Genomic DNA, 55,532 nt, shown 5'->3' with positions numbered 1-55,532 from the left:
CCGAGCACGGCTACTTCGAGATGCAGAACCACCGCCCGGACACGATCGGCGCCGCCCTGACGGACTCCCCCGTCGGGCAGCTCGCGTGGATGGCCGAGAAGTTCCAGACGTGGACGAACCCGGCGTCCCGCACGCCGGACGAGGCCGTCGACCGCGACCAGCTCCTCACGAACGTGGCGCTGTACTGGTTCACCCGCAGCGGGGCGTCCAGCGCGCAGTTCTACTACGAGGCCTCGCACTCCGGCCTCGACTGGCTCTCCGCCTCGGAGGTCCCCTCCGCGTGGTCCGTGTTCGACACCCACCCGCTCATGGCCAAGGTGTTCAACGGCTGGGGCGCGATCGACCGCTGGGTGGAGCACGCCGAGGGCGGGCACTTCCCCGCGATGGAGGAGCCGCGGCTGCTGGCCGACGACCTGCACGCCTTCTTCGACGGCCGGTCCTGACCGTCACCGTGCGCGGACGACCCGCCCCTCGTCCCAGACGGGCTCGGGCGTCTCGCGCACGGTGCCGTCCTCGCCGAACACCAGGAACCGGTCGAACGACCGCGCGAACCAGCGGTCGTGCGTCACCGCGAGGACGGTGCCGTCGAACGCCTCCAGGCCCTCCTGCAGCGCCTCGGCGCTGGCGAGGTCGAGGTTGTCGGTGGGCTCGTCGAGCAGCAGCGCGGTGCAGCCGGCGAGCTCGAGCAGCAGGATCTGGAACCGCGCCTGCTGCCCGCCCGACAGCCGGTCGAACGCGCGGTCGGCGGCGACGGTCAGCTCGTAGCGGCGCAGCACCGACATCGCCGCCCCGCGGTCGCGGGCATGGTCCTCCCACAAGATCTGGGTGAGCGTGCGCCCGAACAGCTCCGGGTGGGCGTGCGTCTGCGCGAACACGCCCGGCACCACGCGCGCGCCGAGCCGCCACTCCCCCGTGTGCGCGACGTCGTCGCCGGCGAGCAGCCGCAGGAAGTGCGATTTGCCCGACCCGTTCGACCCGAGGACGGCGACGCGCTCGCCGTAGAAGACCTCGAGGTCGAACGGCTGCATCAGGCCGGTGAGCCCGAGCCGCTCGCAGGTCAGCGCCCGCACGCCCGTGCGGCCGCCGCGCAGGCGCATGCGGATGTCCTGCTCGCGCGGGGGTTCGGGCGGCGGGCCGGCCTCCTCGAACTTGCTCAGTCGGGTCTGGGCCGCCCGGTACCGGGAGGCCATCGCGTCGCTGTTCGCGGCCGCCTGCCGCAGCTCGCGCACGAGCCTCGTGAGCTGGGCGTGCTTCTCGTCCCAGCGGCGGCGCAGCTCCTCGAACCGCGCGAACCGCTCCCGGCGTGCCTCGTGGAACGTCGCGAAACCGCCGCCGTGCACCCACGCGTCGGCGCCGGACGGCGCGGGCTCGAGGGAGACGATGCGGTCCGCGACGCGGGCGAGCAGCTCGCGGTCGTGCGAGACGAAGAGCACGGTCTTCCGGGTGGCACGGAGCTGGTCCTCGAGCCATCGCTTGCCGGGGACGTCGAGGTAGTTGTCCGGCTCGTCGAGCAGCAGCACCTCGTCGGGGCCGCGCAGCAGCGCCTCGAGGACGAGCCGCTTCTGCTCGCCGCCGGAGAGCGTGCGCACCTCGCGCCACCGCGCCTGCTCGTACGGGACGCCGAGCGCGGCGACCGTGCACACGTCCCACAGCGTCTCGGCCTCGTAGCCCTGCGCCTCGGCCCAGTCGGCGAGCGCCTGCGCGTAGGCGAGCTGCGCCGGCTCGTCGTCGACCTCCATGATCGCCAGCTCGGCCGCGTCGACCGCGCGGGCCGTGTCGCGGATCCGGGGCGGCGCGACGGAGACGAGCAGGTCGCGCACCGTCGACTCGTCCCGCACGGAGCCGACGAACTGCCGCATGACGCCGAGCCCGCCCGTCATCGTGACCGACCCGGCCTGCGGCACGAGGTCGTCCGACAGCAGGCGCAGCAGGGTGGTCTTCCCGGAGCCGTTGGGCCCCACCAGCGCGGTGGCGCTCCCCTCGGGGACGCGGAACGAGACGTCGTCGAGCAGCGTGCGCCCGTCCGGCAGCACGTGCTCGACGTGCGCCACCTCCAGATGACCCATGCGGCGCACGCTGCCCGACCACCCGTCCGCCCGCAAGGCATTTCCGCCCGCTGCGCGGACGACGTCGACGGCCTGTCGGCCCGGTGTTGTTGACTGTCCCCCGTGACCGATGCGAACCCCGGTGCCCCGGACCTGCCCGCCGACGTCTCCGACCTGACCTACGAGGAAGCCCGCGACGAGCTCGTCCAGGTGGTGGCCCGGCTCGAGGCCGGCAGCGAGCCCCTCGAGGCGTCGCTCGCCCTCTGGGAGCGCGGCGAGGCCCTCGCCGCCCGCTGCCAGCAGTGGCTCGACGGCGCGCGGCAGCGGCTCGCGGCGGCGCAGGCCGCCTCGTCCGCGATCTCGTCCGGCGCCGACGGCGACGACGACGCCGAGGAGGACGACGCGTGAGCGCGCACGTCCTCGCGGTGGGCGAGGCGCTGGTGGACGCGGTGCACCGCCCCGACGGGAGCAGCGAGGAGCACCCCGGCGGCAGCCTGGCGAACGTCGCGCTCACGCTCGGCCGTCTCGGCCGCGACGTGCGGCTCGCGACCTGGCTCGGCCGCGACGCGCGCGGCGACGTCGTCCGGTCGTGGCTCGCGGAGTCCCGCGTGGCCCTGGCCCCGGGCAGCGACGGCGCGGCGCGCACGAGCGTCGCGCAGGCGACCCTCGACGACACCGGCGCCGCGACCTACGAGTTCGACCTCGAGTGGCAGGTGCCCGCGGGCGCGGGCGCCATCCCCGAGACGCTCGCGGTGCACACCGGCTCCATCGCCGCCATGCTCCCGCCCGGGGACGCCGACGTGCGGGGGCTGGTGGAGGTCGCCCGGGCGACGTCGACCGTGACCTATGACCCCAACGCGAGGCCCGCGATCATGGGCGACGCCGACGTCGTCCGGCCGCGGGTCGAGGAGATCGTCGCGCTCTCCGACGTGGTGAAGGTCAGCGACGAGGACCTGGCGTGGCTCTACCCCGACCGGGCGCCGCTCGACGTCGCGCGCGGCTGGCAGGCCACCGGCCCGGCGGTCGTCGTGGTGACGTTCGGCGGCGAGGGAGCGACGGCGATGACGGCGGCCGGCGAGGTCGCCGTCGCCGCGCCGCGGGTCGACGTCGTGGACACCGTCGGTGCCGGCGACTCGTTCATGGGCGCCCTCCTGGACTGGTTGTGGGGCGCGGACCTGCTGGGCGCGGATCGCCGCGACGCGCTGCGCGCCATCGACCGCGCGGCGACGGCCCGGATGCTCGTGCGCGCGGTCGCCGTGGCCGCCGTCACCGTCTCCCGGGCCGGCGCGAACCCGCCGTGGCCCCGCGATCTCATCGGGCCGGACCGCGTGCGGGTCGGCGAGCACGGAACAGAGGAGCACTCATGACCCTGACCCCCACCGAAGCCTGGGCCCGGCTGCGGGCCGGCAACGGCCGCTTCGTCCGCGACGAGCCGGACCACCCCGACCAGGACGCCGTCCGCCGGCGCGAGCTGCGTTCGGTCCAGCACCCGCACACCGTGATCTTCGGGTGCTCCGACTCGCGGGTGGCGGCGGAGATCGTCTTCGACCAGGGCCTGGGCGACGTCTTCGTCGTGCGGACCGCGGGGCACGTGGTCGACACGACCGTGCTCGGCTCCATCGAGTACGGCACGGAGGTGCTGCACACGCCCCTCGTGGTGGTGCTGGGGCACGACTCGTGCGGCGCCGTCGCGGCGACCGCGCACACCCTCGCGACCGGCGAGCAGCCCCCGGGCTTCGTGCGCGCCGTCGTCGACAAGGTCATCCCCTCGGTCGCGGAGCTCACGAGCCGCCAGGGCGTCACCGGGCCGATCGACCCGGCCGTGCTGCGCACGGAGCACGTCAAGCACACCGTCGCGCTGCTGCGCGGCTACTCGGCAGCGATCGCCGCGGCCATCGACGAGGGCCGCCTGGCCGTCGTCGGCGTCGTCTACGACCTGGACGACGGCAGCGCGCACCTCGTGGCGGTCGACGGCGAGATCGGCGAGGAGCCGGCCGCCGCCTGAGGGCGACGACCCGGGTCCCGCCCGCTCAGGCCCGTGCGGCGGCCGCAAGCAGCCGCCGCACGGTGCCGAGGGTGCGCGTCGTCGCGACGCCCCCGGTGAGCCGCTCGACGAGCGAGTTCGGGTCGGCCCAGGTGCCCGGCCCGCCCCGCACCACGCCGAGGACGACGCCCGGCCGCGCGGCGACGAGGTCGAGCAGGTCGCGCTCGTCGGTCCACGGCAGGTCCAGCGGCAGCGGGTGCCCGCCGTCCACGAACGTCAGGGTGTCGCGGTACGTCCGCTCGTCGCGGGTGAGCGCGAACGGGTCGCCGTCGATCGCCGCGGTGACGTCGTCGAGAGGGCGCACCAGCGCCGCGCCGGAGTACCCGCACCGCTCGGCGAGCAGCGGCGCCGCGGCCCGGACGACGGCCTCCGCCGCGCCGCCGCCCGGGCCGACGTCGAGCAGCACCGTGCCGTTGGTCTGGAACGACCGCACCGCGGCGCCGCCGCCGTCGAGCAGGGCGCGCTCGAGGACGTCGCGCACCGGGCTGCCCCGGTGCCCGAGGTTCATCGCGCGGTAGAGCACCACGTGGGTGAACGTCACCCCGCGATCCTCCACCACCGCACCGACAGCGGCACCCGTGCGGAGTGACCCGGCTCACGACGGACCGCCCGCGCGGGTGCGGCACGATAGAGGCATGACTTCCGACACCGTCGTCCCCGGCGCGTCCGGCGCGGGCGAGACCGAGTACCGCATCGAGCACGACACGATGGGCGAGGTGCGCGTCCCGGCGCACGCGCTCTACCGCGCGCAGACGCAGCGGGCCGTGGAGAACTTCCCCATCTCCGGCACCACGCTCGAGCGCGGGCACATCGAGGCCCTGGCGCGCATCAAGAAGGCCGCCGCGCGCGCCAACGCCGAGCTGGGCGTGCTCGACCAGGACATCGCCGACGCGATCGTCGCCGCGGCCGACGAGGTCGCCTCGGGCGCGCACGACGCGCACTTCCCGATCGACGTCTTCCAGACCGGCTCTGGCACGTCGTCGAACATGAACACCAACGAGGTGCTGGCCACGCTCGCCACGCGCTCGCTGGGCAAGGACGTGCACCCGAACGACCACGTCAACGCCTCGCAGTCGTCCAACGACGTCTTCCCGACGTCGGTGCACGTGGCCGCCGCCGCCGGCGCGATCCACGACCTGATCCCGGGTCTGAAGCACCTGGCCGACGCCCTGGGCGCGAAGGCCGACGAGTTCGGGGGCGTCGTGAAGTCCGGCCGCACGCACCTCATGGACGCCACCCCGGTGACGCTGGGCCAGGAGTTCGGCGGCTACGCCGCGGCGATCCGCTACGGCGTCGAGCGCGTCGAGGCGGCGCTGCCCCGCACGGCCGAGGTCCCGCTGGGCGGCACCGCGGTCGGCACCGGCATCAACACCCCGGCCGGCTTCCCGCAGCGCGTCATCGAGCTGCTGCGCGAGGACACGGGCCTGCCGCTGACCGAGGCGCGGGACCACTTCGAGGCGCAGTCGGCGCGCGACGGCCTCGTGGAGCTCTCGGGCGCGCTGCGCACCATCGCCGTGTCGATCACGAAGATCTGCAACGACCTGCGCTGGATGGGCTCGGGCCCCAACACCGGCCTGGGCGAGATCGCGATCCCCGACCTGCAGCCGGGCTCCTCGATCATGCCGGGCAAGGTCAACCCGGTGATCCCGGAGGCCGTGCTCATGGTGGCCGCCCGGGTGATCGGCAACGACGCCACCGTCGCGTGGGCCGGCGCCAGCGGCTCGTTCGAGCTCAACGTGCAGATCCCCGTCATCGCGCAGGGCGTGCTGGAGTCGATCCGCCTGCTCGGCAACGCGTCGCGCGTCCTGGCCGACAAGACGGTCTCGGGCATCACCGCCAACGTGGACCGCGCCCGCGCGTTCGCCGAGTCGTCGCCGTCGATCGTCACGCCGCTCAACCGCGTGATCGGCTACGAGGCCGCGGCCAAGGTCGCGAAGCACTCGGTGAAGCAGGGCATGACGGTCCGCGAGGCCGTGATCGACCTCGGCTTCGTGGAGCGCGGCGAGGTCACCGAGGCCCAGCTCGACTCGGCCCTCGACGTCCTCAAGATGACGAAGCCCCCGCAGGCCTGACGTCCCTGCCCCGCGACGGCGGCGCTCCCCTCGGGGAGCGCCGCCGTCGGCGTCTCCCGGGGAACGACCGCATCCCGAGCTCGGGGTTGGTAAGGCTAACCTCACCTGCTACTGTCGGCGTACGCGGGGAGGCGCCCCTCGGGGCGCGGGGCTGGGGGGTTCCACCTGAGACGTGCGGCGCCTCCCCGCGATCAGTAGTCCTTCGGGTCCAGGCGACGCAGGACGACGGCGAGCAGCCGGCCGAGCTCGGCCCGCTCCGCCCCGGACAGGTCCGCCAGGGCCGCGCGCTCGTGCTCGATCTGCCGGGGGAACAGCTCGTCGACGAGCGCCTCCCCCTCCGCGGTCAGCGCCACGAGCACGCCGCGCTTGTCGCGCTCGTGCACGGCACGTCCCACCAGGCCGGCGCGCTCCAGCCGGTCCAGGCGCTTGGTGATCGACGCCCCGGGCGAGCCCGTCATCGTGGTGATCTCGCCGGCGCGCAGCGGGCGCCCGGACCGGCGCAGCGCGGTGAGGACGTCGAGCTCGGCCCGCGTGACGTCGCGGGCGGCGAGGTCGTCGGACACCTCGGCCTCCAGCAGGGCGGCGATCCGGCGCACCCGCGCGCCCACGTCGGCCGGGGACGTGTCGACGGCGGGGAGCCGCTCGGCCCACTGCGCGCGCACGCGCTCGATGTAGTCCACGGCGACAGGATAGAGGTCACAGCGCAACTACTTCCATGATGATTTACCTGTGAACTATCATCGTCGACAATGCCTCCCACCTCCTCCCCGGTCCTGACGAGCGCCCGCGACGTCCTCGACCCTGCCCACCTGCGCGCGGCGCTGCGCATCAACCCCGCCGACGCGACGCTCGCGGCCGCCCTGCGCGTCGGCACCGCGGCCGCCGTCGTCCTCGCGCTGAGCGCCGCCGTCGGCCGCACCGACCTGGCGGCCTTCGCCTCCCTGGGTGCGCTCGTCATCCTGTACGGCCGGTACGAGCCGTACCGGCGGCGCGCGTCCCTGCTGGCCGGCGTCTCCGCCGTGTTCGTCGTGGCCTTCCTGCTCACGGCCTCCCTCACCGCCGCCGGCGCGCCGACCCTCGTCGTCCTCGCGGTCGTGGCCCTGGTGGCCGGCGTGGCCACCGCCCTGTGCACCCTGGTCCGCACCGGGCCGCCCGGGGCGAGCATCGTCGTCTTCGCCGCGGCGGGCGGCATGGTCGGCCCCCTGGCGTGGGCCGACGTCGCCGAGCGTGGCGTCGTCTTCACGCTCGGCGCCGCCGTCGCCTGGCTCGTCGGGATGAGCGGCTGGCTCGTGCGCCCGAGCGCGCCGGCCCGCCTGGCCGTCCGCCGGGCCGCGGACGCGGTGCGGACGTCGCTCGACGCCGGACCCGACGCCCCCGGCGCCGCGCGGGCCGCGTCGGCCTCCGTCGCCCGGGCCCGCGAGGTGCTGGCGGACGACCTGTCCCGCCGGCGCACCCGGGACACCGCGCGGGTGCTCGCCGCCGAGCTCGCCGCTGTCGATGCTGCACTCGAGCCCGGGGCCCCCGGCCACGGCTCGGGCGGGGCGCCCGCCGAGGCCCTGCCGCCGCGTCGCCGCCTGCGCGACGACGTCCGCGCCGGCTGGCGCGTCCCCGGCTGGCGCCTCGCCGGGGTCCGCGTGGTGCTGGCGAGCGTCGTCGCCGGCGCGGGCACGCTCGCCGCCGGGCTGAGCCACCCCGCGTGGGCGCAGCTCGGCGCCACGGCCACCCTGCAGGGAGCGAGCACGCACCACGCCGTGGTCCGCGCGCTGCAGCGCGGGGGCGGCACGGTGCTCGGCGCCCTGCTCGCCTGGCCACTGCTCGCGGCGCACCTGTCCTTCGCCGCGACCTGCGTCGTCGTCGTGGTGCTGCAGGTCGTCACGGAGGTCGTCGTCGGCCGCCACTACGGCCTGGCGATGCTCACCATCACGCCGATGGCGCTGCTGATGACGTCGCTCGGCGGGTCGGTCGACCCGGCCGGGATCGCGGCGTCGCGCGCCCTCGACACCGTGCTCGGCGCCGTGGTGGGGGTGCTCGCCGTCGTCCTGGTGCACCCGCGCCGCCGCACCGCCGGTTGAGCCTGTCGACACCACGTCCCCGGGTCTCGACAGGCTCGACCGGCGGCGGGGTCAGATCTCCAGCGACTCCAGCATCTCGGTGACCAGCGCCGCGACGGGCGACCGCTCGGAGCGCGTGAGGGTCACGTGAGCGAACAGCGGGTGCCCCTTCATCGCCTCGATCACGGCGGCGACGCCGTCGTGCCGGCCGACCCGCAGGTTGTCGCGCTGCGCGACGTCGTGCGTGAGGACCACGCGCGAGTCCTGCCCGATGCGGGACAGCACCGTGAGGAGCACGTTCCGCTCGAGGGACTGGGCCTCGTCCACGATGACGAACGCGTCGTGCAGCGAGCGCCCGCGGATGTGGGTCAGCGGCAGCACCTCGAGCATCTCGCGGTCGATCACCTCGTCGACGACGTCGGGCGAGACGAGCGCGCCGAGCGTGTCGTAGACCGCCTGCGCCCAGGGATTCATCTTCTCGGACTCGGATCCGGGCAGGTAGCCGAGCTCCTGCCCGCCCACCGCGTACAACGGGCGGAACACGATCACCTTGCGGTGCTGCCGGCGCTCGAGCACCGCCTCCAGGCCGGCGCACAGCGCCAGCGCCGACTTGCCGGTACCGGCGCGCCCGCCGAGCGACAGGATCCCGACCTCCGGGTCCAGCAGCAGGTCGATGGCGATGCGCTGCTCCGCGGAACGGCCGTGCACGCCGAAGACGTCCTGGTCGCCGCGCACGAGCCGGACCGTCTTGTCGGCCGTGACCCGCCCGAGGGCCGACCCGCCTGGCGAGTGGATCACCAGCCCGGTGTGGCACAGCAGCGGCGAGGCGGCCTCGACCACCACCGGGTCCAGGGCGGCCAGCTCCACCTCGCCGCCCTCGTACAGGGTGCCCACCTGCACGTCGGCGACGTCGATCTCGCGCATCCCCGTCCAGCCCGAGTCGACGGCGAGCTCGTGGCGGTACTCCTCCGCGCGCAGGCCCACGGCCGACGCCTTGACCCGCATCGGCAGGTCCTTGGAGACCACGGTGACGTCGCAGCCCTCGGCCGCGAGGTTCGCCGCGACCGAGAGGATCCGGGTGTCGTTGTCGCCGAGCCGGAACCCGGCGGGCAGCACCTGCGGATCGGTGTGGTTGAGCTCCACCCGCAGCGTGCCGCCCGCCTCGCCCACCGGGATGGGCGCATCGAGACGGCCGTGCTTGAGGCGCAGCTCGTCGAGCATCCGCAGCGCGCTGCGCGCGAAGTAGCCGAGCTCGGCGTGGTGCCGCTTGGCCTCCAGCTCCGTGATGACGACGACCGGCAGGACGACGTCGTGCTCGGCGAAGCGGTGGATCGCCCGCGGGTCGGACAACAGCACGGACGTGTCGACGACGAACGTGCGGGGGGTGGTGCCGTCCGGGTCGTCGACGGTGTCGCGCTCAGGGACGGGTGCAGTTCGGGCCACGGCGAGCTCCCTCCAGGTGGACGGGCGGCCGCCCCGGGGGCGCCGTGCGGCGCCGGGCCGGAGCCGGCCCTCCCGCACGGAGCGTGAACCCCATCGGCTGGCCTCCCCGAGGACGGCTGGACACCGTCCCTGCCGCCAAACTACGACGCTGTGATTCGCGCCACCACCCCCACGTCGGCGGGTCGGGAAGTTGTCACCCGCCGTTCACGCGCCGGACCCCGCCGCGACGCGGGCAGGAAGGGCGAGCACCATGGTGCCGTGACCCCGAAGCCCTCGACGCCCCCCACGCCTGCCGGCGACGACGCGACGGCCTGGGTCGTGCTGCTGCGCGGCGTGAACGTCGGCGGTTCCCGTCGCGTGACCTCCGCCGACCTGCGCGAGGCCGCCGCCGCGGCGGGCCTGGCCGACGCCCGGACCTACGCCAACAGCGGCAACCTCGTGGCCGTCGGGGCGGCGGACGACGGCGACGTCGCCGGGCGCGTCGCGGCCGCGCTGGCCGACCGCCTCGACGGCGACCTGCGCGTCGTCGCGCTGACGGCGGAGCGCGCGGCCGCCGTCCTCGCCGCCGACCCGTTCCCCGACGCCGTGGCCGACCACCCGTCCCACGTGCAGGTGCACGTCTCCCCCGAGCCCGTGGACGCCGATGCCCTCGCGCGGCTCGCCGAGGGGCGGCCCGAACGCTTCGCCGTCGTCGACGGCGTGCTCTACGTGGACTACGTGGCGGGCATCGGCCGGTCGAAGCTCACCCCCGGGCTGGTCGACAGGGCCGCGGGCACCTGGACCACCGCGCGGAACTGGAACACCTTCTCCAGGCTGGTGACGATGGCCCACGACGCCTCATGACGGGCACCGGCACGCGGACGGCCCGACGGACGTTAGGCTGGCCCGCGGTGAGCCGGGAAGTCTGGTCGGTGGCACCGGCTGGGACGCCGGTGACCCACGACGACCCCTACCCGACAGGGAGCCCATGAGCACCGACGTCACCGCGCCGTCCTTCCCCGCCCGCCTGAGCCGCTTCGTCTCGCGCGAGACGACCGGCGGCGCGCTCCTCATCGGCGCCGCGCTCGTCGCGCTGGTGCTCGCGAACTCCGGCTGGCGCCAGTGGTACCTCGACCTGTCGGAGACGGTCCTCGGGTTCGCGTACCTGGGTCCGCTGCACATCCACCTCGACCTCACCGTCGCCGCGTGGGCTGCAGACGGTCTGCTGGCGATCTTCTTCTTCGTGGTAGGCCTCGAGCTCAAGCACGAGTTCGTCGCGGGCAGCCTCCGCAGTCCCAAGGAGGCGGGGGTGCCGATGATCGCCGCCGTCGGCGGCATGGCGGTCCCCGCGATCATCTACTCGGTGCTGGTCGTCACGCTGGGCGACTCCGGGGCGCTGGAGGGCTGGGCGATCCCCACCGCCACCGACATCGCCTTCGCGCTCGCCGTGCTCGCCGTCTTCGGCAAGGGCCTGCCCGTCGCGATCCGTACGTTCCTGCTCACGCTGGCGGTCGTCGACGACCTGCTGGCGATCATCGTCATCGCCGTCTTCTACACGGACGACCTGCAGTTCGGGTACCTCGCGGCGGCGCTGGTCGTGATCGCCGTCTTCGGCTGGTACGTGCGCTCCCGCAAGCCTCGCTGGTGGCTGCTGATCCCCCTGTTCGTCGTCGGCTGGGCCTTCATGCACGCGTCCGGGGTGCACGCCACGGTCGCCGGCGTGCTCATGGGCTTCACCGTGGCGGCGCGCCCCACGCACGGCGAGGAGATCAGCCGCACGCAGCGCTACGAGCACGCGGTCAAGCCCTGGTCGCAGGGGCTGGCGCTGCCGATCTTCGCGTTCTTCGCCGCAGGCGTGGACCTGCGCGACGGTGGCGGCGTCGCCGAGATCCTGGGCCAGCCCGTGGTCCTCGCCATCGTCTGCGGGCTGGTCGTCGGCAAGCTTCTGGGCGTGCTCGGCACCACCTGGCTCGTCACCCGCGTGACCCCGCTGCGGCTCGCACAGGGCATCGGCGTGCGCGACCTCCTGCCGGTCGCGCTGCTCGCCGGGATCGGGTTCACCGTCTCCCTGCTGATCTCGGAGCTCTCCTTCGGCCACGAGTCCGAGCACACCCTCGGCGCGAAGTCGGCGATCCTCATCGCCTCCGTCATCGCCGCAATCCTCGGGGCGCTCATGCTTCGGTGGGACGCCCGTCAGGCACGCACCTCCGACATGAACCGTGACGACATCGACGACGCCGTCACCGACTTCATCGGGGACGAGAAGGACCGCAAGGAGCACTGAGGGCGGCCGCCCCGCGGGCGGGGATCCGCGGGGCGCTGGCCGCCGCGAGCGCCGTCTCCCGCTGCGCCACGGCGACCGCCCGCGGTGCCGTCCGCGCCGCCGGAGCGGCGCGGCGTCCGCGGGCGGCCCAGGCCGTGAGGGCCCGGTCGACGACGAACCCGAGCACCGTGCCCACGACGATCCCGACGGCGACGGCGAGCAGCGGGTGGTCGCCCAGCGGCTGGGCGGCCACCACCCCGAGGAGCACGGACCACGTCGCCCACGCGAGGGACGCGACGGCCGACAGCCCCATGAAGCGGCGCCGCGAGAACCCGACCGCGCCGGCGGTGACGTTGACCGCCATCCGTCCCACGGGCACGAACCGCGCCCCGAGGACGACGGACGCGCCGCGCCGCTCGAAGGAGCGCGCTGCCCAGGCCACGGCACGCTGACCGCGCGGGCCGCGCAGGAAGGGGACCCGGGACGTGCCGAGCGCGCGGCCGAGGGCGTAGGCGATCTGGTCGCCGCACCAGGCGCCGAGGGCCGCGACGAGGATCACGAGCGCGAGGTTCACCGCCTGCCCGGTCTCGGCGCCCACCGCCATCATGATGATCACGGTCTCGCCGGGCACGGGCGGGAAGAAGCCGTCTGCCGCGGTCGCCCCGAACAGGGCGGGGAACGCCCAGGCGGAGGACACGAGCGCGAACAGCGTGCTCTCCAGCTGCCCCCAGAGCGAGGCGATCGCGTCGATCATGCCTCCCACCCTCCGGCGTCGGGGCCGCCCGCCACCATGGGGTGTGCCCCCGGTTCGACCCTGGGGGAACCCTGAGCCGCCCCGGTCGGGCCGGGGTCAGGCGTCGCGCGCCGGGCTGCCGCGCAGCAGGTCGCGGCTGCGCTCCACCTGGTCGCGCAGCGCCCCCAGCAGCGCGGCGACGGCGGGCCGGCGCCAGGACTCCGGGTGCACGACGGCCCAGTAGGGCAGCCGGTCGCGCACCTCGCCCGGGAGCAGCCGCACCAGGTCGGCGTGCCGGTCGGCCATGAAGCACGGCAGGAACCCCACGCCCGCGCCCGCCCGGGTGGCCTCGACGTGCACGAAGACGTTGGTGGACGTGAGCGCGTCGCGCATCCCCGGCACCAGGCGCCGCGGGGCGTCGAGGGCATCCACCTGGAGCATCGAGTTCACGAAGTAGACCAGCCCGTGGTCCGCCAGGTCAGCGGCCGACGCCGGGACGCCGCGGCGGGCGAGGTAGTCCCGCGAGGCGTACATGCCGAGCTCGTAGTCGCCGAGCCGCGCCGCCTTGGCCCGGCCCACCTGGGGCTCGCCGACCACGACCTCCACGTCGACGCCAGAGCGGTGCTGCGTGGCGTGCCGGGTGACGGTGACCAGCTCGACGGACAGGTCCGGGTGGCGGCGGCGCAGCGCGGCCACGGCCGGCGACGCGACGTACGCGCTGAACCCGTCGGTCGCCGTCATCCGCACGACGCCCGTGACCGGGTCGGGCTCGCCGTCCGGGGCGGCCAGGCCGGCGACCGCTGCCGCGACGGCCTCGGCGGCACGGGCCGCGCGCTCCCCCAGCCCGGTGAGCTCCCAGCCGTCGGCGCCGCGCACCAGGACCCGGCCGCCGAGCGCGCGCTCGAGCGCGGCCACGTTGCGCGCGACGGTCGTGTGGTTGACGCCGAGCACCTCGGCCGCGGTCGTGTACCGGCCGGTGCGGGCGACCTCGAGCAGCACGAGGAGCTGGTCGGGCGAGGGCGGCGTCGTCGGCACGCCGGCACCCTACTGCCCGCCGCGCCCGATCTGCATCCGTGCACACCACGCGTGCTCGGTTGGTCGTTGCGCGCACACGTCTGCGCCCGGCAGCATCCTCGGCGTCAGGTGGCGACCGCCACGGTGTCAACGACGACACGGAGGAACCATGGCCGCGGGCCAGAACACGGCGCCGGACGGCGCGACGCACGGCACGGGCGACGGCAGCGACCGTTCGCTGCTCACCAGGATCGTGTCCGCCTCGATGGCCGGCACGGTCGTCGAGTGGTACGACTTCTTCCTCTACGCGACCGCCGCGGCGCTCGTCTTCGACAAGGTGCTGATGCCCGCCATGGGCAACGAGTACGACGGCATCATCGCCGCCTTCGTCACGTACGCGATCGGCTTCCTCGCCCGCCCGCTGGGCGGCGTGATCTTCGGCCACCTCGGCGACAAGCTGGGCCGCAAGCACACCCTGCAGGTGACGATCATGATGATCGGCGCCGCGACCGTGCTCATGGGCTGCCTGCCGAGCTACGACGCGATCGGTCTCGCCGCGCCGGCGCTCCTCGTGCTGCTGCGCTTCGTGCAGGGCATCGCGCTGGGCGGCGAGTGGGGCGGCGCCGTCCTGCTCGTGGCGGAGCACGCGCCCGACAGCAGCCGTGCCCGGTGGGCCGCATGGCCGCAGGCCGCCGTCCCGGTGGGCAACCTGCTCGCCACCGCCGTGCTGTGGGTCATGTCCACCACGCTGTCCGACGCCGCGTTCCTCTCGTGGGGCTGGCGCGTCGCCTTCTGGCTGTCGGCCGTCGTCGTGCTCGTCGGCTACTGGATCCGCACGACCATCACGGACGCGCCGATCTTCGAGGAGGCGAAGGCCGAGCTCGAGGAGGGCAAGACGTCGGGCTACGGCGTCCGCGACGTCGTCCGGCGGTACCCCCGCGGCGTGCTCACCGGCATGGGCCTGCGGTTCGCGGAGAACATCATGTACTACCTGGTGGTGAGCTTCTCGATCGTCTACCTCGGCACCGGGCTGGGCATGGACACGGCGTCGATCCTCGGCGTCATCGCGATCGCGCACGCGTTCCACTTCGTCGTGATCCTCTGGGTCGGGCGCCTGGCCGACCGACTCGGGCGCAAGCCGGTGTACCTCGCGGGGGCGGTCCTCGGCGGCACCTGGGGCCTGTGGGCGTTCCCCGCGTTCGGCACGAGGAGCACGGTCGTGGCGCTGGTGGTCATCATGGTGGGCCTGCTGTTCCACGCCCTCATGTACGCCGGGCAGCCGGCCATCATGGCCGAGATGTTCCCGACCCGGATGCGGTACTCGGGGGTGTCCATCTCGTACCAGGTGACGTCGATCGTGGCGGGCTCCCTGGCCCCGATCCTCGCCACGACCTGGCTCAAGACCACCGGCTCGTGGTGGCCCACCGCCGTGTACCTGCTGGTGGCCGGCGCGATCACGACCGTGGCCGTGCTGAGCATGCGCGAGACCCGTGGCATCTCCCTGCGCGACCTCGACGCCCGCGACCGCGCCGCCGCCGGGGCGGTCGCATGACGGGCGGTACCGCTCGCCCGGCGCCCGGCGGGCCCGCGCTCGCCGGGCGCCGGGCCCTGGTCACCGGCGGCGCGTCCGGCATCGGCGCGGCCTGCGCGCGCGAGCTGGCCGCGCGCGGCGCCCACGTGGTCGTCGCGGACGTGGAGCCCGACGGCGCGAAGCGTCTCGCCGACGAGCTCGGCGGCGAGGCGTGGGTCGTCGACCTCGCCGACACCCGCGCCCTCGACGACCTGCGGCTCGACGTCGACGTGCTCGTGAACAACGCCGGCGTCCAGCGGGTCAGCCCGGTCGAGGACTTCGCGCCCGACGACTTCCGGCTCGTCCACCGCCTCATGCTCGAGGCGCCGTTCCTGCTGGTGCGGGCGGCGCTGCCCCACATGTACGCCCGCGGCTGGGGGCGGGTCGTCAACGTCTCGTCCGTGCACGGGCTCGTCGCGTCGCCGTTCAAGTCGGCTTACGTGTCCGCGAAGCACGGGCTCGAGGGCCTGTCCAAGACGGTGGCGCTCGAGGGCGGGCCGCACGGGGTCACCAGCGTCTGCGTGAACCCGGGCTACGTGCGCACACCGCTCGTCGAGAAGCAGGTCGCCGACCAGGCCGCCGTGCACGGCATCTCCGAGGCGGACGTGCTGGCGCAGGTGATGCTCGCCGAGCCGGCCGTGAAACGCCTGGTGGAGCCGGAGGAGGTCGCGTCGCTGGTCGGGTGGCTCACCGGGCCGGACGCCTCGATGGTCACCGGCGCCTCGTGGACGATCGACGGCGGATGGAGCGCACGATGACCGGTCTCGACAAGACCGTCGCGACGGCAGCCGACGCCGTCGCGGACGTCCCCGACGGCGCCTCGCTCGCCGTCGGCGGCTTCGGGCTGTCCGGCAACCCGGTCGCGCTGATCGAGGCGCTCCTCGCCCGCGGCACCACGGGCCTGTCCGTGGTGAGCAACAACTGCGGCGTCGACGACTGGGGCCTGGGCCTGCTGCTGGGCGCCGGGCGCATCCGCCGGATGACCAGCTCGTACGTGGGCGAGAACAGGGAGTTCGAGCGGCAGTTCCTGGCGGGCGAGCTCGAGCTGGTCCTCACGCCGCAGGGCACGCTCGCCGAGCAGCTGCGCGCGGGCGGTTCCGGGATCGCGGCGTTCTGGACGCGGACCGGCGTCGGCACACAGGTGGCCGACGGCGGCCTGCCGCGGCGGTACGACGGCGCCGGCGGCGTCGCCGTCGCCTCGCCGCGCAAGGAGGTCCGCGCCTTCACGGCTGCGGACGGCACGAGCGCCGACTTCGTGCTCGAGGAGGCGATCACGACCGACTACGCCCTGGTGCACGCCGCGCGGGGCGACCGGCACGGCAACCTCGTCTTCCACCGCTCCGCCCGGAACTTCTCGCCGCTGGCCGCCATGGCGGGCCGCGTGTGCGTCGCCCAGGTGGAGGAGCTCGTCGAGCCCGGCGAGATCGACCCGGACGACGTGCACCTGCCCGGCGTCTTCGTGCACCGCGTGGTGCACGTGCCCGGGGGCGAGAAGCGGATCGAGAAGCGCACCACGACACCGGCGACCGCCATGCCGACCGCGACGACGAAGGAGGGCTGAGCCGTGCCGCTCACCCGCGACGAGATGGCCGCGCGCGCGGCGGCGGAGCTGGCCGACGGCTGGTACGTGAACCTGGGCATCGGGCTGCCGACGCTCGTGCCGAACCACGTGCCCGCCGGCCGTCACCTCGTGCTCCAGTCCGAGAACGGCCTGCTCGGCGTCGGCCCCTATCCCTCCGACGCCGACGTGGACCCTGACCTGATCAACGCCGGCAAGGAGACGGTCACGCTGCTGCCCGGCGCCTCCGTGTTCGACTCGGCGACCAGCTTCGGCATGATCCGCGGGGGCAAGATCGACGCGGCCGTCCTCGGCGGCATGCAGGTCAGCGCCGCCGGCGACCTCGCCAACTGGATGATCCCCGGCAAGACGGTCAAGGGGCCGGGCGGCGCGATGGACCTGGTGCACGGCGCGCGGCGCGTGATCGTGCTCATGGAGCACTCCGCCAAGGACGGGTCCCCCAAGCTCCTGCCGGAGTGCACGCTCCCCCTCACGGGGCGAGGCGTGGTGCACCGCGTCATCACCGACCTCGCGGTGCTCGACGTCACGCCCGACGGCTTCGTGCTCCGCGAGCTGGCGCCGGGCGTCGCCGTCGACGACGTCGTGGCGGCGACCGGCGCGCCCGTCACGCTCGCCCTCGACCGCCGGGACGCCGACGCGGCCGTCGCGTGACCGCCGGCCCGCCGGACGACCTCAGGCGGCCCGGCGGGAACGGACCGCGAGGGCGAGGGCGACCAGCACGCCGACGACGCTCGCCGCCGCCGCGACCCAGAACGCGGCGGAATAGGCGCCCGCCGGGTCGGTCGTGCCGGCCGCCAGGAGGGCCGTGACCACCGGGGCTGCCGCCGCGGACCCGACGGTGCGCACGACGCTGTTGAGGCCGGTCGCCGCGCCCGTCTCGGTAGGCGGCGACCAGGTGACGACGAGCTGGGCGCAGATCGCGTACCCGATGCCGTTGCCGAGGCCGAGCACGGAGAACGCCACGACGACCGCCCACGGCGTCGCGGGCCAGAGCGCCAGGCCGACCGCGCCGACGGCCATCACCGCCGCGGCGACCGCCCCGGTGCCGCCCGGGCCGACCCGCCGCACCAGCGCCGGCGTCGCGCGACCGCCGAGGAAGACGAGCACGGCGCTGGGGAGCATGGCCAGGCCCGAGACGGTCACGCTCATGCCGTGCCCGTAGCCCGTGCCCGACGGGGCCTGCATGAGCAGCGGCAGCGCGACGTAGCAGACGTACGGCACGAAGCCCACGGCCACGGTGAGGAGGCTGACCAGCACGATCGGCCCGTGCCGGAAGGTGCGCACGTCGACCACGGGCGCGTCCGTGCGCCGCTCGACGAGCACCAGCACGGCGAGCAGCGCCACGCCGACCAGGCCGACGACGATGGTCCGCGCCGAGCCCCAGCCCCACGTGCCGCCCTGCGAGACGGCGAGCAGCACGCCCACCAGGCCGCCCGCGAGCAGCCCGATGCCGGGCCAGTCGGTCCGGCGCTGCACGGCGGGCGCGCCGCCGCGCGGCACCCACGCGGCGACCAGCGCACCCGAGGCGAGGATCAGGACGGCGCCGAGGACGAAGAGCCAGCGCCAGCCGAGGGCGTCGACGACCACGCCGCCCACCACGAGCGCCGCGCCCGCCCCGAGGCCGATCATGCCGGGGATCCAGCCGAACGCGGCCGCCAGCCGTGGTCCCGACAGCAGGGAGCGCGTCAGCGCCAGGGCGAGCGGGAAGGTCGCGGTGCTCACGCCCTGCACCACGCGCGCGGCGAGCAGCACGCCGAGGCTCGGGGCGGCCGCGGCCACGAGGGTCGCCGCGGCGAACACGACGATGGTGCCGAGCAGTACCCGCCGGTGACCGAAGCGGTCCCCGAGGTTGCCGACGACGGGCGCGAGGACCGCCCCGGCGAGCAGGAACGCCGTGAGGATCCAGCCGGTCCCCTGCGCCGTCGCGCCCAGCTCGCGGCCCAGGGTCGGCAGGGCCGGGACGACGAGCGTCTGCATCAGCGAGAAGGCCAGCACGGCGGCGCTCAGCGCGAAGGTCACACGGCCGGGGTGCCGCACGACGGTGGTGTCGACGGGCTGGCCGGGGGCGGCGTCGGGCGCCGGGCTGGACGGAGGCACGGTCGTGCTCGCTCTCTGTGGTGGGGGTGGCTGCGCCTCGTCGCGCGGCGCCGATTGAAACGGAACGGAATGCTCGTTCCGATTCACCCTAGCATCGCGCCACGGGCTACCGTGTGCCCATGCCCTCCCCCACCGACCGGTCCGACGAGCGCGCCGACGAGCCCGCAGACCGGCCGATGCCCGGCCGGCAGCGGGAGGCCCGCGCCAACGACACCGCCGTGCTCGCCGCGGCGCGCGAGGTCTTCGCGGCGCAGGGGCACGGCGCCTCCATGGCCGACGTCGCTCGGCACGCCGGCGTCGGCGTCGGCTCCGTCTACCGCCGCTACCCCACCAAGGAGGCCCTGGTCGAGGCGCTCCACGTGCAGGCCGTGCGCGAGGCGGCGCGGCTGGCGACCGAGGTGGCGGACCAGTGCGGGACCGACGCGGTGGCCGAGGCCGACGGCGCCGTCGGCACGTTCCTCGCACGGCAGATCACCGGCGCGACCGGCCCCATCCTGCGGCCGCCGGGTGCCGGCGGGCCGCTCCCCGCCGACCTCGCCGCGGCGACCCGCGACCTGCGCGTCGGCCTCGAACGGCTGGTCGCCTACGACCGCGCCGCGGGCCTGCTCCCGGCCGGGTTCACGACCGCGGACGTCATGCAGCTCCTGCTGCACCTGCGCCCCGCGCTCCCCTTCCCCCGCGCCGAGGCGGACGCCCTGCACCTGCGCTACCTCCGGCTCGTCCTGGCCGGGCTGCGCTCCCGGGCGGGCGACGACGCCGGCCTCGGGGACGGCCCGAGCTGGGACGCGTGGGTCGGCGCCTGGCACGACTGAGCCCCTCCTCCCCGAGGGTCCGGCCGCTCCGCCGGCCCCGGTCACCCTGTCGGGCCCGGTCACCCTGTCGGCGCGTGTCGCTCCAGGAACTCGTAGACCTCGGTCGTGTCGACACCGGGGAACGCCCCGGACGGCATCGCCGCCAGCATCGACGCGTGCGGGCGGGCGCTCGGGAACGCGTGCCCGCCCCAGCGGCGGGCGAGGGGCTCGGCCGGCCGCCGGCAGCAGCTCTCGTCGGGGCAGCGCGACGTGCTGCGCGCCGTCGTCTCGCGGCCCAGGAACCACTTGACCTGCGCGTACGGCACGCCGACGCTCACGGAGAACCGCCCGTCGGGCGTGTCCTGCACCCGCGAGGTGCACCAGTACGTGCCGGTCGGGGTGTCGGTGTACTGGTAGTACGGGCTGAGCCGGTCGGCGACGGAGAACACCACGCGCGCCGTCCAGTGCCGGCACACGTGCTGGCCCTCGACGGTGCCCAGCGGGTCGGCCGGGAAGCGGACGCCGTCGTTCTCGTACGCCTTGTGGATCGCCCCCGACTCGTGCACCTTCATGAAGTGCACCGGGACGCCGAGGTGCCGGGTCGCGAGGTTCGTGAAGCGGTGGGCGACCGTCTCGTAGGACACGGCGAACGCGTCGCGCAGGTCCTCCAGCGAGATCGACCGCCGCTCCTTCGCCTCGCGCAGCTGCTTGACCGCCTCCCGCTCGGGCACCAGCAGCGCCGCGCACAGGTAGTTGGCCTCGACGCGCTGACGCAGGAACTCGCGGTAGTCGCGCGGCTCGGCGTGCTCGAGCACGTGCGACGCGAGGGCCTGGAGCACCGCCGAGCGCGCCTCGGACCGGCCGCGGATCCCGTTGCTCGGCAGGTAGACCCGGCGGTGGAGCTGGTCGATGACGGCGCGCGTGGACTGCGGCAGGTCCGGCTCGTAGTGGATCGAGAAGCCGAGGTGGGCGGCGAGCTCCCCCACCGCGCGCTGCGGCAGCGGTCCCCGCCCGTGCCCGACGTCGTCGAGCAGCCCGCGCGCGACGATCTCCAGGTCGGGGAAGTAGTTGTCCTGCGCGCGCATGTCCGCGCGCAGCTCGGTGTTGGCCCGGCGCGCCTCCTCGGGGGTCAGCGCGCGCTCGGAGTGCAGCCGCTCCAGCTCGCGCTGCAGCCCGACGATCGCCTCGAGCGCGTCCGACGGGAGGGACTTGCCCACCTTCACAGGGCGCACGCCCAGCGCGGAGAAGAGCGAGCCCCTTTGCACGCGCTCCAGCTCGATCTCCAGGGCGTCGCGGTGCGACGGCGGCTCGGCCGAGAGCAGGTCCTCGACCGTGGCGCCGAGGGCGCGGGCCACGGCCTGCAGGCGCGCGATCGTGGGTTCGCGCTTGCCGTTCTCGAGCATGGAGACCTGCGACGGCGCACGTCCGATGGCCTCTCCGAGCTGCTCCAGGGTCATGCCGCGGCGGGTGCGCAGGTGCCGGATGCGGCGGCCGATCGTGAGGGCGTCCGCCTCCTGGCTGATGGGGATGCCGCGCGGCAGCGTGGCGTCGTCCCGGGTACCGGGCGCGGAATCGGTCGAGATGGCCATGCTCGAGGGTGACACGTGCCACACCTTCCGTCCAGGAGAAGAACGCCGGAATTTCTCCTCAGATTTCCTGGCCGCGAGGTGGCGGGGCGCGCGAGGGTCGTGGTCATCGGCACCGCCACCGACGACCGAGACACACGAAAGAGGCTCGACATGACCGCCATCCTCGACTCCCGCAGCACCACCCGCGCCGGCGACCAGGCCCAGACGGCCGCACAGCTCGCCGAGCAGTGGGCCGCCGACCCGCGCTGGGACGGCATCAGCCGTGACTACACCGCGGAGGACGTCGTCGCGCTGCGCGGGTCGGTCGGCGAGGAGTTCACCCTGGCCCGCCGCGGCGCCGAGCGGCTGTGGCGCCAGCTGCACGAGGAGGACTTCATCAACGCGCTCGGCGCGCTGACCGGCAACCAGGCCGTGCAGCAGGTGAAGGCCGGTCTCCAGGCCATCTACCTCTCGGGCTGGCAGGTGGCCGGCGACGCGAACCTCGCGGGCCAGACCTACCCCGACCAGTCCCTCTACCCGGCGAACTCCGTGCCCGCCGTCGTGCGCCGCATCAACAACGCGCTGCTGCGCGCCGACCAGATCGACGTCTCCGAGAACGGCGCCCCGACGCGCGACTGGCTCGCCCCGATCGTCGCGGACGCCGAGGCCGGCTTCGGCGGCCCGCTCAACGCGTACGAGCTGATGCGGTCGATGATCGCGTCGGGCGCCGCGGGCGTGCACTGGGAGGACCAGCTCGCGAGCGAGAAGAAGTGCGGCCACCTGGGCGGCAAGGTGCTCATCCCCACCCAGCAGCACGTGCGCACCCTCAACGCGGCACGCCTCGCGGCCGACGTCTCCGACGTGCCGAGCGTCGTCATCGCCCGCACCGACGCCGAGGCAGCCACGCTGATCACGTCCGACGTCGACGAGCGCGACCGTCCGTTCCTCACCGGCGGTCGCACGGGCGAGGGCTTCTACGAGGTGCGCAACGGCGTCGAGCCGTGCATCGCGCGGGCCAAGGCCTACGCCCCGTACGCCGACCTCATCTGGATGGAGACCGGCACCCCGGACCTCGAGCTCGCGCGGACGTTCGCGGAGGCCGTCAAGGCCGACTTCCCGGACCAGATGCTGGCGTACAACTGCTCGCCGTCGTTCAACTGGAAGAAGCACCTGGACGACGACACGATCGCGAGGTTCCAGCGCGAGCTGGGCGCCATGGGCTTCCGCTTCCAGTTCATCACCCTGGCCGGCTTCCACGCCCTCAACTACTCGATGTTCGACCTCGCCCACGGCTACGCCCGCGAGCAGATGTCCGCCTACGTGCGGCTGCAGGAGGCCGAGTTCGCCGCCGAGGAGCGCGGTTACACCGCGACCAGGCACCAGCGCGAGGTCGGCACCGGCTACTTCGACCGCGTGTCGACGGCGCTCAACCCCGACGCCGCCACCCTCGCGCTCGCGGGCTCCACCGAGGCCGCACAGTTCTGACCGCGAGACAGAGAGCCCGGCGAGATAGAGAGGGCGCATCGCCGAGATAGAGAGTTCGATCTATCTCGTCGCCCGCCCCTCTCTATCTCGGCGATCCAGGCTCTCTATCTCGGCGGATCCCCCTCTCTATCTCGCCGACGACCCGCCCGGAGGCACGTCATGACCACGCTCGCTCCCCCCACCACCAGCCCGACCACGGCGACGCCTCTCGCCGACACGGCGCCCGACCCGTTCGTCTGGGGCGGGACGTCGCTCGCGGAGGGGCACCTCACCGTCACCGCCCCGCTGGAGGCGCGCGACGAGGAGATCCTCACCCCGGAGGCGCTGGCGTTCCTGGCGATGCTGCACGACCGGTTCGCCGACGACCGCACCGCGCTGCTGCTGGAGCGGCAGCGGCGGATGCGGAGCGTTGCCGACGGCGAGGACCCGGACTTCCACCCCGCCACCCGGCCCGTGCGCGACGACCCGTCCTGGCGGGTGGCGGGCGCGGCCGGGGCTCCGGGGCTGAGCGACCGCCGCGTGGAGATCACGGGCCCGACGGACCCGAAGATGACGATCAACGCGCTCAACTCGGGCGCCCGGTGCTGGCTGGCCGACGCCGAGGACGCGCAGTCCCCGACGTGGCGCAACGTCATGGAGGGGCAGCTCGCCCTGCACGACGCGATCCGCGGCACGCTGAGGTTCACCAACCCGGCGGGCAAGGAGTACGCGCTCCGGTCGACGGACCTCACCGAGCTTCCGACCATCGTGTTCCGGCCCCGCGGGTGGCACCTGTTCGAGTCGCACCTGGCGTACACCGGCCCCGACGGGTCGACGCAGCCGGCGTCGGGGTCGCTGGTCGACTTCGGCCTGTACCTGTTCCACAACGCCCACGAGCTGGTCTCCCGCGGGCGCGGACCGTACTTCTACCTGCCGAAGCTCGAGGGGTACCGCGAGGCGCGGCTGTGGAACGAGGTGTTCGAGGCGGCCCAGGACGCGCTCGGCATCCCGCGGGGCACGATCCGCGCGACGGTCCTCATCGAGACGCTGCCCGCCGCCTTCGAGATGGAGGAGATCCTCTACGAGCTGCGCGACCACTGCGCCGGCCTCAACGCCGGCCGCTGGGACTACCTGTTCAGCGTGATCAAGTGCTTCCGGAAGCGGGGGTCGTCGTACGTGCTGCCGGACCGCGCGCAGGTCACGATGACCGCGCCGTTCATGCGGGCGTACACCGAGCTGCTCGTCGCCACGTGCCACAAGCGCGGGGCGCACGCCATCGGCGGCATGAGCGCCTTTATCCCCGACCGCCGCTCCCCCGAGGTGACCGAGCGCGCCGTCGAGCAGGTGTGGGCCGACAAGACGCGCGAGGCCCACGACGGCTTCGACGGCACCTGGGTGGCCCACCCCGACCTGGTCGAGGTGGCACGCGGCGCGTTCGACGAGGTGCTCGGCGAGCGCGAGAACCAGGTCGCCCGCCTGCGCGACGACGTCGTGGTGGGCCAGGCGGAGCTGCTCGACGTCGCGTCGGCGCGGCGCGGGGGCGCCACCGTCACGGCGGCCGGGCTCCGGACGAACGTGTCCGTGGGGCTGCGCTACATCGAGTCGTGGCTGCGCGGCACCGGCGCGGCGGCGATCGACCACCTCATGGAGGACGCGGCCACCGCCGAGATCTCCCGGTCGCAGGTGTGGCAGTGGGTCGCGTCCGGCACGACGACGGACGACGGCCTGCCCATCACCCGCGTGCGCTGCGAGGCTGTGCTGCGCGACGTCCTGCGCGGCCTCCCGCGGTCCGCCCGCGACCGCTTCGAGGACGCCGCGGCCCTGTTCCGCGAGGTGGCGCTGGGCGAGGAGTTCCCGCCGTTCCTCACGACAGGCGCGTACGCCCGCTACCTCGCCGGCTGAGCGCGGAGCATGCAGCTGCGCACGTTCTCAGTCGTGAGAACGTGCGCAGCTGCATGCTCGGCGACCGCCTCCAGGGCAGGATCGGAGGATGACGACGACCCTGCGCACGCTCCTGCTCGGCCAGGTCGAGTTCTACTGGGACGCCCACCTGTGGCCGCGGCTGCAGGGGCTGACCGACGACGAGTACCTCTGGGAGCCGGTCGACGGGGCGTGGAGCCTGCGGCGCGACGACGACGGCACGGTCCGGATCGAGCTGACGCCGGTGGAACCGCCCGTGCCGCCGGTGACGACGATCGCGTGGCGCGCCGCGCACCTGGGCCGCGACGTCTGGGGCAAGCGCGGCCGCGCGCTCTTCGGGCCGACGACCGCCCCCACCGACGCCGACATGTTCGACGCGCGGCACTGGCCGGAGCCCCTGCCCCTCACGGCCGCCGGCGGGCTCGACCTGCTGCGCGAGGGCTACGAGCTGTGGCGCGACCACCTCTCGCGGCTCGACGACGACGCGCTCGCCGAGCCGCTCGGGCCACGCGGCGGTCCCTACGCGAGCGACTCGCTCGCGGCGCTCGTCGTGCACCTCAACCGCGAGGCGATGGCGCACGGCGCCGAGATCTGCCTGCTGCGCGACCTCTACCGCGCGCAGCGCGAGCGCCGCGACCCCGTCGTCGCGACGGCGCTCGGGGGCAGCCCGGCCGATCTCGAGCGGATGCTCCGGCTCGACGGCGGCCTGGGCGACCTGGCCGACCGGCACCCGACGCTGGTCGTCGAGCTGGCGGGGCTCGGCCGCTGGGACGCGGTGCGGTCGCTCGCGGCGCGCGGCTTCCCGGTCACCGTCGCGGCCGACGACGGCTCCACGGCCCTGCACTACGCGGCGACCACCGGCACCCCGGACGACGCCCGGCTGCTGCTCGACCACGGCGCCGATCCCAGCGCCGTCGACGGACGCTTCGGGACGACGCCGGCCGGCTGGGCGGACTTCCTGGGCAGGGCCGAGCTCGCGGAGGTCCTCACCCCCTGACTGCCGAGCAGCGCGGGGCAGCGGCCTGTGGATAACGCCGGCGGACGGCGGCCCGGGTGCGGCAGGGTGACGGCGCATGGACACCATCACCCCGTTCCGCCCGGGCGACGAGGTCGCCGACGACGCCGAGCTGCTGGAGCTCGCCCACTTCCTCGCGGGCGGCGTCCACCCACGACGGCGAACGCTCACCGTCACCTGGCTTGACGCCGACGACCGGCTCCTCGGGCTCGCGCTGCCCATCGACGACGTGCCCCGCCGGCCCGACCCCGCCGCACTCGTCGGCCTGGGCACCGTGCTGCGCGGCGTCGTCGACGACGAGGCGCCCGGCGGCAGCGCCGTCGTCGTGCTCGAGCGGCCCGGCGACGCCACGCTCACGGCCGACGACCGCGCCTGGAACCGCGACCTGCGCGAGCAGGCCGACGCCCAGGGCGTGCGGCTGCGCGGGTTCTTCGTCGCCGCCGGCGGGCAGGTGCGGCCGCTGGCGCTGGACGACGCGTGAGGGCCGGCCCCGTCGGCCGCTCACCGGGCGTGCGCGAGCAGGTCTCCGACGACGGCGCGCGGCGCCGGGAGCCGACCCATCTCCTCGGCCATCCCCCGTGCCGCGGACCTGTAGCGCGGCTCGTGCAGGACGGCGCGCACCGCGTCCCCGAGCCGGGCGACGAGCCCCGGGCCCGACTCGACGGCGAGCCCCGCCCGCGCCTCGGCGACCCGGCGGGCGTTGATCCACTGGTCCGACGCGAACAGCGGGACGACCACCTGCGGGACGCCCGCCCCGAGCGCGAGCGTCGTGGTGCCGAAACCGCCGTGCCCGACCATCGCCGCCGCGAGCGGCATCACCGCCTCCTGCGGCCACCAGCGCTCGACGCGCACGTTGGGCGGCCACGGGGCCCAGGCCTCCGGGTCGCCGTGAGCGCCGACCGTCACCAGGGCCCGGGCCTCCACCCCGGCCAGGGCGTCGACGGCGGCGGAATAGGTGCTGTCGAACACCCCCTGCGCCGCGGCGACCGTGCCGAAGGAGACGTAGACGAGCGGGGCGTCAGGATCTCCCCACGCAGGCAACGGCGGGGCCTGCGTGCGCGGCGCCGGGATCCGGTAGCGCACGGGCGCGACGCCGTCACCCTCGCGATCGTCGTCGAACGATGGCGGCACGCTGGTGAACACGGGCTCGGCCGCCGCCGCTGCGGCGAGGTCGGCCTCGACGCCCCCCCCCCGGGCCGCGAGCTCGGCCAGCGGACCGGTCAGCTCGTCGACGAACGTCCTGATCAGCGAGCACAGCCCGATCGCCACCTGGACGTGCGGGACCCCTGCCGCCTCCGCGGCGACGAGGGAGGCCACCTCCGCGGGCTCGCGGACCACGACGTCGGGGCGCCACGCGGCCAGGAGGCCGGTCACCGCCGGCAGCGCCGCGACGGGGTCGAGGCGGCCGAAGACCTCCGTCATCACCCGCGCGTTCGCCTCCTGCCGGGACAGGCTCGGCAGCGCGGCGAAGACGGCTCCCAGCGCAACGGGGTCCGCGTCGTCGAACGGTTCGTGTCGCAGACCGGTCGTCGCGACGTGCTCCGCGAAGGAGGCGGGCGCGGCGACGCGCACCTCGTGGCCGGAGTCGGCGACCGCGCGGGCGAGGGGCACCATCGGCCGGAAGTGGCCCTGGCCGCCCGTGGTCGCGAACAGCACCCGCATCCTTCGAGGGTAGGTCGCGCGTGGTGTGCCCGTCCGCGAGGAGGATCCCCACCTGGCGCTGACGACCTCGCCCGGCCGACCCTAGCCCGGCCGGCTTCTAGCCAGTCGATCCCGGGTCGACGCGCACCGACTGCGCGCCGTCGACGACGTCGGCGGTGCCGTGCCGCAGCTCGCGCGGCTCGAGGTCCAGGAACACCAGCCCGCTCTCGCCGAGCCGCGACCGCGTGACGTCGAAGCCGGAGGGGGCGGCGCCGTCGTCGAACAGGCGTGCGCCGGAGCCGACGACGACGGGCGCGACGACGAGGCGCCAGACGTCCACGAGCCCCAGGTCGTGCAGCGTGCTCGCGAGGCGCGCGCTGCCGTGCACCTGCAGCTCGCCGTCCGGGCCGTCCTTGAGCGCCTGCACCCGGGCGGCCAGGTCGGCGGGGTCGATCACGGTGGTCCCGGCCCACTCCGGGTCGCGCAGGGTCGAGGAGACGACGTAGCGCGGGCCGGCGTCGATGCGCGCGGCGAGCGCGTCGTCCGGGTCGGTGACCTGCCCCCACGACGCCCAGAACATGTCGTAGGTGGTGCGGCCGAGCAGGAAGGCGTCGACGTCCGCGAACCACCCGTCCACGACCTCCCCGAACACCGGGTCCGTGGTGAACGGCACGAACCAGCCGCCTTCGGTGAAGCCGCCGCGGGTGTCCTCCTCGGGCCCTCCGGGGCCCTGCACCACACCGTCGAGCGAGGTGAAGATGTTGACGCTCAGCCGCATGGCATCCTCCGTCATCGACCGCCCGGCCGACCTTTGCCCTGGACTTCCGCGCCTCGGCGGCATATTTTCACCTCGGCAGCATGCTGTGACCGGATTCACACACGCTACCGGATCCGCCGGACGGACGAGCTGGAGGGAGCGAGGCCGTGGCCGACGTCCTGGTGCTCAACGCGGGCTACGAGCCCCTGCACCGCGTGTCGGTCAAGCACGCCATCACGATGCTCGTCCGCGAGGTCGCGGTCGTCGAGGAGGCGGTGGAGGGCCACCGCTTCGGCCCCTACCCGATGCCCCGCGTGCTGCGCCTGGTGCGGTACGTCGCGATGCGCTGGCGGTACCGCAGCGCGGGCCGGCCGGCGGTCACCAAGGACGGCGTGAAGCGCCGGGACGGCGCGTGCGCCTACTGCGGCGGCCCCGCGGAGACGGTCGACCACGTGGTCCCCCGCTCCCGTGGCGGCGACTCGTCGTGGCTCAACCTCGTCGCCGCGTGCGAGACGTGCAACGGGCGCAAGGCCGACCGCACCCCGCTGGAGGCCGGCATGCCGCTGCTGCTCGCACCGTTCGTCCCGCCCGCGGAGCACGGGCTCGTGCGCCGGCGACGGCGCGCCACCGCGCCGGCCGCGGCCTGAGCTCAGGCCGCGGGCTCGTCCTCCGGAAGGTCGGGCACCACGGTGAGCGACCCGGTCGCCGGCAGGGCGTTCGCGCCGCCCCGGTCCGCCGGCGTGAGCGCGCGCGACGCGATGACGCTGCTCGCGAAGTTCGCGTGGCACTCGGTGCAGTACCACTCGGGCGTGGGCACGGGCACCTCGAAGCCGCCGTAGACGACGTCCGGCTCGGCGTTCATCACGTCGTCCTGGAACGTCATGCCCCACACGATCCGCTTGGTCTTGCCGCGCGCGCCGCAGCCCGGGCACTGGGGGCGCATCCGCGCGCGCTGCGACGCCACGGTGTGCGCGTGCAGCAGGTCGTGGCACTGGCCGCACAGCAGGTGCACGTCGCGCACGAGCTGCTCGAGGGTGCGCCCGCCCGCGGTGGTGGTGCCGAGGCGGACCGCGCCGTCGTCGTGGGCCTGCATGCGGTGCACGTCGACGAACCGCTCGCAGGTGGCGCAGCGCTCCTCGCGGCGCATCGACCAACCCGTCACGGCGCGGTGGCCCAGGATGCGCAGGGCGTGCACGTCGGGCGCGGTGGCGCCGGCGCCGCAGTCACCCGGGTCCAGCGTGTGCACGGGGCCGCCGCGGAACTGCTCCGCGACGCCGTCGAGCACGAGCCGGGCGTGCTCGGGCGGCAGCCAGCCGGACGTACCCGTGTAGGTGTCGGCGCCCTCGAACAGGTCGGCCCACACGATCGGGCGGTCCGGGCCGAAGAGGTCGTCGCTGACCCAGCTCTCGCCGTCGCTGGCGCCCATGAGCTCGACGGCGGCGACCACACCGGCGTCGCCGAGCACGGTGACGACGACGTCGCCCCGCTGCGGGCCGTCCGGGCCGGCCGGCAGCCGGTGCTCCGGCGAGCGGGTCGCGATCGCGACGGACTCCGTCAGCCAGTCGGCCGACCAGTGGAGGTACACGGACGGCACGAGCCACGCGGGCAGCGCCGACAGGGAGGGGAGGGTCTCTCGGGTCACCGGGAGAACATATCGGGCGCCGACCCTCCGACACCACGGGCGAGGTCGTTCCGGTCGCGACGTCCCCGCGCTAGGTTCCGAGCAGGCACGACGGCGTCGCCGCTCCGCACCGTGCACGACACCAGGCACCGCCGCCGCCCCGCCGACGAGCTTCTGCCGCGAGGAGGCACGGATGAACATCGGACTGTGGGTCGCCGCCGGGCTGCTGGCCCTGCTCTACCTGGCGGTGGGCTTCGTCAAGCTGACCCGCAGCCGCGAGCGCCTGCGCGCGTCCATGGGGTGGGTGGAGGACTTCCCGGTCGTCGTGGTGCGGCTCATCGGCCTGGCGGAGATCGCGGGCGCGCTGGGCCTGATCCTCCCGCTCGCCACCGACGTCCAGCCATGGCTGACCCCGACCGCGGCGACCTGCCTCGTCGTGCTGCAGGCGCTGGCGATCTCGGTGCACGTGCGCCGCCGCGAGCTCGCGCAGCTGTGGGTCAACGTGCTCCTGCTGCTGGCCGCCGCGTTCGTCGCCGTCGGGCGGTTCGCCGGCTGGTGACCTGGCCGACGACGCCCGTCAGGCCCCGGCCCACTCCGAGTCGGTGAGCAGCCGCGAGCGGATGAGGAACCGCACGCCCTCAGGCGCCTCGACGCTGAAGCCGGCGCCACGGCCGGGCACGACGTCGATCGTCAGGTGCGTGTGCTGCCAGTACTCGAACTGGGCGCGACTCATCCACACCGCGACGGTGAACGCCTCCCCCGTCGCGCCGGGTGCGTCGTCCGGCCCGTCGACGAGGCGCAGGTCGCCCAGGTGAACGTCGGCGTCGCCCAGCAGGAAGTCGCCGTCCGGGTAGCACATCGGGCTGGACCCGTCGCAGCAGCCGCCGGACTGGTGGAACATCAGCTCGCCGTGCTGGCGCCGCAGCCGGGCGAGGAGCCCGGCCGCGGCGTCCGTCACGGCGACACGGGAGATCGTGTCGTCGGTCATCGGTCTAGAAGAACCCGAGCTTCTGGCCCGAGTAGCTGACCAGGAGGTTCTTGGTCTGCTGGTAGTGGTCGAGCATCATCTTGTGGTTCTCGCGCCCGACGCCGGAGCCCTTGTACCCGCCGAACGCCGCGGCCGCGGGGTACGCGTGGTAGCAGTTCGTCCACACCCGCCCGGCCTCGATCGTGCGGCCGGCGCGGTACGCCGTCTCGCCCTGACGGGACCAGACGCCGGCGCCCAGGCCGTAGAGGGTGTCGTTGGCGATCTTCATCGCGTCGTCGAAGTCGGCGAACTCCGTCACGGACACGACCGGCCCGAAGATCTCCTCCTGGAAGATCCGCATCGAGTTCTTGCCCTCGAAGACGGTGGGCGTCACGTAGTACCCGCCCGCCAGGTCGCCGTCCATCTCCGCGCGGCCCCCGCCCGTGAGGACCTTGGCGCCCTCCGCCTTGCCGATGTCGATGTACGACAGGATCTTCTCGAGCTGGTCGTTGCTCGCCTGCGCGCCGATCATCGTGTCGGTGTCCAGCGGGTTGCCCTGCTTCACGGCCTTCGTGCGCTCCAGGGCGTCGCCGAGGAACTGGTCGTAGATGTCGGCCTGGATCAGCGCGCGCGACGGGCAGGTGCACACCTCCCCCTGGTTGAGGGCGAACATCGTGAACCCCTCGAGCGCCTTGTCGTAGTAGTCGTCCTTCGCCGACGCGACGTCCGAGAAGAAGATGTTCGGGCTCTTGCCGCCGAGCTCCAGCGTCACCGGGATGATGTTCTGCGACGCGTACTGCATGATCAGGCGGCCGGTCGTCGTCTCGCCGGTGAACGCGATCTTGCGGATGCGCGAGCTCGACGCGAGCGGCTTGCCCGCCTCGACGCCGAACCCGTTGACGACGTTGACCACGCCGGGCGGCAGCAGGTCGCCGATGAGGTCCATGAGGAACAGGATCGACGCCGGGGTCTGCTCGGCCGGCTTGAGCACGACGGCGTTGCCCGCCGCGAGCGCCGGGGCCAGCTTCCACGTGGCCATGAGGATCGGGAAGTTCCACGGGATGATCTGCCCGACCACGCCGAGCGGCTCGTGGAAGTGGTACGCGACGGTGTCCTCGTCGATCTCCGAGATCGACCCCTCCTGCGCGCGGATGGCGCCCGCGAAGTAGCGGAAGTGGTCGATGGCGAGCGGGATGTCGGCGGCGAGGGTCTCGCGGACGGGCTTGCCGTTCTCCCAGGTCTCGGCCACCGCGATCTTCTCGAGGTTCGCCTCCATGCGGTCGGCGATCCGGTTGAGGACGTTCGCCCGCTCCGTGACGGACGTGCGCCCCCACGCGGGCGCCGCGCCGTGGGCGGCGTCGAGCGCGCGCTCGATGTCCTCGGCGTTCCCGCGCGCCACCTCGGTGAAGGTCTGCCCGGTGACCGGGCTGGGGTTCTCGAAGTACTGCCCGCTCGCCGGCGGCACGTACTCGCCGCCGATCCAGTGGTCGTACCGGGCGCGGTACTCGGCGACCGCCCCGGGCTGACCGGGGGCTGCGTAGACGGTCATGCTGCCTCCTCGCACGTGCGGCGCCTCGTCGCGCCGCGTTGGACGCGACCGTAGGACGGCGAGGGTTGCAGCCCCGTTGCAGTCAGGCCGTCACGAGAGCGTCTCGTCGAGCAGCCCGGCGCGGGCGCGGGCGCGCACGGCCTGCGGGCTGCCGGCCGGGGCGACGTCGAGCAGGCGGGTCCAGGCGGCGTGGTCGTCTGCGCCCTCGGCGCCGCGCACCCAGGCGTCCAGGGCGTCCGGGTCGCCGGCGGCCAGGACGGCGGCACGGACCTCGGCCGAGAGCTCGGCGCGCAGCTGCTCGACGCCGGGGGCCACGGACCGCGGCAGCAGCGGCGCGTAGGCGTCGACGGCGGCGCGCGCGTCGCCGTCGGCGAGGGCCGCGCGCACGTCGCCCGCGTCGGTGCGCAGGGGGCGGGCGAGCCGGTACGGCCGCGACCCGGCGAGCAGCGCGCCGGCGACGTGCCGCAGCCGGGAGACCTCGGCCCGCACGGTGACGTCGGACAGCTCGCCGGGGTGCAGCAGCACGGCGAGCTCGTCCGCGGCGAGGCCCGACGGGTGCTCCGCGAGCAGCAGCAGGATCTCGGCGTGCCGCAGCGACAACGGCCGCTCCCCCGCGGGCGTCCGCAGCACGGGCCGGCCGAGCACGCGGAGGTCGACGGGTGCCGTCCCGGTCAGGTGCGACGCCGTCGCGGCACGGGTCGCGAGCTCGCGCTCCACGGTCGCGACGGTGGCCCGCACGAGCGACAGCACGACGTGCGTCGCCGCGGCCCGCCGCCCCGTGACGTCGAGGACGCCGAGCACCCGGCCCGTGGCGGGGTCGCGGATGGGCGCGGCGGCGCAGCTGAGCTCCTGCACGGGGCGGGAGAAGTGCTCGGCGCCGATCACCTGGACGGCCCTGCGGGTCGCGAGCGCCGTCCCCGGCGCGTTGGTGCCCACGCTCTCCTCGCCCCACACGGCGCCCTCGACGAAGCCCACGCGGTCGACCGTGCCGCGGAGGCGACGGTTCCCCTCCACCCAGAGCAGGCGGCCGATCTCGTCGGAGACGGCGACGACCAGGCCGTCGTCCGCCGCGCCGTCGACGACGAGCTCCCGCACGACCGGCATGACGGCGGCGAGCGGGTGGGCGGCGCGGTAGGCGGCGAGCTCGGCGTCGGCCAGCGCGACCTGCGGGTGCGGGGTGTCCGGGTCGACGCCGTTGCGCAGGGAGCGGCGCCAGGAGTCGGCGACGACGGGGTCGATGCCGCCGGGCGGCTCGCCCGTGCCGAGGAAGCGCTCGTACGCGGCGCGCACGGTGCGTGGGTCGCGACGCACCCCGGCCCCGCGCGGGCCGTGCCCCGCGGAGAAGCTGTCCCCGTACATCGCGACCTCCCGACGTCGTCGTCCGGGCGCCGCCAGTCTAGGGGGCGGACCGCCCAGCCACGGATCGCCGGGCCCTGGATCACCCCCGAGCCCTGGGGCACCGTGGTGCCCATGGCACGCAGCGAGCACGACCTCACCCCGCCCGAGCTCCCCTTGCCCGATCTCACCGGACGGCGTGCGCTGGTCACGGGGGCGAGCGACGGCGTCGGCCTGCGGATCGCGACGCGGCTCGCAGGGGCGGGGGCAGACGTGCTCCTGCCCGTCCGCAACCAGCGCAAGGGCGAGGCGGCCGCCGACCGGATCCGCGCGCGGCACCCGGCGGCGCGGCTCGTCCTGCACGAGCTGGACCTGGCCTCCCTGGCGTCGGTCGCGGCGCTGGGCGAGAAGCTCACGGCCGCGGGCGAGCCGATCCACCTGCTCGTCAACAACGCGGGGGTCATGACCCCGCCCGAACGCCAGGTCACCGCGGACGGCTTCGAGCTGCAGCTCGGCACGAACCATCTCGGCCACTTCGCGCTGACCGCCCACCTGCTGCCGCTGCTCCGCGCGGGCCGGGCCCGGGTCACGACGCAGTCGAGCGTCGCCGCCCGGCGCGGCGCGATCCTGTGGGACGACCCGAACGCGGAGCGCCGGTACGACGGCCGCCGCTCGTACGCGGGGTCGAAGCTGGCGTGCGGGCTGTTCGGCCTCGAGCTCGCCCGCCGCAGCGGGGCCGCCGGCTGGGGAGTCACGAGCAACGTGTCGCACCCCGGGGTGGCACCCACGAGCCTGCTCGCCGCGCGTCCCGAGGTCGGCCGCGCCGGGGACACCCGGGACGTGCGCGTCATCCGCTGGCTCTCCGCACGCGGCCTCGTCGTCGGGACCGTCGAGAGCGCCGCCCTGCCGGCGCTCCTCGCGGTCGCGTCGCCCGACTCGCGCGACGGCGGGTTCTACGGCCCGCGCTGGCCGGGGCACCTCGGCGGCCCGCCCGGGCCGCAGCGGCCCTGGGCGCCGCTGCGGCGCACCGACGACGCCGCGCGCCTGTGGGCGCTGTCGGAGGAGCTCACCGGGGTCACGTTCGCCTGACGACCGACGCTCGGCCCGGCGGCCGGCCCCGGCGTCAGTCCCGGCCGAACGCCGTGCGCAGCTCGTCCTTCGCGCGCTCGAGGACGTCGCGCTGCGCCGCGGGGAGGTTGGTCCCGGCGCGGTTGACGTAGAACGTCAGCATCGACATGGCCGACCGGTACGCCGACCCCTTGCGCCGGTCGCTCGCCTCGGCGGAGCGTTTGAGGGACGCGGCGATGCGCGCCGGGTCGTCCCAGGTGAAGACGTCGTCCTCCAGGTCGAGCGCGTCGGAGTGCTCGGTGACGTCCTGCGACCACCGCTCGCCGTCGTCGTCCTTCGCCATGCCCCCGACGCTAGGCCCGGGGCCGGGATGTTCGCAGCCGGCTCAGTCGCGCAGCGCGAGGCGGCGGGCGAGCACCGCGCAGACCACGAGCTGGAGCTGGTGGAAGATGATCACCGGGACGGCGATGACGCCGGCCGCGGCGACCGGGAACAGCACGCTCGCCATGGGCAGGCCGGTGGCGAGGGACTTCTTGGACCCGCACATGAGCAGCGCGATCCGGTCCTCGACGGGCAGCTTGAGCGCGGCGCCGCCCCACCACGTGAGCCCGAGCATGATCGCCAGGAACACCCCGCTCACCACGAGCAGCACGACGATCGCCCAGGCGGAGGTGCCGGCCCACACGCCCGCGGAGCTCGCCGCCGCGACGGCGGAGAACACCACGACGAGGATCGTGCCCCGGTCCACGGACAGGGTGAGCCAGCGGCGGGCGCGGACCCAGTCGCCCACCCACGGCTGCAGCAGCTGGCCCACGACGAACGGGAGCAGGAGCTGCAGCAGCACGGTCTGCAGCCCGTCGAGGCCGTGACCGGCGGTCGCGCCTGCGCCGCCGTCGGCGTCGGTCATGAGCCACAGCACCAGCAGCGGGGTGAGCACCATGCCGAGCACGTTGGACACGGTGGCGCCGCAGATCGCGCCCGCGACGTTGCCGCGCGCCACCGACGTGAACGCCACCGACGACTGCACGGTCGACGGCAGCAGCGACAGGTAGAGCATCCCGGCGGCGAGCGGCGCGCCGACCAGCGGGGTGATCGCCCACGCGACGACGAGGCCGAGCACCGGGAACAGCACGTACGTGGCGACGAGGATGCCGCCCTGCAGGCGCCAGTTGCGCAGCCCCGCCCACACCTCACGGGTCGACAGGCGCGCGCCGTAGACGAGGAACAGGATCGTCACCGCGACGTCGGCCGCGACGTCGACGACCTGCTGCACCCCCGGGCCGACGGGCACCACCAGCCCCAGCACCATCACCACGACCAGCGTGACGACGAACGGGTCCACCCAACGGCTCAGCACACGACGCACCGGGCGAGTGTAGGGAGTGCAGCGCCGGAGGCGCGGACACGTCCGCCCGGCGCCGACCGGACCACTCATTCCCGAAGCGCATGACCGGGCGGTCACGAGTCTTGGTGGGCATCGGTCGCGGGGTGGCACGGTCGTGGCCACGACGACCCGAGGAGACGACATGACCGTGACCGTCCGCCGCCGGACCCTGTTCGGCTTGGCCGGAACCGCCGCTGCCGGAGCGCTCACCGGCACCCCTGCCCTCGCCGCGCCCCGGGTGGAGGACCGAGGTGCGACCGGCCACGCGACGTTCCGCTGGCTCGGCGTGGCGGGCTGGCAGATCCGCACGCCGCGCTCCCACCTGCTGGTCGACCCCTACCTCACCCGGTTCGACACGGGGCTGGCGAAGGGACTGTTCGACCGCGGCACGCGGCTCACGGTCGACCCGGCGGCGATCGACGACGTCCTGGGGCGGCCCGACCGGGCAGGCCGGGTCACCGCGACCCTGGTCACGCACACCCATTGGGACCACTTCGGCGACGTCCCGCACATCGCCGCGACCCGGGGCGGCACGGTGTTCACCACCCTGACGGGATATCACCTCGCACGGTCCTTCGGTGTGGCCGACGACCAGCTCGCAGTGCTCAAGGGCGGCGAGGAGATCGTCGTGGGTGACCTGGTGGTCCGCGCCGTCCGGTCGTTGCACAGCCGCTCCGGCAACGGTGGGGTGCTGTTCCCCGGGGTGCGCCACGCGGTACCGGAGCGCCCCGCGACCATCGCCGACCTGCCGGAGGGGGACACGCTGGCGTACCTCCTGCGCGCGCCGTCGGGCCGCAGCGTGCTGCTCCTGGGGGCGAGCGACTTCGACGACGTGTCGCTGCGCGGGCTGCGGCCCGACGCGGTCGCCGTGCCGGTGCCGGCGAACGACGTCACCAGCGAGTACGCCTCCCGGCTCATGGACGTCCTCGACGGGCCCAGGCTGGTCGTCCCCGTCCACTGGGACCACTTCGAGGCCTCGCCGACCGACCCGCCCACCGTGCAGGACGACGGGACGGCCGACCGGCTGCGTGCCACGGTGGCCGCGATCCGACGCGCGTCGCCCCGGACCCGCGTCGTCGTGCCGGACTACCGGACCTCGCTCGACCTGCTCTGACGGACCACCGGGATCACGGGCGTGGCGAGGGTGCGGTGCGGCGCACCAGGTCGTGCAGCCGGCGAGCGGCGCGACCGAGCGCCATCTCCGCGGCCGGCTGCGCCCGCGCCGCCACGCTGGACCGGCTGAGGACGACGACGACGAACCGGCCGCCGTCCGCGTGCTCGACGACCCCCGCCTCGTGGCGCAGGTTGAGCACGGTGCCCGTCTTGGACGACCAGGTGGACGAGTCGCGGTCGAACTCGGGCGCCAGGCGGTGCCGGTGCACGTTGGAGGCGAGGAGCTCGCGCAGGCGTCCGGACACCGCGGGGTCCAGCCGGTCCGGGTCCCAGACCGCGCCGAGGAGGTCCGCCAGCACGCGCGCCGAGGAGGTCGTCGACACCGAGACGTCGAGCGACCGGATCACGCTTCCTCCGCTCGCGGTGCTCGCCAGCGCCGCGAAGGCGTGCCCGAGCCCCGGCGCGAGGTGCTCCAGTGCCTCCGCCGGGGTGTCGTCCAGCTCGCCGAGACCGTGCCGGATCTCGACGTCCGGCACCCGGAGCTCGCGCAGCACCCGGCTGACGTGGGCGGGAGGTGTCAGGGCGAGCAGCGCGTCGCAGGCGCTGCTGTCGCTCAGCGAGACGGCCAGGTAGAGCAGGTCGTCGAGGGCCACCGACGCCGGGTGCCTGAACCGCGTGATGCCCGGCGGTCCCGTGCTCGTCGCACGCCCCGGGTCGACCACCACGGTCGAGGCGGCGTCGAGCTCCCGGCGACGGATCCGCTCGAGCGTCGCGAGAGCTACCGGGACCTTGACGAGGGAGGCGACCGGGAGCTCGAGGTGCGGGTCGACGCCGACCTCCCGGCCGGAGTCGAGGTCGCGGACGAGGATCCCCGCGGTCAGGCCGGCATCGGCGAGCTCGTGCCGCACCCGCCGGACCTCGCCCGCCGCGGCGGCTCCCGCGATCACGGGGCGACCTCCGCGGCGCCGAGGGCGAGCGCGATCGCCTCGGCCAGGGCGTCGATCGAGGCGGTCGCCGCCACGGGATCGCCGGGCCGCAGCTCCAGGCGGTGTGCCCGGGAGAGGTCGAGGCCGCCCGGCGACGTCCAGGAGAGCCCCAGCTCGCGCGCCTGCACCGGGGTGCAGAGCAGCAGGTCCGCGCTGGTCGTCACCGCGGCCAGCGCGGGGACCAGCGGGGCCACCCGCACCTGCCGCGGTAGACAGCCTGCGGACGCGGCGTGCCGGGCCAGGGCGTCGCCGACGAGGGCGTTGTCGTCCTCCGGGGTCACCCACACGCGTCGCGGCGGTCCGGGGTCTCCGCGGCGCGGGGCCAGCTCGTCGAGGTACACCCGTGCCCCGCCGTCCGGGCCGCCACCGCCCCACCCCAGCGGGGCGGTCCAGCGCGCCGCACCGGTCGTCGCCACGACGAGCGCGGCGTCCGCGCGCGAGTCGCGCACCATCTCCGCGCGTCGTGCCGGAGGGGCAGGCAGCGGCCGCAGCACGATCCCCGCCTGCCGGGCGTCAGCGATCAGCGTGGCCGTGACCGTCGGCGAGAGGTCCTCCGGGACCACGAGGCGCAGGGGCGGCGCCTCGCGCATCGCCGCCGCCGCCCGCAGGTCGTCCGCCGCCTCGACGACGCGCTGGGCGGCCGGGAGCAGCCGGCTCCCCAGCCCCGTGAGGAACACCTCGCGCGTCGTCCGGTCGAACAGGCGCCCACCGAGGTGCGTCTCGAGCGCGGCGATGCGGCGGCTCACGACGGGCTGCGGCACGCCGATCGCCGCCGCGCCGCCGGTGAAGCTGCGCCGCTCGCTCACCGCGACGAACGCGCGGCAGGTGTTCTCGAGGTCCACGGGGCGATTATCCCCACCGGTCTCTCGCGCCCCGGGGAGGACCGGCGGGACGACGAGACGCCGGCGGGTCAGAGCGGGACGGCGGTGGCGCTCAGCCCTTCAAGCCCTTGCGGAGGCCGTCGGCCAACGGCGTGGTGGGGCGGCCGATCAGCCCGGCGAGCACGCCCGTCGTCTCCGCCAGCAGCCCGGCGCGGGTGTCGGCGTCCAGCGCGACGAGGAATCCGGCCGTGCCCTCGTCGAGACCGGCGGCGAGCAGCGCCTCGCGCTGCTCCTCGGGCTCGACCGAACGGTAGGTCACGGGACGGCCGAGCAGCTCCGTGACGGTGCGGGCGAGCTCGTCGAAGTCCCACGCGACGTCGCCGGTGAGCTCGTGGACGGCGTCGTCGTGCGCACCGTCGGTGGCGAGCGCGACGACGGCCGCGGCCTCGGCGTAGTCGGCGCGGCTCGCGCTGGCGACGCGGCCGTCCCCGACCGAGGCGACGATCTCCCCGGTCTCCCGGGCCTGCTCGACGTCGGGCAGGTAGTTCTCGGTGTACCAGCCGTTGCGCAGCACCGTCGTGGTCAGGCCGGACGCCGCGAGCAGCTCCTCGGTCGCCTTGTGCTCCGGCGCGAGGATCAGCGGCGAGGTGTCGGCGTGCGGGGCGCTCGTGTAGACGACGCGGCGGACGCCGGCGCCCTTGGCCGCGTCGATCACGGCGCCGTGCTGGCGGACCCGCTGGCCGACGGCGGAGCCGGAGACGAGCACCAGCACCTCGACGCCGTCGAGGGCGGGGGCGAGCGTCTCCGGGCGGTCGTAGTCGGCCTCGCGGACGACGACGCCGCGCTGCGCGAGGTCCGCGACCTTCGCCGTCGAGCGGGCGAGGGCGACGACGTCCGCGGGCGCGGCGCCGCGGGCGAGGAGGGACTCGACGACGAGGCGGCCCAGGTGGCCGCTGGTGCCGGTGACGGCGATGGTCATGGTGATGCTCCTTCGGGTGCAGGCTCAGGTCGGGCTCGCGGCCGGCAGGTCGACCGGACCGCCCCGCCCAGCATGTACTTACTTTTCGTTAGTGCCAACTGGATGCATGTGCGGCGCTCGTCACAGTGCCTGCGTGCGGAGCGCGCCGTATCCTGTCCGGGTGACCCCTGACTCCCCCGCCGTCGCCCCGGTCGACGCCGGCCCGACGGACGCGATGATCGCCGACGTGTTCTCGCGCGGGTGCACCTCGCGCCAGGCGCTGGAGGCGGTCACCGGGCGATGGGGCGTGCTCACGGTGGCCGGGCTGCGCGACGGAGCCGTGCGGTTCAACGCGCTGCGCCGCCGCATCGACGGGGTGAGCGAGAAGATGCTCGCCCAGACCCTCCAGGCGCTCGAGCGCGACGGCATGGTCGCCCGCGAGGTGCGCACCACCATCCCGCCGCACGTCGAGTACTCGCTCACCGACCTCGGCCGCCGCGTCGCCGACCGGCTCGTGGGCCTGCTCGACGTCCTCGAGGGCTCGGTCGACGAGGTCAGCGCCGCCCAGCAGCGCTACGACGCGCGGCGCGAGGTCTCGTGACGGGTCGCACCGTCGCCGTGCTGCTCGCCGCGGGCGCGGGCACCCGCCTGGGCCGCGGACCGAAGGCGCTCCTCCCCCACGGCGGCCGGGCGCTCGTGGAGCACATCGCAGGCGTGCTGGCCGACGGCGGCTGCGACCAGGTCGTCGTCGTGATCGGCGCCGAGGCTCCGCGGGTCGCGGCCGCGACCGATCTCCACGCCGCCCGCGTGGTCGTGAACGACGACTGGGCCACGGGCATGGCGTCGTCGCTGCGGGCGGGCGTCGCGGCGGCCCTGGAACCGCGCGACGGCGAGGCTCCGGCGCGCGTCGTCGTCGCGCACGTGGACCAGCCCGGCGTCACGCCCGAGGACGTCGCGCGCCTGCTCGCGACGCACCGCCCCGGCCGGGTCACCGCCTCGCGGTGGGCCGGCGCGCCGGCGCCCGAGGGCGGCCGGCCGCGCTGGGCCCACCCGCTCGTGCTGGACGCCGCGCACGCCGGCCCGGCCGCGGCCGGCGCCGTCGGGGACGCCGGGGCCCGCGCGTTCCTCCGCGCGCACGCCGACCTGATCGACGTCGTCGTCCACCCCGGCGACGGCCGCGACGTCGACACCGAGGCCGACCTCGACCTGCTCGCCTGACCCGACCTGGAAACGTCGTGGGCGCTTCAGGACGTCGCAGCGGCCTTCATGCCCAGGTAGACCTTGTCGCGCGAGAGCGGCAGCTCGGTGAACCGCACGCCCGTGGCGGCGCGCAGCGCGTTGGCGAGCGCGGGGGCGACGGGGTTGAACGGGCTCTCGCTCATCGACTTCGCCCCCATCGGCCCGGTGGTGTCCGACGTCTCGGCGAAGTACACCTCGCTTCGGGGCACGTCGGCGAAAGTGGGCAGGTGGTACTGGCGGAAGATGTCGGTCGTGACGCGGCCGGCGTCGTCGATCACGACGTCCTCGTACAGCGCGGCGCCGAGGGCCTGCGCGATGCCGCCCTCGACCTGGCCGCGGCACTGCCGGGGGTTGACGACCTCGCCGGCGTCGGCGGCCTGGACGCTCTGCAGGATGCGGATCTCGCCGGTGCCGCGGTGCACGGCCACGCGGAAGCCGTGCACGTTGAACGCGACCGACCGGGGCGTGCCGCCCCAGCGGCCCTCGGCCTCGAGCCGCACGCCCGCGGCCCGCGCGTGGCGCGCCACCTCGGCGAGCGGCACGACGGCCCCGCCCGCGTGCTCGACGCCGCCGGGCACCAGGCGGCAGCCGGCCGGCGCCGTCCCGGTGAGGGACGCCGCCACCACGCGCACCCGCTCCGCCAGCTCCGTGGCCGCGGCGAGCGACGCCTTGCCCGCCACCACGGTGCCGGTGGACCCGAAGGCGCCGGTGTCGTGCTCCACGAGGTCCGTGTCGGACTGCTTGACGACGACGTCGGCGGCCCGCTGCCCGAGCGCGCTGGCCACGAGCTGGGCGTGCACCGTCGTGGTGCCGTTGCCGAACTCGGCGGTGCCGACCTCGGCCTCGACCACGCCGTCCGGGCGCAGCCGGGCGCGGGCGTGCGCCACGTGCCCGCGCGGCGGCACGGTGTCGATCATGGACAGCGCGGTGCCCTCGCCGACGCCCCAGTCGTCGCCCAGCCAGGGTCGCGTCGCGTCCGCGGGGTGGGCGCCGTACGCCGCGACGTCGCGCGCCCGGCCGCGGGCCAGCGCGTCGTCGGCCAGCTCGATGCACTGGTCGAGGCCGTAGCTGCCGTACAGCACGTCCTCCTCGGGCTCGGGCGTGGTGGACAGCATCGGCACGCCCGGGTGCACGACGTTGCGCCGCCGCAGCTCGAGCGGGTCCAGGCCGAGCTGCCGGGCCAGCTCGTCCATCGCGGACTCGACGGCGAAGATCATCTGGCTCAGGCCGTACCCGCGGAACGCGCCCGCGGGCAGCGTGTGCGTGTAGACGCAGTGCGCGTCGACCTTCTTGTTCGCGCACCGGTAGACGGCGATCGACTCGCCGCAGCCGTGGAACATCACGCCCGGCCCGTGGTTGCCGTACGCGCCGGTGTTGCTCAGCACGTCGAGGTGCAGCGCGGTCAGCGTGCCGTCGCGGCGGGCACCCGCCCGCACCTTGATGCGGAACGGGTGCCGGGTCGTCGTGCCGACGAACGTGTCGGTGCGCGTGAGCTCGAGCTGCACCGGCCGGCCGAGCCGCAGTGCCGCGAGCCCCGCGACGTCCTCGACCAGCACCTCCTGCTTGCCGCCGAACCCGCCGCCCACGCGCTCGCACACCACGCGCACGCGGTCCATGGGCAGGTCCAGCACGCGCGCGAGATGGCGCCGCGCGAGGAAGGGCACCTGGGTCGAGGACCGCACCACGAGCCGGCCGTCGTCGTCGAACGACGCGATCGCCGCGTGCGTCTCGAGCGCCGCGTTCTGCACCCGCTGCGTGCGGTAGGTGGCCTCGTGCACGACGTCGGCCTCCGCGAGGCCCGCCTCGACGTCACCGAGCTCGGAGTGCAGCTCCGCGACGACGTTCGCCTCCGGACGCGAGACCCGCGCCGCCGCGGCGTCCAGGTCGGGGTGCACGAGCGGCGCGCCGGGGACCATCGCCTGCTCGGGGTCGATCAGCGCGGGCAGCACCTCGTACTCCACCCGCAGCCGGCGCACGCCCTCCTCCGCCGCGGCCACCGAGTCGGCGACGACGGCGGCCACGCGCTGCCCGACGTACCGGACCACGTCGTCGAGGACGCGGGTGTCGTCGGGGTCGTCCGTCCACAGCTCGTGCTGGGCCGTGCTGAACCGGGCGGCGGGCGCGTCCTCGTGCGTGAGCACCGCGCGGACCCCGGGCACGGCGAGCGCGTCGGAGGTGTCGATCGACAGGATCCGTGCGTGCGCGTGCGGCGACCTCGCCAGCTTGAGGTGCAGCAGCCCCGGGTACGCCTCCGGGTCGACGTCGAGCGTGTAGCGCACCTGGCCGGTGACCACGCCGCGGCTCGCGGGGGCGGGCTCCGAGGTGCCGAACGCCGTGCCACAGCCGCCGATCGTCTCGGCGTTCTCCGTCCCCCGCACCGCGTCCTCGATCGCCCGGTACCCGGTGCACCGGCACAGGTTGCCCTTGAGGTTGCGGGGCAGGTTCGCGCGCTGCTCGTCGTCGAAGGTCGCCGCCGTCATGATCATGCCGGCGGTGCAGAAGCCGCACTGGAAGCCCTGCGCGTCGTGGAACTGCTGCTGCACGGGGTGCAGCCCGTCCGCGGTCGGCTCCTCGGCCGTGGCGGCGAGGCCCCCGATCGTCGTGACGTCGCGCCCGGCGGCACGCCGCGCGGGGTACACGCAGCTGTGCACGGGGACCCCGTCGACGTGCACGGTGCACGCGCCGCAGTCGCCGCCGTCGCACCCCTTCTTGACGCCGAGCGAGCCCTGCTCGCGCAGGAACGTGCGCAGGCACTGGCCGGCTCGCGGCACGGCGTCCACGTCGCGGCCGTCCACCCGGAGCACGAGGGAGGCGCCCGCGGCGAGAGTCGTGGGGCGGGTGGTCGCGTCGGTCATCGCCGGCCTCCGTCGGTCAGCTCGGCGCGGATCTCCTCCGCGAGCCGGTAGGTCATGTCGCGGCGCCACTCGGGCAGGCCGTGGATGTCGTCGTGGTACAGGTCGAACGGGATCGCGGCGTCGATCGCGGCGGCCAGCCCGGCGGCGTCGGGGTGCGCGCCGTCGGGGAACCGCAGCTGCACCGGCCGACGGGTCGACGCGGTCACGGTGATCACCAGCTCGCCGCCGTCGGCGGGCGCGTCGAGGCGCCCGATCAGCAGCACCCCGGAGCGTCCGAGGTTCGACAGCGACAACCGCCGGTAGGCGGTGCGGGCGCGGAGCGCCGCGGCCGCGAGCCGGATCGCGCGCAGCAGCTCGCCCGGGGCGAGGGTGTTGCGCATCTCGCCGGTGACGAGCTCCGCCACGGGCTGCGTGCGCCGGGCGCCGCCAGGCCCCCACACCTCGGCGACGCCGTCGAGCGCCGCGGTGAGCGACGTCATCGGGCCCGCGGGCAGCGACGTCGCGACGTTGCCGCCGACGGTCGAGGTGTTCCAGATCTTGAACGACGCGACGAACGCGTCGCAGCACGGGCGCACGAGGTCGAGCGCGCGCCACGCGTCGCGCACCGGTTCCGACGCGGCGGCCTCCGGGAAGGCGTAGAGCTCGGCGACGGTGCAGGTCGCGGCGATCTCCAGCCCCTCGTCGGTCACGGTGAGCGCGGGCCAGCCGGCGGTCGTGACGTCCAGCAGGCGGCGTAGCGTCTGGCTGCCGTACGAGAACAGGACGGTGCCGCCGGCCAGCCACGCGTCGCCCTCGCGCCAGTCGGCGGGGTCGGCGGTGGGGACCAGGTCGGTGACGGTGTTCATGTCCACCGGGGGTGCTCCTTGGTTCGGGTGGTGCTGGGGGTGGTGCCCGAGGTCGTGCCGGTGGCCGCGTGCAGCGGCCCGTCGGTGCGGCTCAGGGGGACGGGCGCGTCGCGGCCGTAGCGGACCGCGACGAGCTCGGCGACGACCGACACGGCCACCTCCTCCGGCGTCACGGCTCCGAGGTCGAGGCCGATCGGCGAGCGCAGCCGGGCCAGCCGGTCGGGGGTCACGCCCTCGTCGCGGAGGGCCTGCACCCGCTGCGCGTGCGAGCGGCGCGAGCCCATCGCGCCCACGTACGCGAGCGGGAGCCCGAGCGCGAGCCGCAGCGTCGGGACGTCGAACTTCACGTCGTGGGTGAGGACCGCGACGGCGGTGCGGGCGTCGAGCCGGCCGGCGGCGGCCTCGGCGGCGAGGTACCGGTCCGGCCAGTCCACGACCACCTCGTCCGCCTGCGGGAACCGGCGCGGCGCGGCGAACACCTCGCGGGCGTCGACGAGCGTCACGCGGTACCCGAGCAGGTGCACGGCGCGCACGAGCGCGCCGGCGAAGTCGTTGGCGCCCACCACCACGAACCGCGGCGGCGCCAGCCGGGTCTCCACGAGCAGCGTGACGGGCTCCTCCGGGGCGCCGTCGTCGCACGCGCCGGCGGGAACGCCGGGGGCGGCGTGCACGGTGGCGGCCCCGCCCGCGCGCAGCACGGCCGCGACCTGTGCGGACACCGCGGGCAGCGCGCCGTCGTCCACCAGCCCGCGCAACGGGTTGTCTGACAGGTCAGGGAGGAGCACGGCGGTGGGGCGCGCGACGTCGAGGCGCCGCACGAGGGCGGCGGGGGCTCCGACGTCGGCGGTGACGAGGCGGGCGAGCGCGACGGCGGCGGGGTCGTCCGGGTCGCCCGGCCGCACGGGCTGCACGTGCACCTCGAGGCTGCCGCCGCAGGTGAGCCCGACAGCGAACGCGTCGTCGTCGGAGTAGCCGAAGGTCTCGCGGTGGCACTCGCCGACGGCGATCGCGTCGAGCGCGGCCGCGTGCACGGCCGCCTCCACGCAGCCACCGGAGAGGCTGCCGACGACGGCGCCGTCGGCGCGCACGGCCATCGCGGTGCCGACGGGCCGCGGCACCGAGCCGGACGCGCCGACCACCGTCGCGACGGCGAACGGCTGCGCGCCGGGCTCGAGCCACTCGGCCAGCTGGTCAGCCAGGGTGAGCATCTGGGGTCCCTCCCCGTCGGTCGGGCCTGCCGGGTCGCGGCAGGCCCGACCGACGTTGCCGTCAGGCGCCGAGCGCCGCCGAGAGCGGGCCGCGCACGAAGTACACGAGGAAGCCCGCGGCGACCACCCACAGCAGCGGGTGCACGTCGCGCGCCCGACCGCAGGCGAAGCGCAGCAGCACCCACGTGATGAAGCCGATCCCGATCCCGTTGGCGATGGAGTACGTCAACGGCATCGTCACGACCGTGAGGAACACCGGCAGGGCGACGGAGAAGTCGCCCAGGTCGATCTCCTTGATCTCCCTCATCATCATCGCGCCGACCACCACGAGGGCGCCGCTGGCGACCTCGATCGGCACGACGGCGGTCAGCGGCGTGAGGAACATGGCGACCAGGAACAGGCCACCCGTCACGACCGACGCCAGGCCGGTGCGCGCCCCCTCGCCGACGCCCGCCGCCGAGTCGACGAACACGGTGTTCGACGACGACGACGACGCGCCGCCCACGACGGCGCCCACGCCCTCGACGACGAGCGCCGACTTGATCTTCGGGAAGTTCCCGTCCTTGTCGGCGAGCCCGCCCTGCTTGGCCAGGCCCGTCATCGTGCCCATCGCGTCGAAGAAGTTCGTGAAGAACAGCGTGAACACGAGCATCGTGGCGGCGAGCGCCCCGATGCGGTCGAAGGCGCCGAAGCTGAACTGCCCCAGCAGGGACAGGTCGGGCACGGAGACCAGCGAGTCCGGCAGCGCGGGCACCGACAGGTGCCAACCGCCCGGGTTGTCGTCGCTCGCGGGCCCGAGCTGGAGCACCGCCTCGACGACGATCGCCACGATCGTGGTCCCGACCAGGCCGATGAGCAGCCCACCCTTGACCCCGCGGGACACGAGGATCCCCATGAGCAGCAGGCCGAAGACGAAGATCATCGTCGGGACGGTGGTGATCGAGCCGCCGTCGCCGAGCTGTACCGGCGGGCCGCCCTCGGTGGGGGTGACGAAGCCGGCGTCGACGAAGCCGATGAAGGCGATGAACAGCCCGATGCCGACCGTGATGGCCGCCTTGAGCTGCCGCGGGACGGCGTTGAAGATCGCCGACCGCGCGCCCGTCGCGGCGAGCAGCACGATGAGCAGGCCGTTGATGAGCACGAGGCCCATGGCCTCGGGCCAGGTGACGTCGCCGACCACGGCCACGGCGAGGAACGAGTTGATCCCCAGCCCGGCCGCGAGCGCGAACGGCAGGTTCGCGACGAGGCCGAACAAGATGGTCAGCACGCCCGCTGCGAGGCCGGTGACGGCACCCACCTGGGCCGTCGCGAGCCACCCGCCCGCGACGTCGGTGGGGGCGTTCCCGGCGCTGGTGCCGCCGAGGATCAGGGGGTTGAGGATGACGATGTACGCCATCGCGAAGAAGGTCACCAGCCCGCCACGGATCTCGCGTCCCGTGGTGGAGCCTCGTTCGGTGATCTTGAACAGCCGCTCCAGCACGCCTCGGCGGGCGCCGCTGGAGGGCGTCTTGTCGTTCTCGGCGGTGTCCCGCCGGGTTCCCAGGATGGTCACGTCCTTGTGTCCTCTCCGGCCCGCACGTCAGTAGTCGATGCGGGTCTCGAGGACACGCCACGCGTCGAACGGCGCGACGGCGCTGCCCGTGCGCTCGTGGCGCACGGTCATCACCCCGCCGGCGGCCCGGGTCTCGGGTGTCGCGGCGAAGAAGTCGTAGAACACGGCGTCGTCGAACCCGGCGGCGGCCGCGTCGTGGCGGTCGGCAGCGAAGTAGACGGCGTCCACGCGCGCCCAGAGGGCGGACGCGAGGCACATCGGGCACGGCTCGCAGCTCGAGTAGAGGACGGCCCCCGACAGGTCGAACGTGCCGAGCTCGGCGCAGGCCCGCCGGATGGCGGTGACCTCAGCGTGCGCGGTGGGGTCGTTGTCCTGGGTGACGCGGTTGTTGCCCTCGATGACGCGGCCGTCACGGGTGACGACGACGGCTCCGAAGGGGCCGCCCGCGTTCGCCACGCTGTCGACGGCGAGGGAGACGGCCTTCTCGAGGTGTGCTGCGTCCACGGGAACGGCCGTGCGGACTGACTGGTTGATCACGGCATTGCGGTCCATGGTGAGTCTCCACGGTTCGGGCAGCGGCCCCCGGGTGCTCGGGTCCGTCGGCCCCTCGAGGTCCCGGTGGAGACCGGGCGCTCGGCGGGTCGCTGCAGGCGAGTTGTCCTTCATGCCGCCTGGTAGATAGCTGCCGGTGTCGGATCGATCTCGTCGATCACCGTGCGGGAGTCGACGTCGACGTCCGCGCGGCCCGGGCCCGCCTTAGGCATCCGCGACGCTAGCACTCGGTGACGGGCACCACAAGAATTTCGGAATCACATTTCCGTATCGCGGGCGTTTCGTCGCGATGAACGCCGTCTCGCATCGTGGTCCCACATGATGGACACGGACTGTCGCGGCAGGTCCGCCTGTTCCTAGAGTGTCCACGAACCCGAGCGGCCACGACCCGCCGCGCCCGGCGCGCCCCGCGCCGCACAGATGGAGGAACCCATGCCCGCACCCACCGACCCGACGCCGCGCCTCGCCGAGTACGCGCACCCCGAGCGCCTCGTGACGACGTCGTGGCTCGCCGAGAACCTCGACACCCCGGGCCTGGTGGTCGTGGAGTCCGACGAGGACGTGCTCCTCTACGAGACCGGCCACATCCCCGGGTCCGTGAAGATCGACTGGCACACCGACCTGCTGCAGCCCGTCGAGCGCGACTACCTCGACGGCGCCGGCTTCGCCGACCTGCTCGCGAGCCGCGGCATCTCCCGCGACACGACGATCGTGCTGTACGGCGACAAGAACAACTGGTGGGCCGCGTACACCGCGTGGGTCTTCACGCTGTTCGGCCACGAGGACGTCCGCCTGCTCGACGGCGGACGCAACCTGTGGGTGGCCGAGGGGCGCGACCTCACCACCGACGTGCCGTCCCCCGCCCGCGGCACCTATCCCGTCGTCGAGCGCGACGACGCCACGTTCCGCGCCTTCAAGGAGGACGTGCTCGCCCACCTGGGCAACGGGCCGCTGGTCGACATCCGCTCCCCGCAGGAGTTCTCCGGCGAGCGCCTGCACATCCCGGACTACCCGGAGGAGGGCGTGCTGCGCGGCGGCCACATCCCGTCGGCGCGCAACGTCCCCTGGGCCACCGCGGTCGCCGAGGACGGCACCTACAAGCCGCGCGCCGAGCTCGAGGCGATCTACCAGGAGGGCGGCCTCGGCCTCACGGCGGGCGACTCCGTGATCACGTACTGCCGCATCGGCGAGCGCTCCAGCCACACGTGGTTCGCGCTGCGCTACCTGCTCGGCATCGACGACGTCCGCAACTACGACGGCTCCTGGACCGAGTGGGGCAACGCCGTGCGCGTGCCGATCGTCGCGGGCGCCGAGCCGGGAGAGGTCCCGGCGAGCGTCAAGCAGGCGCAGGCCGCCTGACCCACCCGACCAGCCACGGCGCCGCGCTCGAGCCGGTCCGGACCCATCCGCGGTCCGGACCGGCTCGACCGGCGTCCGGCTCCCTACGAGAGACTGGGACCATGACCGACGCCGCCACCCTGCCCGAGCCGCTCGCCGAGATCCGCGAGGAGTTCCTCGCCCTGCCCGAGCGCGACCGGCTGCAGCTGCTGCTCGAGTTCTCCCGCGAGCTGCCGGGGCTGCCCCCGCGGTACGAGAGCGCGCCCGGCCTGCTCGAGGCGGTCGAGGAGTGCCAGTCCCCCGTGCGCGCGTTCGCGGAGGTCGACGGCGACGTCGTGCACTTCTACGCGACCGCCCCGCAGGAGGCGCCCACCACGCGCGGGTTCGCGTCGATCCTGGCCCAGGGGCTGTCCGGCCTCTCGGCCCAGCAGGTCCTGGACGTGCCCGACGACTTCCCGCTGATGATCGGGCTCACCCGCGCGGTCAGCCCCCTGCGTCTCAACGGCATGGCGGGCATGCTCACCCGCGCCAAGCGGCAGGTGCGCGAGCAGCTCGCCGCCGCCTGACGCACCCGCCGACGCGGGCTTCAGGCCCGTCAGAAGTCGAACAGGTCCCCGAGGAACGAGTCCTTCTTCTTGCGCTTGCGGTAGCGGGGGTCGTACCCGCGGTCGTCGTACCTCTTGTCGTCGTACCTCTTGTCGTCGTACCTCTTGTCGTCATAGCGACGGTCGTCGTAGCGCTTGTCGTCGTAGCGGCGCTCGTCGTACGACGCCGGGTAGGGCGGCCCCGGGGAGGCCGGCGCGGGCGGCACGGGCCCGCGCGCCTCGGCGGCGATCTCCGACTCGAGGGATCGTTCGATGATCTTGTCGAGCTCACCCCGGTCGAGCCACACGCCCCGGCACTGCGGGCAGTAGTCGATCTCGATGCCCTTGCGCTCGGACATCACGAGGACGGACTGGTCGTGGGGGCACTGCATGATGCGCTGCTCCTTCGTCGGCTGGTGAGGTCAACGGGTCGGACCGGCGCGAGGTTCCCTCCGTGTGCGAGAGTGTGCGCATGACGGTGCTCGTGGCCTACAACCCGTCGCCCCACGGTGAGGCGGCCGTCCGGACGGCGATCGCGGAGGCGACCCGGCGCGGGCTGCCGCTGCACGTGGTCCACCTCGCCCGGTCGGACGACCCCGTCGAGGGCGACCCTCTCGACGGCATCCTCGCCGAGGCGGGCGAGAGCGTCGAGGTCCTGCCGGTCACCCGCCGGCCCTCCGGCACCGAGCCCGCGGACGCGATCCTCGACGCCGCCGAGGCGTCCGGCGCGACGCTCGTCGTCCTCGGCTCCCGCAAGCGCTCCAACGCGGGCACCTTCCTCGTCGGCACGACGACGCAGCGGGTGCTGCTCGACGCCCCGGTCCCGGTGCTCGTCGTCAAGGACGCCTACGACTCCTGACCAGCTGCGACGTGTCGGGCCTCGCCCGACCGGCGACACGCGCCGTGGCCCCCCCCGACGGATGACGACGGCAACGGGTTACGGTGCGCGGCGTGGATTCTTTCGCTGACTTCATCGCGGCAGCCAGCTCCTTCGTCTGGGGCCCCTTCCTCCTGATCCCGTTGTTGCTGGGCACGGGCCTGTACCTCACGATCCGGCTCAAGGGGCTGCAGTTCCGCAAGCTCGGGCCCGCACTGCGCCTCGGGCTGCTCCAGCGCAAGGAGGCCTCGGCGGGCGACGGGGACGGCGAGGGCGACATCTCGCACTACCAGGCGCTGACCACCGCGCTCGCCGCCACGGTCGGCGTCGGCAACATCGCCGGCGTCGCGACCGCCATCGGCATCGGCGGCCCCGGCGCCTTGTTCTGGATGTGGGTCACCGGCCTGCTGGGCATGGCGTCCAAGTACTCCGAGGCGTTCCTCGGCTCGAAGTTCCGCGTCGTCGACGAGAAGGGCGAGCAGCGCGGCGGGCCCCAGGAGTACCTCAAGCGGGGCATCCGCGGGCCGCTGGGCACGATCCTCGCCGTCGCGTTCGCCGTCTTCGCCGCGCTCGCCGCGTTCGGGATCGGCAACATGACGCAGACCAACACGATCGCGCAGTCCCTCGACGACACGTTCGGCGTCCCGCCGCTGGCGACGGGCATCGTCATCGTGCTCTTCGTGGGCGTCGTCCTCCTCGGCGGCATCAAGCGGATCGGCGCGGTCACCGCGTCGTTCGTGCCGACGATGATCCTCTTCTACATCCTGGCCGGGCTCCTGGTGCTCGGCGCGAACGTCACCGCCATCCCCGACGCCCTCGCGCTCGTGTTCACCGACGCGTTCACCGGCACGGCGGCCACGGGCGGCTTCGTCGGCTCGACCGTCGCCCTCGCCCTGCAGTTCGGCGTCGCGCGCGGCCTGTTCTCCAACGAGTCGGGCCTGGGCTCGGCCGCGATCGTCGCCGCCGCGGCGAAGACGCACCACCCGGTGCGCCAGGGCCTGGTGTCCATGACGCAGACCTTCATCGACACGATCGTCGTCGTGTCGTTCACCGGCCTCGTCATCATCACGTCCGGCGCGTGGACGTCGGGCGAGGAGGGCGCGGCGATGACGTCGACGGCGATGTCGTCCGGCCCGCTCGCGCAGTTCGGCGGCGCCGTGGTCGCGATCGCCGTCGTGTTCTTCGCTCTCTCCACGGTGATCGGGTGGGCGTACTACGGCGAGCGGTGCGCCACCTCGCTCTTCGGCATCAGGGTGTCGCTGCCGTACCGCGCGATCTTCACGCTCGTGTGCCTCGTGGGCGCGGTCTGGGAGCTGGACCTCGTGTGGGGCGTCGCCGACGTCCTCAACGGGCTCATGGCGCTGCCGAACCTCGTCGGGCTGCTCCTGCTGTCCGGACTGATCGCGCGGGAGACGAACGCCTACCTCGCGAAGGACCCCGACCTCACCGACCCGCCGGCAGCGCTCGAGGACTTCGCACCGGTCCGATGACGTCGTCGCCCGGCACGACGAACGGGCGCAGGTCGCCGCGGGCGGCGTCGACCCGCTCGACGGGGACGCGCTCCACTCCCCCGGCCTCGGTGATCCACCAGCCGAGGTTCGGGGCCAGGGCGGCGTAGCCGTCGCGCAGGACGTGCCGCAGCACGGTGTCCGCGAGGCGCACGCCGTCGCGCCACGCCCCGACGACCTCCGCCGGGACGACGTCGTGCCCCGTGGCGCCGGCCGGGAGCTCCGCCCGGGACGAGGCCACCGGCAGCGCGAGGACCCGCAGGCCGCGGCGGAACACGAGGCGGCCGTCGACCGTCGCGTACCGCGGACGCACGCGGGTGGCCACGTTGAGGATGCGGAACGGCCACGGCGGCGCCTGGTCCAGGACCAGGGCGGCGCGCGGGGTGAGCTGACGCGCGAGACGGTGCTCGTCGAACTGCACGCCCACGGCGCGCATCTCGGCGGCCATCCACTGCAGCGCGAGGTCGGACAGGCCGCAGCGCGAGCCGCCGCCGCCCACGTCGCCGTGCGTGCCGGGGAACCACACCTGCTCCACGCGGCCGGACGGGTCGTCGTCGGGCACGGACCACAGGCACGGCGCGAAGGTCAGGCGACGCTCGTCGATCGCGAGCGCCTGCCGGGCGGTCTGCACGGCGGGCGCGAGGGAGACGTCGTGGAAGCGGTTCTTGCGTCGCGACGGCCCGGGGACCCCGAGCGCGCCGACCGTGTCGAAGACGCCCAGGAAGCGGACCGGGACCTCGATCCCGTGCTCCGCGCGGAACGCCTTCTTCTCCGCCCGGACCTCGTCGCCCTGCCGCAGCACGGCCTCCGCCCGCCGGCGCCGCCACGAGCCGGGCCTGGTGCGGGCCACGGTGCGTTCCGCCCTCGCGACGCGGCGCGCCGTCGGCGGCTTGAGGCGGTAGACGCGCTCCGCCTCGCACAGCAGCCCGGCGTCCTGGGCCTCCACGGTCAGCAGGCCCACCTGCGACAGCATCCCCACGACGCTGCGCGCCGTGTACGCCCCGCGGGAGTAGCCGAGGACGACGATCTCGTCACCGGGCTCGTAGTTCATGGCCAGGAACCGGTAGCCGTCCACCACGTTGCGGGTGAACCCGTAGCCGAACGCACCGCCCAGCAGCTGGTCGACCAGGTAGCCGCGGGCACCGACGCCCGCCACGTAGCCGACGATCTGCTCGACGTCCGGATCAGCGCTCCCTCCGGAGCGCAGCACGGACCGCGCGAGCTTCTCGATGTTGGACACCTGCGGGTTCACCGCATGGCTCCACGTCCCGTCGCAGCACAGCACCAGTCGCTTCATCGTCGTCCCCTCCATGTACCTCGGAGGGAGGCAGGGCGACGCTGATACGACGAGCGTTCACGCCGTCGCGCGACGTCCGTCCACCGACGGCGCCGCGTGCGGTGACATGCGCAGGTTCATACGACGACGCGGATGACGGCGCTGTGGTCCAGCTCGGCGTCGCCGCGGTCGACCATCCGCTGGTAGCGGTCGCGGGCGACCGCCGTCAGCGCGGTGTCGACGCCGAGCCGCCGCCCGACCGCGAGACCGAACTCGAGGTCCTTGAGCTGGGTGCGGCACGCGGCACCGTCCGCATAGTCGCCCGAGAGGTAGCGCCGCGACTTGTCCGTGAGCACCTGCGAGCCGGCCAGCCCGGCGCACAGCACCTCCAGCACGGTGGCGAGGTCCAGGCCACCGGACTGGGCGATGGCGACCGCCTCGGCCAGCGCGTTGAGCGTGCCGCCCACCACGATCTGGTTGCACGTCTTGGTGAGCGAGCCCGCGCCCACCGCACCGAGGTGGCGGACCGTCGAGCCCATTGCCTCCAGCACGGGGAGGACGGCGGCGAGGTCGTGGTCCGCGCCGCCCGCCATGATGCTCAGGCTGCCCGCCACCGCGCCCTCGACTCCGCCGCTCACGGGCGCGTCCACCAGGCGGATGCCGTCCGCCGCGAGCTCCCTCGCCCACGCGGCGACCTCGACCGGGCTCACCGTGCTCATCACGACCAGCACCGGGTCGGCCACCCCCGCCGCGCGCCACCCCGCCCGCAGCCCGTCGGGCCGGTCGACGACGTCGCGCACCTGCGGCAGGTCCGGGAGCATCACCACCACCACCGACCGCGCCACCTCTGCCGGCGTCGCCGCGACCGTCGCACGCGACTCGCCCTCGGCGACCGCCTCCGCCTTCTCCGGCGTGCGGTTCCACAGCGCGACGTCGAAACCCGCCGCCAGCAGATTCCGCGCCATCGGCGCCCCCATCGGCCCCGTGCCGACGAAACCGATCGACGTGCCGTCCATCTCTGACCTCCGCGCCGTCGCCGCGATCGCCGTCCTTGGCACCCAGTACGACGGCGGCACCGGGCCGCCTCAGGCTAGCCGGGCCACCCTACCGGCGTCGGGGAGTCCCACCGCGATGCGCTGAGCAGCGCACGGAGCGCTCAGTACGCGCTGGCCTCGACGACCTCGAAGTCGGCGGACTTCATGTCGTTCAGATCCCCCTCTTCGACGTACTGGAACACGTCGACAGTTTCCGACTGCCCGGCACGAAGCTCCGAGACGTAGGCCACGTCGTCGGCGACTCGGTTACCGTCGTCGTCCACCGCTTCAACCGTCACATCGAAGGACTGCGTCTCGTCCGAAGTATTGGTCAGCGTCACCGGGAGGGACGTCGTCACCAGGCCGTACTCGTCCTTCGTCGCCGTGTAGTCCCCGATCTCGACAGACACGTCGTCGGCGAGCACCTGCTCGGTCGCGTCACCACTCATCTTGTCCAGGTCTCCGGAGACGTCGTCCAGCGATTCCGAGACGGAGTCTGCCATCGCGCCGTAGACCGATTGCGAGACCAGCACTCCGGCCCCGGAGACGACGGACACGATGACCGCTGCGACGGCGAGCCCCTTGCGCGTCGCGCCCTTTCGGGTCCGCACAAGTCCGACGATCCCGAACACCAAACCCATCAGCGCGAGGAAGAACGCAAAGTTGTTGATGATCGGAAGGAAACACAGGAGGAGCGACGCGCCTGCGATGACGAATCCAGGGGACTGCTGCAGGGCTGGTTGACACTCCATCTGTGGGACGCCGTCCCGCTGGAAGGATGTCTCTGTGCCCAAGAAGTTCCCGCCTGAGTTCAAG

General features: G+C 74.4%; 55 protein-coding genes (1 of these 55 running past the window's edge). 27 read left to right on the top strand and 28 right to left on the bottom strand.

Annotation, left to right across the window (positions count from 1 at the left end):
• Positions 1 to 443, top strand: the final stretch of a protein-coding gene (locus ACH443_RS03480; RefSeq protein WP_429762565.1) for an epoxide hydrolase family protein. 706 nt of this gene lie to the left of the window's left edge; 443 of the gene's 1,149 nt are visible here — the last part of the coding sequence; its start codon lies beyond the left edge, outside the window; its stop codon occupies positions 441 to 443.
• A 3-nt stretch (positions 444 to 446) separates the two neighbouring features.
• On the opposite strand, the gene ACH443_RS03475 is transcribed toward ACH443_RS03480, so the two are convergent.
• Positions 447 to 2,066, bottom strand: a complete 1,620-nt coding sequence (locus ACH443_RS03475; RefSeq protein WP_430589489.1) for an ABC-F family ATP-binding cassette domain-containing protein — start codon at positions 2,064 to 2,066, stop codon at positions 447 to 449.
• Between the two features lie 102 nt (positions 2,067 to 2,168).
• Between ACH443_RS03475 and ACH443_RS03470 the strand changes: the two genes are divergently transcribed.
• Genes ACH443_RS03470 through ACH443_RS03460 form a run of 3 tightly spaced genes read left to right on the top strand, consistent with a single transcriptional unit; the run spans position 2,169 to position 4,050 of the window.
• Positions 2,169 to 2,453: an exodeoxyribonuclease VII small subunit gene (locus tag ACH443_RS03470; RefSeq protein WP_429762567.1), complete on the top strand. Its 285-nt coding sequence runs from the start codon at positions 2,169 to 2,171 to the stop codon at positions 2,451 to 2,453.
• Positions 2,450 to 3,412 carry a carbohydrate kinase family protein gene (locus ACH443_RS03465; protein ID WP_429762568.1) on the top strand — a complete coding sequence of 321 codons (963 nt, stop codon included), beginning with the start codon at positions 2,450 to 2,452 and terminating at the stop codon, positions 3,410 to 3,412. Before ACH443_RS03470 ends, ACH443_RS03465 begins: the two co-directional genes overlap by 4 nt.
• Positions 3,409 to 4,050: a carbonic anhydrase gene (locus tag ACH443_RS03460; RefSeq protein WP_429762569.1), complete on the top strand. Its 642-nt coding sequence runs from the start codon at positions 3,409 to 3,411 to the stop codon at positions 4,048 to 4,050. The genes ACH443_RS03465 and ACH443_RS03460 overlap by 4 nt, the downstream gene beginning before the upstream one ends.
• 25 nt (positions 4,051 to 4,075) lie before the next feature.
• Here ACH443_RS03460 and ACH443_RS03455 read toward each other — a convergent pair whose 3' ends face one another.
• The gene (locus tag ACH443_RS03455; RefSeq protein ID WP_430557075.1) at positions 4,076 to 4,630 is read right to left on the bottom strand and encodes a DUF1697 domain-containing protein; all 555 of its coding nucleotides are present in this window, start codon (positions 4,628 to 4,630) and stop codon (positions 4,076 to 4,078) included.
• A 94-nt stretch (positions 4,631 to 4,724) separates the two neighbouring features.
• Between ACH443_RS03455 and ACH443_RS03450 the strand changes: the two genes are divergently transcribed.
• Positions 4,725 to 6,161, top strand: a complete 1,437-nt coding sequence (locus tag ACH443_RS03450) for a class II fumarate hydratase (RefSeq protein ID WP_430589488.1) — start codon at positions 4,725 to 4,727, stop codon at positions 6,159 to 6,161.
• A 191-nt stretch (positions 6,162 to 6,352) separates the two neighbouring features.
• Here ACH443_RS03450 and ACH443_RS03445 read toward each other — a convergent pair whose 3' ends face one another.
• Complete coding sequence (locus ACH443_RS03445) at positions 6,353 to 6,841, bottom strand: MarR family winged helix-turn-helix transcriptional regulator (protein WP_430589487.1); 489 nt, start codon at positions 6,839 to 6,841, stop codon at positions 6,353 to 6,355.
• A 69-nt stretch (positions 6,842 to 6,910) separates the two neighbouring features.
• Here ACH443_RS03445 and ACH443_RS03440 point away from each other — a divergent pair, with 69 nt between their 5' ends.
• Positions 6,911 to 8,233 carry an FUSC family protein gene (locus tag ACH443_RS03440; protein ID WP_430589486.1) on the top strand — a complete coding sequence of 441 codons (1,323 nt, stop codon included), beginning with the start codon at positions 6,911 to 6,913 and terminating at the stop codon, positions 8,231 to 8,233.
• A 51-nt stretch (positions 8,234 to 8,284) separates the two neighbouring features.
• On the opposite strand, the gene ACH443_RS03435 is transcribed toward ACH443_RS03440, so the two are convergent.
• Positions 8,285 to 9,568, bottom strand: coding sequence for a PhoH family protein (locus tag ACH443_RS03435; protein WP_430589718.1), 1,284 nt, complete (start codon positions 9,566 to 9,568; stop codon positions 8,285 to 8,287).
• A 345-nt stretch (positions 9,569 to 9,913) separates the two neighbouring features.
• Here ACH443_RS03435 and ACH443_RS03430 point away from each other — a divergent pair, with 345 nt between their 5' ends.
• Both ACH443_RS03430 and nhaA read left to right on the top strand, forming a co-directional pair.
• On the top strand, positions 9,914 to 10,498 hold the full coding sequence (locus ACH443_RS03430; protein WP_430589485.1) for a DUF1697 domain-containing protein: 585 nt from the start codon (positions 9,914 to 9,916) through the stop codon (positions 10,496 to 10,498).
• Positions 10,499 to 10,622: 124 nt separating this feature from the next.
• A complete protein-coding gene (gene nhaA / locus ACH443_RS03425) occupies positions 10,623 to 11,918 on the top strand; it encodes a Na+/H+ antiporter NhaA (protein WP_429762575.1) in 1,296 nt (431 codons plus the stop codon).
• On the opposite strand, the gene ACH443_RS03420 is transcribed toward nhaA, so the two are convergent.
• Together ACH443_RS03420 and ACH443_RS03415 are read right to left on the bottom strand one after the other, a co-directional pair.
• Positions 11,884 to 12,651, bottom strand: a complete 768-nt coding sequence (locus tag ACH443_RS03420) for a DedA family protein (protein WP_430589484.1) — start codon at positions 12,649 to 12,651, stop codon at positions 11,884 to 11,886. The genes nhaA and ACH443_RS03420 overlap by 35 nt on opposite strands.
• Positions 12,652 to 12,747: 96 nt before the next feature.
• Positions 12,748 to 13,665 carry a LysR family transcriptional regulator gene (locus ACH443_RS03415; protein WP_430589483.1) on the bottom strand — a complete coding sequence of 306 codons (918 nt, stop codon included), beginning with the start codon at positions 13,663 to 13,665 and terminating at the stop codon, positions 12,748 to 12,750.
• A 148-nt stretch (positions 13,666 to 13,813) separates the two neighbouring features.
• Here ACH443_RS03415 and ACH443_RS03410 point away from each other — a divergent pair, with 148 nt between their 5' ends.
• The 4 genes from ACH443_RS03410 to ACH443_RS03395 are packed head-to-tail and all read left to right on the top strand — an operon-like array spanning position 13,814 to position 17,444.
• Positions 13,814 to 15,196, top strand: coding sequence for an MFS transporter (locus ACH443_RS03410; RefSeq protein WP_430589482.1), 1,383 nt, complete (start codon positions 13,814 to 13,816; stop codon positions 15,194 to 15,196).
• A complete protein-coding gene (locus ACH443_RS03405) occupies positions 15,193 to 15,972 on the top strand; it encodes a 3-hydroxybutyrate dehydrogenase (RefSeq protein ID WP_429762579.1) in 780 nt (259 codons plus the stop codon). Before ACH443_RS03410 ends, ACH443_RS03405 begins: the two co-directional genes overlap by 4 nt.
• Positions 15,969 to 16,775 (top strand): CoA transferase subunit A, encoded by an 807-nt coding sequence (locus ACH443_RS03400; protein WP_430589481.1) that lies wholly within the window; start codon positions 15,969 to 15,971, stop codon positions 16,773 to 16,775. Before ACH443_RS03405 ends, ACH443_RS03400 begins: the two co-directional genes overlap by 4 nt.
• Before the next feature lie 3 nt (positions 16,776 to 16,778).
• Positions 16,779 to 17,444, top strand: a complete 666-nt coding sequence (locus ACH443_RS03395) for a 3-oxoacid CoA-transferase subunit B (protein WP_430557068.1) — start codon at positions 16,779 to 16,781, stop codon at positions 17,442 to 17,444.
• A gap of 21 nt (positions 17,445 to 17,465) precedes the next feature.
• Here the strand turns inward: ACH443_RS03395 and ACH443_RS03390 are convergent, their stop codons facing one another.
• Positions 17,466 to 18,890 (bottom strand): MFS transporter, encoded by a 1,425-nt coding sequence (locus tag ACH443_RS03390; protein WP_430589480.1) that lies wholly within the window; start codon positions 18,888 to 18,890, stop codon positions 17,466 to 17,468.
• A gap of 119 nt (positions 18,891 to 19,009) precedes the next feature.
• Between ACH443_RS03390 and ACH443_RS03385 the strand changes: the two genes are divergently transcribed.
• Positions 19,010 to 19,702: a helix-turn-helix domain-containing protein gene (locus ACH443_RS03385; RefSeq protein WP_430589479.1), complete on the top strand. Its 693-nt coding sequence runs from the start codon at positions 19,010 to 19,012 to the stop codon at positions 19,700 to 19,702.
• Between the two features lie 59 nt (positions 19,703 to 19,761).
• Here the strand turns inward: ACH443_RS03385 and ACH443_RS03380 are convergent, their stop codons facing one another.
• Positions 19,762 to 21,270, bottom strand: coding sequence for a helix-turn-helix domain-containing protein (locus tag ACH443_RS03380; RefSeq protein ID WP_430589478.1), 1,509 nt, complete (start codon positions 21,268 to 21,270; stop codon positions 19,762 to 19,764).
• Between the two features lie 150 nt (positions 21,271 to 21,420).
• On the opposite strand from ACH443_RS03380, the gene aceA reads away from it, so the two are divergent.
• The 4 genes from aceA (at position 21,421) to ACH443_RS03360 (ending at position 26,129) form a co-directional block, all read left to right on the top strand.
• Complete coding sequence (gene aceA, locus ACH443_RS03375) at positions 21,421 to 22,734, top strand: isocitrate lyase (RefSeq protein WP_430589477.1); 1,314 nt, start codon at positions 21,421 to 21,423, stop codon at positions 22,732 to 22,734.
• A gap of 159 nt (positions 22,735 to 22,893) precedes the next feature.
• Positions 22,894 to 24,615, top strand: coding sequence for a malate synthase A (gene aceB / locus ACH443_RS03370; protein ID WP_430589476.1), 1,722 nt, complete (start codon positions 22,894 to 22,896; stop codon positions 24,613 to 24,615).
• Positions 24,616 to 24,703: 88 nt separating this feature from the next.
• Positions 24,704 to 25,630 carry a DinB family protein gene (locus tag ACH443_RS03365; RefSeq protein WP_430589475.1) on the top strand — a complete coding sequence of 309 codons (927 nt, stop codon included), beginning with the start codon at positions 24,704 to 24,706 and terminating at the stop codon, positions 25,628 to 25,630.
• A 76-nt stretch (positions 25,631 to 25,706) separates the two neighbouring features.
• Positions 25,707 to 26,129: a hypothetical protein gene (locus ACH443_RS03360; RefSeq protein WP_429762589.1), complete on the top strand. Its 423-nt coding sequence runs from the start codon at positions 25,707 to 25,709 to the stop codon at positions 26,127 to 26,129.
• 20 nt (positions 26,130 to 26,149) lie between these two features.
• Here ACH443_RS03360 and ACH443_RS03355 read toward each other — a convergent pair whose 3' ends face one another.
• Positions 26,150 to 27,310, bottom strand: coding sequence for a glycosyltransferase (locus ACH443_RS03355; RefSeq protein ID WP_430589474.1), 1,161 nt, complete (start codon positions 27,308 to 27,310; stop codon positions 26,150 to 26,152).
• Between the two features lie 97 nt (positions 27,311 to 27,407).
• Positions 27,408 to 28,067, bottom strand: a complete 660-nt coding sequence (locus ACH443_RS03350; protein WP_429762591.1) for a dihydrofolate reductase family protein — start codon at positions 28,065 to 28,067, stop codon at positions 27,408 to 27,410.
• 146 nt (positions 28,068 to 28,213) lie between these two features.
• Between ACH443_RS03350 and ACH443_RS03345 the strand changes: the two genes are divergently transcribed.
• On the top strand, positions 28,214 to 28,693 hold the full coding sequence (locus tag ACH443_RS03345; RefSeq protein WP_429762592.1) for an HNH endonuclease: 480 nt from the start codon (positions 28,214 to 28,216) through the stop codon (positions 28,691 to 28,693).
• A gap of 2 nt (positions 28,694 to 28,695) precedes the next feature.
• Here the strand turns inward: ACH443_RS03345 and ACH443_RS03340 are convergent, their stop codons facing one another.
• Complete coding sequence (locus ACH443_RS03340) at positions 28,696 to 29,688, bottom strand: hypothetical protein (RefSeq protein ID WP_429762593.1); 993 nt, start codon at positions 29,686 to 29,688, stop codon at positions 28,696 to 28,698.
• A 172-nt stretch (positions 29,689 to 29,860) separates the two neighbouring features.
• Here ACH443_RS03340 and ACH443_RS03335 point away from each other — a divergent pair, with 172 nt between their 5' ends.
• Entirely contained in the window at positions 29,861 to 30,226 is a 366-nt protein-coding gene (locus ACH443_RS03335; RefSeq protein ID WP_429728096.1) for a DoxX family protein, read from the top strand.
• Between the two features lie 18 nt (positions 30,227 to 30,244).
• Here the strand turns inward: ACH443_RS03335 and ACH443_RS03330 are convergent, their stop codons facing one another.
• The 3 genes from ACH443_RS03330 to ACH443_RS03320 form a co-directional block, all read right to left on the bottom strand.
• Positions 30,245 to 30,655, bottom strand: coding sequence for a DUF779 domain-containing protein (locus ACH443_RS03330; protein ID WP_429762594.1), 411 nt, complete (start codon positions 30,653 to 30,655; stop codon positions 30,245 to 30,247).
• A gap of 4 nt (positions 30,656 to 30,659) precedes the next feature.
• Positions 30,660 to 32,183, bottom strand: a complete 1,524-nt coding sequence (locus ACH443_RS03325; protein WP_429762595.1) for an acetaldehyde dehydrogenase ExaC — start codon at positions 32,181 to 32,183, stop codon at positions 30,660 to 30,662.
• 90 nt (positions 32,184 to 32,273) lie between these two features.
• Positions 32,274 to 33,542: a GAF domain-containing protein gene (locus ACH443_RS03320; protein ID WP_430589473.1), complete on the bottom strand. Its 1,269-nt coding sequence runs from the start codon at positions 33,540 to 33,542 to the stop codon at positions 32,274 to 32,276.
• A 111-nt stretch (positions 33,543 to 33,653) separates the two neighbouring features.
• Between ACH443_RS03320 and ACH443_RS03315 the strand changes: the two genes are divergently transcribed.
• Positions 33,654 to 34,607, top strand: coding sequence for an SDR family oxidoreductase (locus tag ACH443_RS03315; RefSeq protein ID WP_430589472.1), 954 nt, complete (start codon positions 33,654 to 33,656; stop codon positions 34,605 to 34,607).
• A 34-nt stretch (positions 34,608 to 34,641) separates the two neighbouring features.
• Here ACH443_RS03315 and ACH443_RS03310 read toward each other — a convergent pair whose 3' ends face one another.
• Complete coding sequence (locus tag ACH443_RS03310; RefSeq protein WP_430589471.1) at positions 34,642 to 34,929, bottom strand: DUF3175 domain-containing protein; 288 nt, start codon at positions 34,927 to 34,929, stop codon at positions 34,642 to 34,644.
• Between the two features lie 42 nt (positions 34,930 to 34,971).
• Positions 34,972 to 35,952, bottom strand: coding sequence for a bile acid:sodium symporter family protein (locus ACH443_RS03305; protein WP_430557057.1), 981 nt, complete (start codon positions 35,950 to 35,952; stop codon positions 34,972 to 34,974).
• Between the two features lie 160 nt (positions 35,953 to 36,112).
• On the opposite strand from ACH443_RS03305, the gene ACH443_RS03300 reads away from it, so the two are divergent.
• Positions 36,113 to 37,084, top strand: a complete 972-nt coding sequence (locus tag ACH443_RS03300) for an MBL fold metallo-hydrolase (RefSeq protein ID WP_430589470.1) — start codon at positions 36,113 to 36,115, stop codon at positions 37,082 to 37,084.
• A 13-nt stretch (positions 37,085 to 37,097) separates the two neighbouring features.
• On the opposite strand, the gene ACH443_RS03295 is transcribed toward ACH443_RS03300, so the two are convergent.
• The 3 genes from ACH443_RS03295 to ACH443_RS03285 form a co-directional block, all read right to left on the bottom strand.
• Positions 37,098 to 38,030, bottom strand: a complete 933-nt coding sequence (locus tag ACH443_RS03295) for a serine hydrolase (protein ID WP_430589469.1) — start codon at positions 38,028 to 38,030, stop codon at positions 37,098 to 37,100.
• A complete protein-coding gene (locus tag ACH443_RS03290) occupies positions 38,027 to 38,911 on the bottom strand; it encodes a LysR family transcriptional regulator (RefSeq protein ID WP_430589468.1) in 885 nt (294 codons plus the stop codon). Before ACH443_RS03290 ends, ACH443_RS03295 begins: the two co-directional genes overlap by 4 nt.
• A 91-nt stretch (positions 38,912 to 39,002) precedes the next feature.
• Complete coding sequence (locus ACH443_RS03285; protein WP_430589467.1) at positions 39,003 to 39,869, bottom strand: SDR family oxidoreductase; 867 nt, start codon at positions 39,867 to 39,869, stop codon at positions 39,003 to 39,005.
• A 160-nt stretch (positions 39,870 to 40,029) separates the two neighbouring features.
• On the opposite strand from ACH443_RS03285, the gene ACH443_RS03280 reads away from it, so the two are divergent.
• Complete coding sequence (locus ACH443_RS03280) at positions 40,030 to 40,449, top strand: winged helix-turn-helix transcriptional regulator (protein ID WP_430589466.1); 420 nt, start codon at positions 40,030 to 40,032, stop codon at positions 40,447 to 40,449.
• Complete coding sequence (locus tag ACH443_RS03275; RefSeq protein ID WP_430589465.1) at positions 40,446 to 41,066, top strand: NTP transferase domain-containing protein; 621 nt, start codon at positions 40,446 to 40,448, stop codon at positions 41,064 to 41,066. Before ACH443_RS03280 ends, ACH443_RS03275 begins: the two co-directional genes overlap by 4 nt.
• Positions 41,067 to 41,092: 26 nt before the next feature.
• On the opposite strand, the gene ACH443_RS03270 is transcribed toward ACH443_RS03275, so the two are convergent.
• The 5 genes from ACH443_RS03270 to ACH443_RS03250 form a co-directional block, all read right to left on the bottom strand.
• Complete coding sequence (locus ACH443_RS03270) at positions 41,093 to 43,942, bottom strand: molybdopterin-dependent oxidoreductase (protein WP_430589464.1); 2,850 nt, start codon at positions 43,940 to 43,942, stop codon at positions 41,093 to 41,095.
• Positions 43,939 to 44,793 (bottom strand): FAD binding domain-containing protein, encoded by an 855-nt coding sequence (locus ACH443_RS03265; RefSeq protein ID WP_429762606.1) that lies wholly within the window; start codon positions 44,791 to 44,793, stop codon positions 43,939 to 43,941. Before ACH443_RS03265 ends, ACH443_RS03270 begins: the two co-directional genes overlap by 4 nt.
• Complete coding sequence (locus ACH443_RS03260; RefSeq protein WP_430589463.1) at positions 44,784 to 45,995, bottom strand: XdhC family protein; 1,212 nt, start codon at positions 45,993 to 45,995, stop codon at positions 44,784 to 44,786. Before ACH443_RS03260 ends, ACH443_RS03265 begins: the two co-directional genes overlap by 10 nt.
• Before the next feature lie 61 nt (positions 45,996 to 46,056).
• Positions 46,057 to 47,547: an NCS2 family permease gene (locus ACH443_RS03255; RefSeq protein ID WP_430589462.1), complete on the bottom strand. Its 1,491-nt coding sequence runs from the start codon at positions 47,545 to 47,547 to the stop codon at positions 46,057 to 46,059.
• Between the two features lie 27 nt (positions 47,548 to 47,574).
• Positions 47,575 to 48,099, bottom strand: coding sequence for a nucleoside deaminase (locus tag ACH443_RS03250; RefSeq protein ID WP_429762609.1), 525 nt, complete (start codon positions 48,097 to 48,099; stop codon positions 47,575 to 47,577).
• 432 nt (positions 48,100 to 48,531) lie between these two features.
• Here ACH443_RS03250 and ACH443_RS03245 point away from each other — a divergent pair, with 432 nt between their 5' ends.
• The gene (locus tag ACH443_RS03245) at positions 48,532 to 49,458 is read left to right on the top strand and encodes a sulfurtransferase (protein WP_430557048.1); all 927 of its coding nucleotides are present in this window, start codon (positions 48,532 to 48,534) and stop codon (positions 49,456 to 49,458) included.
• A gap of 101 nt (positions 49,459 to 49,559) precedes the next feature.
• Positions 49,560 to 50,003, top strand: coding sequence for a SufE family protein (locus ACH443_RS03240; RefSeq protein ID WP_429762611.1), 444 nt, complete (start codon positions 49,560 to 49,562; stop codon positions 50,001 to 50,003).
• Positions 50,004 to 50,032: 29 nt separating this feature from the next.
• Here the strand turns inward: ACH443_RS03240 and ACH443_RS03235 are convergent, their stop codons facing one another.
• On the bottom strand, positions 50,033 to 50,413 hold the full coding sequence (locus ACH443_RS03235) for a zf-TFIIB domain-containing protein (protein ID WP_430589461.1): 381 nt from the start codon (positions 50,411 to 50,413) through the stop codon (positions 50,033 to 50,035).
• An 80-nt stretch (positions 50,414 to 50,493) separates the two neighbouring features.
• Between ACH443_RS03235 and ACH443_RS03230 the strand changes: the two genes are divergently transcribed.
• Together ACH443_RS03230 and ACH443_RS03225 are read left to right on the top strand one after the other, a co-directional pair.
• Complete coding sequence (locus tag ACH443_RS03230) at positions 50,494 to 50,880, top strand: universal stress protein (protein WP_429762613.1); 387 nt, start codon at positions 50,494 to 50,496, stop codon at positions 50,878 to 50,880.
• A gap of 92 nt (positions 50,881 to 50,972) precedes the next feature.
• Positions 50,973 to 52,388: an alanine/glycine:cation symporter family protein gene (locus ACH443_RS03225; protein ID WP_430589460.1), complete on the top strand. Its 1,416-nt coding sequence runs from the start codon at positions 50,973 to 50,975 to the stop codon at positions 52,386 to 52,388.
• Here the strand turns inward: ACH443_RS03225 and ACH443_RS03220 are convergent.
• The 3 genes from ACH443_RS03220 to ACH443_RS03210 form a co-directional block, all read right to left on the bottom strand.
• Positions 52,342 to 53,703 carry a DUF2235 domain-containing protein gene (locus ACH443_RS03220; protein WP_430589459.1) on the bottom strand — a complete coding sequence of 454 codons (1,362 nt, stop codon included), beginning with the start codon at positions 53,701 to 53,703 and terminating at the stop codon, positions 52,342 to 52,344. The two genes, ACH443_RS03225 and ACH443_RS03220, sit on opposite strands and share 47 nt — an antisense overlap.
• A 116-nt stretch (positions 53,704 to 53,819) precedes the next feature.
• Entirely contained in the window at positions 53,820 to 54,740 is a 921-nt protein-coding gene (locus ACH443_RS03215; RefSeq protein ID WP_430589717.1) for an NAD(P)-dependent oxidoreductase, read from the bottom strand.
• Positions 54,741 to 54,838: 98 nt separating this feature from the next.
• Positions 54,839 to 55,532: FxLYD domain-containing protein (locus tag ACH443_RS03210; protein WP_430589458.1), on the bottom strand; the 694-nt coding region annotated here is incomplete at its 5' end.

Origin of the sequence: Isoptericola sp. NPDC019571 (assembly GCF_044389385.1) — a bacterium.
Lineage (GTDB): Bacteria > Actinomycetota > Actinomycetes > Actinomycetales > Cellulomonadaceae > Isoptericola > Isoptericola nanjingensis.
Note: the sequence above shows the minus strand (reverse complement) of the source record. Positions and strands in the feature narration are given on the sequence as shown.

What these genes read in the sequence shown, in the direction of transcription:
- ACH443_RS03475 (WP_430589489.1), bottom strand. Translation starts at nt 2,066, where the DNA reads ATGGGTCATCTGGAGGTGGCGCACGTCGAGCACGTGCTGCCGGACGGG.
- ACH443_RS03460 (WP_429762569.1), top strand. Translation starts at nt 3,409, where the DNA reads ATGACCCTGACCCCCACCGAAGCCTGGGCCCGGCTGCGGGCCGGCAAC.
- ACH443_RS03450 (WP_430589488.1), top strand. Translation starts at nt 4,725, where the DNA reads ATGACTTCCGACACCGTCGTCCCCGGCGCGTCCGGCGCGGGCGAGACC.
- ACH443_RS03440 (WP_430589486.1), top strand. Translation starts at nt 6,911, where the DNA reads ATGCCTCCCACCTCCTCCCCGGTCCTGACGAGCGCCCGCGACGTCCTC.
- nhaA (WP_429762575.1), top strand. Translation starts at nt 10,623, where the DNA reads ATGAGCACCGACGTCACCGCGCCGTCCTTCCCCGCCCGCCTGAGCCGC.
- ACH443_RS03420 (WP_430589484.1), bottom strand. Translation starts at nt 12,651, where the DNA reads ATGATCGACGCGATCGCCTCGCTCTGGGGGCAGCTGGAGAGCACGCTG.
- ACH443_RS03410 (WP_430589482.1), top strand. Translation starts at nt 13,814, where the DNA reads ATGGCCGCGGGCCAGAACACGGCGCCGGACGGCGCGACGCACGGCACG.
- ACH443_RS03405 (WP_429762579.1), top strand. Translation starts at nt 15,193, where the DNA reads ATGACGGGCGGTACCGCTCGCCCGGCGCCCGGCGGGCCCGCGCTCGCC.
- ACH443_RS03400 (WP_430589481.1), top strand. Translation starts at nt 15,969, where the DNA reads ATGACCGGTCTCGACAAGACCGTCGCGACGGCAGCCGACGCCGTCGCG.
- ACH443_RS03385 (WP_430589479.1), top strand. Translation starts at nt 19,010, where the DNA reads ATGCCCTCCCCCACCGACCGGTCCGACGAGCGCGCCGACGAGCCCGCA.
- ACH443_RS03380 (WP_430589478.1), bottom strand. Translation starts at nt 21,270, where the DNA reads ATGGCCATCTCGACCGATTCCGCGCCCGGTACCCGGGACGACGCCACG.
- aceA (WP_430589477.1), top strand. Translation starts at nt 21,421, where the DNA reads ATGACCGCCATCCTCGACTCCCGCAGCACCACCCGCGCCGGCGACCAG.
- aceB (WP_430589476.1), top strand. Translation starts at nt 22,894, where the DNA reads ATGACCACGCTCGCTCCCCCCACCACCAGCCCGACCACGGCGACGCCT.
- ACH443_RS03365 (WP_430589475.1), top strand. Translation starts at nt 24,704, where the DNA reads ATGACGACGACCCTGCGCACGCTCCTGCTCGGCCAGGTCGAGTTCTAC.
- ACH443_RS03360 (WP_429762589.1), top strand. Translation starts at nt 25,707, where the DNA reads ATGGACACCATCACCCCGTTCCGCCCGGGCGACGAGGTCGCCGACGAC.
- ACH443_RS03355 (WP_430589474.1), bottom strand. Translation starts at nt 27,310, where the DNA reads ATGCGGGTGCTGTTCGCGACCACGGGCGGCCAGGGCCACTTCCGGCCG.
- ACH443_RS03350 (WP_429762591.1), bottom strand. Translation starts at nt 28,067, where the DNA reads ATGCGGCTGAGCGTCAACATCTTCACCTCGCTCGACGGTGTGGTGCAG.
- ACH443_RS03335 (WP_429728096.1), top strand. Translation starts at nt 29,861, where the DNA reads ATGAACATCGGACTGTGGGTCGCCGCCGGGCTGCTGGCCCTGCTCTAC.
- ACH443_RS03330 (WP_429762594.1), bottom strand. Translation starts at nt 30,655, where the DNA reads ATGACCGACGACACGATCTCCCGTGTCGCCGTGACGGACGCCGCGGCC.
- ACH443_RS03325 (WP_429762595.1), bottom strand. Translation starts at nt 32,183, where the DNA reads ATGACCGTCTACGCAGCCCCCGGTCAGCCCGGGGCGGTCGCCGAGTAC.
- ACH443_RS03320 (WP_430589473.1), bottom strand. Translation starts at nt 33,542, where the DNA reads ATGTACGGGGACAGCTTCTCCGCGGGGCACGGCCCGCGCGGGGCCGGG.
- ACH443_RS03315 (WP_430589472.1), top strand. Translation starts at nt 33,654, where the DNA reads ATGGCACGCAGCGAGCACGACCTCACCCCGCCCGAGCTCCCCTTGCCC.
- ACH443_RS03310 (WP_430589471.1), bottom strand. Translation starts at nt 34,929, where the DNA reads ATGGCGAAGGACGACGACGGCGAGCGGTGGTCGCAGGACGTCACCGAG.
- ACH443_RS03300 (WP_430589470.1), top strand. Translation starts at nt 36,113, where the DNA reads ATGACCGTGACCGTCCGCCGCCGGACCCTGTTCGGCTTGGCCGGAACC.
- ACH443_RS03285 (WP_430589467.1), bottom strand. Translation starts at nt 39,869, where the DNA reads ATGACCATCGCCGTCACCGGCACCAGCGGCCACCTGGGCCGCCTCGTC.
- ACH443_RS03270 (WP_430589464.1), bottom strand. Translation starts at nt 43,942, where the DNA reads ATGACCGACGCGACCACCCGCCCCACGACTCTCGCCGCGGGCGCCTCC.
- ACH443_RS03260 (WP_430589463.1), bottom strand. Translation starts at nt 45,995, where the DNA reads ATGCTCACCCTGGCTGACCAGCTGGCCGAGTGGCTCGAGCCCGGCGCG.
- ACH443_RS03250 (WP_429762609.1), bottom strand. Translation starts at nt 48,099, where the DNA reads ATGGACCGCAATGCCGTGATCAACCAGTCAGTCCGCACGGCCGTTCCC.
- ACH443_RS03245 (WP_430557048.1), top strand. Translation starts at nt 48,532, where the DNA reads ATGCCCGCACCCACCGACCCGACGCCGCGCCTCGCCGAGTACGCGCAC.
- ACH443_RS03240 (WP_429762611.1), top strand. Translation starts at nt 49,560, where the DNA reads ATGACCGACGCCGCCACCCTGCCCGAGCCGCTCGCCGAGATCCGCGAG.
- ACH443_RS03235 (WP_430589461.1), bottom strand. Translation starts at nt 50,413, where the DNA reads ATGCAGTGCCCCCACGACCAGTCCGTCCTCGTGATGTCCGAGCGCAAG.
- ACH443_RS03230 (WP_429762613.1), top strand. Translation starts at nt 50,494, where the DNA reads ATGACGGTGCTCGTGGCCTACAACCCGTCGCCCCACGGTGAGGCGGCC.
- ACH443_RS03220 (WP_430589459.1), bottom strand. Translation starts at nt 53,703, where the DNA reads ATGAAGCGACTGGTGCTGTGCTGCGACGGGACGTGGAGCCATGCGGTG.